Origin of the sequence: Psychrobacter sp. NPDC078631 (assembly GCF_050268165.1) — a bacterium.
In the GTDB taxonomy this organism is placed as follows: Bacteria; Pseudomonadota; Gammaproteobacteria; order Pseudomonadales; family Moraxellaceae; genus Psychrobacter.
The window spans coordinates 403,701-461,371 of record NZ_JBNNGG010000002.1 but is presented as its reverse complement, the minus strand read 5'-3'; the positions used below and the strand labels follow the sequence as shown (position 1 = coordinate 461,371).

At 41.5% G+C, this 57,671-nt stretch carries 45 protein-coding genes and 1 riboswitch (2 of these 46 cut by a window edge); of the genes, 38 read left to right on the top strand and 7 right to left on the bottom strand.

What is annotated here, in order from left to right:
- Nucleotides 1-582: the beginning of a phosphomethylpyrimidine synthase ThiC gene (thiC, locus tag ACQKCP_RS08010; protein WP_427611933.1), read on the bottom strand. 1,533 nt of this gene lie to the left of the window's left edge; only the first 582 of its 2,115 coding nucleotides appear in the window; it begins with the start codon at nucleotides 580-582; its stop codon lies off the left edge, out of view.
- Nucleotides 583-830: 248 nt separating this feature from the next.
- Nucleotides 831-975: riboswitch (TPP riboswitch) on the bottom strand.
- A gap of 293 nt (nucleotides 976-1,268) precedes the next feature.
- On the opposite strand from thiC, the gene pstS reads away from it, so the two are divergent.
- The 5 genes from pstS (at nucleotide 1,269) to phoU (ending at nucleotide 6,472) form a co-directional block, all read left to right on the top strand.
- On the top strand, nucleotides 1,269-2,435 hold the full coding sequence (gene pstS / locus ACQKCP_RS08005) for a phosphate ABC transporter substrate-binding protein PstS (protein WP_057757805.1): 1,167 nt from the start codon (nucleotides 1,269-1,271) through the stop codon (nucleotides 2,433-2,435).
- 209 nt (nucleotides 2,436-2,644) lie between these two features.
- Nucleotides 2,645-3,598, top strand: a complete 954-nt coding sequence (gene pstC / locus ACQKCP_RS08000; RefSeq protein WP_427611932.1) for a phosphate ABC transporter permease subunit PstC — start codon at nucleotides 2,645-2,647, stop codon at nucleotides 3,596-3,598.
- A 61-nt stretch (nucleotides 3,599-3,659) separates the two neighbouring features.
- Nucleotides 3,660-4,565 carry a phosphate ABC transporter permease PstA gene (gene pstA / locus ACQKCP_RS07995; protein WP_427611931.1) on the top strand — a complete coding sequence of 302 codons (906 nt, stop codon included), beginning with the start codon at nucleotides 3,660-3,662 and terminating at the stop codon, nucleotides 4,563-4,565.
- 172 nt (nucleotides 4,566-4,737) lie between these two features.
- Complete coding sequence (gene pstB, locus ACQKCP_RS07990; protein ID WP_101204716.1) at nucleotides 4,738-5,574, top strand: phosphate ABC transporter ATP-binding protein PstB; 837 nt, start codon at nucleotides 4,738-4,740, stop codon at nucleotides 5,572-5,574.
- 115 nt (nucleotides 5,575-5,689) lie between these two features.
- Entirely contained in the window at nucleotides 5,690-6,472 is a 783-nt protein-coding gene (gene phoU / locus ACQKCP_RS07985) for a phosphate signaling complex protein PhoU (RefSeq protein ID WP_427611930.1), read from the top strand.
- A gap of 99 nt (nucleotides 6,473-6,571) precedes the next feature.
- Here phoU and ACQKCP_RS07980 read toward each other — a convergent pair whose 3' ends face one another.
- Entirely contained in the window at nucleotides 6,572-6,862 is a 291-nt protein-coding gene (locus ACQKCP_RS07980) for an oxidative damage protection protein (protein WP_057757820.1), read from the bottom strand.
- Nucleotides 6,863-7,178: 316 nt separating this feature from the next.
- The gene (gene argH, locus ACQKCP_RS07975) at nucleotides 7,179-8,552 is read right to left on the bottom strand and encodes an argininosuccinate lyase (RefSeq protein ID WP_427612038.1); all 1,374 of its coding nucleotides are present in this window, start codon (nucleotides 8,550-8,552) and stop codon (nucleotides 7,179-7,181) included.
- Between the two features lie 332 nt (nucleotides 8,553-8,884).
- Between argH and ACQKCP_RS07970 the strand changes: the two genes are divergently transcribed.
- The 6 genes from ACQKCP_RS07970 to ACQKCP_RS07945 all read left to right on the top strand — a co-directional run bounded on the left by ACQKCP_RS07970 (nucleotide 8,885) and on the right by ACQKCP_RS07945 (nucleotide 14,898).
- Nucleotides 8,885-9,817: a histidine kinase gene (locus tag ACQKCP_RS07970; protein WP_397476674.1), complete on the top strand. Its 933-nt coding sequence runs from the start codon at nucleotides 8,885-8,887 to the stop codon at nucleotides 9,815-9,817.
- Nucleotides 9,818-10,146: 329 nt separating this feature from the next.
- On the top strand, nucleotides 10,147-10,884 hold the full coding sequence (locus ACQKCP_RS07965) for a LytR/AlgR family response regulator transcription factor (protein ID WP_102078269.1): 738 nt from the start codon (nucleotides 10,147-10,149) through the stop codon (nucleotides 10,882-10,884).
- A 228-nt stretch (nucleotides 10,885-11,112) separates the two neighbouring features.
- Nucleotides 11,113-12,147: a hydroxymethylbilane synthase gene (gene hemC / locus ACQKCP_RS07960; protein ID WP_427611929.1), complete on the top strand. Its 1,035-nt coding sequence runs from the start codon at nucleotides 11,113-11,115 to the stop codon at nucleotides 12,145-12,147.
- 182 nt (nucleotides 12,148-12,329) lie between these two features.
- On the top strand, nucleotides 12,330-13,259 hold the full coding sequence (locus tag ACQKCP_RS07955; protein WP_427611928.1) for a uroporphyrinogen-III synthase: 930 nt from the start codon (nucleotides 12,330-12,332) through the stop codon (nucleotides 13,257-13,259).
- A gap of 60 nt (nucleotides 13,260-13,319) precedes the next feature.
- Nucleotides 13,320-14,354, top strand: coding sequence for a hypothetical protein (locus ACQKCP_RS07950; protein ID WP_427611927.1), 1,035 nt, complete (start codon nucleotides 13,320-13,322; stop codon nucleotides 14,352-14,354).
- A gap of 52 nt (nucleotides 14,355-14,406) precedes the next feature.
- The gene (locus ACQKCP_RS07945) at nucleotides 14,407-14,898 is read left to right on the top strand and encodes an acyl-CoA thioesterase (RefSeq protein WP_427611926.1); all 492 of its coding nucleotides are present in this window, start codon (nucleotides 14,407-14,409) and stop codon (nucleotides 14,896-14,898) included.
- Nucleotides 14,899-15,040: 142 nt separating this feature from the next.
- Here ACQKCP_RS07945 and ribBA read toward each other — a convergent pair whose 3' ends face one another.
- Both ribBA and ACQKCP_RS07935 read right to left on the bottom strand, forming a co-directional pair.
- Entirely contained in the window at nucleotides 15,041-16,153 is a 1,113-nt protein-coding gene (gene ribBA, locus ACQKCP_RS07940) for a bifunctional 3,4-dihydroxy-2-butanone-4-phosphate synthase/GTP cyclohydrolase II (RefSeq protein WP_057757842.1), read from the bottom strand.
- A 345-nt stretch (nucleotides 16,154-16,498) separates the two neighbouring features.
- Nucleotides 16,499-17,788 carry a replication-associated recombination protein A gene (locus tag ACQKCP_RS07935; RefSeq protein ID WP_427611925.1) on the bottom strand — a complete coding sequence of 430 codons (1,290 nt, stop codon included), beginning with the start codon at nucleotides 17,786-17,788 and terminating at the stop codon, nucleotides 16,499-16,501.
- Between the two features lie 444 nt (nucleotides 17,789-18,232).
- On the opposite strand from ACQKCP_RS07935, the gene ACQKCP_RS07930 reads away from it, so the two are divergent.
- Together ACQKCP_RS07930 and ACQKCP_RS07925 are read left to right on the top strand one after the other, a co-directional pair.
- Nucleotides 18,233-18,766, top strand: a complete 534-nt coding sequence (locus tag ACQKCP_RS07930) for a type IV secretion protein Rhs (protein WP_427611924.1) — start codon at nucleotides 18,233-18,235, stop codon at nucleotides 18,764-18,766.
- Between the two features lie 219 nt (nucleotides 18,767-18,985).
- A complete protein-coding gene (locus tag ACQKCP_RS07925) occupies nucleotides 18,986-19,918 on the top strand; it encodes a hypothetical protein (protein WP_427611923.1) in 933 nt (310 codons plus the stop codon).
- A 128-nt stretch (nucleotides 19,919-20,046) separates the two neighbouring features.
- On the opposite strand, the gene gltA is transcribed toward ACQKCP_RS07925, so the two are convergent.
- A complete protein-coding gene (gltA, locus tag ACQKCP_RS07920; RefSeq protein WP_057757851.1) occupies nucleotides 20,047-21,327 on the bottom strand; it encodes a citrate synthase in 1,281 nt (426 codons plus the stop codon).
- A gap of 1,017 nt (nucleotides 21,328-22,344) precedes the next feature.
- Here gltA and sdhC point away from each other — a divergent pair.
- The 19 genes from sdhC to ACQKCP_RS07825 all read left to right on the top strand — a co-directional run bounded on the left by sdhC (nucleotide 22,345) and on the right by ACQKCP_RS07825 (nucleotide 50,691).
- Nucleotides 22,345-22,731 carry a succinate dehydrogenase, cytochrome b556 subunit gene (gene sdhC / locus ACQKCP_RS07915; RefSeq protein ID WP_082624524.1) on the top strand — a complete coding sequence of 129 codons (387 nt, stop codon included), beginning with the start codon at nucleotides 22,345-22,347 and terminating at the stop codon, nucleotides 22,729-22,731.
- Nucleotides 22,732-22,733: 2 nt separating this feature from the next.
- Nucleotides 22,734-23,138, top strand: coding sequence for a succinate dehydrogenase, hydrophobic membrane anchor protein (gene sdhD / locus ACQKCP_RS07910; protein WP_057762261.1), 405 nt, complete (start codon nucleotides 22,734-22,736; stop codon nucleotides 23,136-23,138).
- A 330-nt stretch (nucleotides 23,139-23,468) separates the two neighbouring features.
- Entirely contained in the window at nucleotides 23,469-25,319 is a 1,851-nt protein-coding gene (gene sdhA, locus ACQKCP_RS07905) for a succinate dehydrogenase flavoprotein subunit (RefSeq protein ID WP_201547479.1), read from the top strand.
- A gap of 223 nt (nucleotides 25,320-25,542) precedes the next feature.
- Nucleotides 25,543-26,253, top strand: coding sequence for a succinate dehydrogenase iron-sulfur subunit (locus ACQKCP_RS07900; protein WP_055123743.1), 711 nt, complete (start codon nucleotides 25,543-25,545; stop codon nucleotides 26,251-26,253).
- 915 nt (nucleotides 26,254-27,168) lie between these two features.
- On the top strand, nucleotides 27,169-30,045 hold the full coding sequence (locus tag ACQKCP_RS07895) for a 2-oxoglutarate dehydrogenase E1 component (protein WP_427611922.1): 2,877 nt from the start codon (nucleotides 27,169-27,171) through the stop codon (nucleotides 30,043-30,045).
- Between the two features lie 155 nt (nucleotides 30,046-30,200).
- The gene (gene odhB / locus ACQKCP_RS07890; protein WP_427611921.1) at nucleotides 30,201-31,448 is read left to right on the top strand and encodes a 2-oxoglutarate dehydrogenase complex dihydrolipoyllysine-residue succinyltransferase; all 1,248 of its coding nucleotides are present in this window, start codon (nucleotides 30,201-30,203) and stop codon (nucleotides 31,446-31,448) included.
- A gap of 261 nt (nucleotides 31,449-31,709) precedes the next feature.
- Nucleotides 31,710-33,164, top strand: coding sequence for a dihydrolipoyl dehydrogenase (lpdA, locus tag ACQKCP_RS07885; RefSeq protein WP_427611920.1), 1,455 nt, complete (start codon nucleotides 31,710-31,712; stop codon nucleotides 33,162-33,164).
- 158 nt (nucleotides 33,165-33,322) lie between these two features.
- Nucleotides 33,323-34,489, top strand: a complete 1,167-nt coding sequence (gene sucC, locus ACQKCP_RS07880) for an ADP-forming succinate--CoA ligase subunit beta (protein WP_057757869.1) — start codon at nucleotides 33,323-33,325, stop codon at nucleotides 34,487-34,489.
- Between the two features lie 150 nt (nucleotides 34,490-34,639).
- Nucleotides 34,640-35,515 carry a succinate--CoA ligase subunit alpha gene (sucD, locus tag ACQKCP_RS07875; protein ID WP_101204626.1) on the top strand — a complete coding sequence of 292 codons (876 nt, stop codon included), beginning with the start codon at nucleotides 34,640-34,642 and terminating at the stop codon, nucleotides 35,513-35,515.
- An 81-nt stretch (nucleotides 35,516-35,596) separates the two neighbouring features.
- Nucleotides 35,597-36,676, top strand: a complete 1,080-nt coding sequence (galE, locus tag ACQKCP_RS07870) for a UDP-glucose 4-epimerase GalE (RefSeq protein WP_427611919.1) — start codon at nucleotides 35,597-35,599, stop codon at nucleotides 36,674-36,676.
- Between the two features lie 40 nt (nucleotides 36,677-36,716).
- Nucleotides 36,717-37,850, top strand: a complete 1,134-nt coding sequence (wecB, locus tag ACQKCP_RS07865; protein WP_427611918.1) for a non-hydrolyzing UDP-N-acetylglucosamine 2-epimerase — start codon at nucleotides 36,717-36,719, stop codon at nucleotides 37,848-37,850.
- A 42-nt stretch (nucleotides 37,851-37,892) separates the two neighbouring features.
- The gene (wecC, locus tag ACQKCP_RS07860) at nucleotides 37,893-39,137 is read left to right on the top strand and encodes a UDP-N-acetyl-D-mannosamine dehydrogenase (protein WP_427611917.1); all 1,245 of its coding nucleotides are present in this window, start codon (nucleotides 37,893-37,895) and stop codon (nucleotides 39,135-39,137) included.
- 32 nt (nucleotides 39,138-39,169) lie between these two features.
- Complete coding sequence (locus ACQKCP_RS07855; RefSeq protein WP_427611916.1) at nucleotides 39,170-41,455, top strand: glycosyltransferase family 4 protein; 2,286 nt, start codon at nucleotides 39,170-39,172, stop codon at nucleotides 41,453-41,455.
- A gap of 115 nt (nucleotides 41,456-41,570) precedes the next feature.
- On the top strand, nucleotides 41,571-43,196 hold the full coding sequence (locus tag ACQKCP_RS07850) for a hypothetical protein (protein ID WP_427611915.1): 1,626 nt from the start codon (nucleotides 41,571-41,573) through the stop codon (nucleotides 43,194-43,196).
- Between the two features lie 202 nt (nucleotides 43,197-43,398).
- Nucleotides 43,399-45,480 (top strand): ATP-grasp fold amidoligase family protein, encoded by a 2,082-nt coding sequence (locus tag ACQKCP_RS07845; protein WP_427611914.1) that lies wholly within the window; start codon nucleotides 43,399-43,401, stop codon nucleotides 45,478-45,480.
- A 162-nt stretch (nucleotides 45,481-45,642) separates the two neighbouring features.
- Nucleotides 45,643-46,644, top strand: a complete 1,002-nt coding sequence (locus tag ACQKCP_RS07840; RefSeq protein ID WP_427611913.1) for a CgeB family protein — start codon at nucleotides 45,643-45,645, stop codon at nucleotides 46,642-46,644.
- A gap of 56 nt (nucleotides 46,645-46,700) precedes the next feature.
- Nucleotides 46,701-47,585 (top strand): UTP--glucose-1-phosphate uridylyltransferase, encoded by an 885-nt coding sequence (locus ACQKCP_RS07835; RefSeq protein WP_427611912.1) that lies wholly within the window; start codon nucleotides 46,701-46,703, stop codon nucleotides 47,583-47,585.
- Between the two features lie 3 nt (nucleotides 47,586-47,588).
- Nucleotides 47,589-49,268: a glucose-6-phosphate isomerase gene (gene pgi / locus ACQKCP_RS07830; RefSeq protein WP_427611911.1), complete on the top strand. Its 1,680-nt coding sequence runs from the start codon at nucleotides 47,589-47,591 to the stop codon at nucleotides 49,266-49,268.
- Between the two features lie 64 nt (nucleotides 49,269-49,332).
- Nucleotides 49,333-50,691, top strand: coding sequence for a UDP-glucose/GDP-mannose dehydrogenase family protein (locus ACQKCP_RS07825; protein ID WP_427612037.1), 1,359 nt, complete (start codon nucleotides 49,333-49,335; stop codon nucleotides 50,689-50,691).
- A 100-nt stretch (nucleotides 50,692-50,791) separates the two neighbouring features.
- Here the strand turns inward: ACQKCP_RS07825 and ACQKCP_RS07820 are convergent, their stop codons facing one another.
- Nucleotides 50,792-52,279 carry a phosphomannomutase CpsG gene (locus ACQKCP_RS07820; RefSeq protein ID WP_427611910.1) on the bottom strand — a complete coding sequence of 496 codons (1,488 nt, stop codon included), beginning with the start codon at nucleotides 52,277-52,279 and terminating at the stop codon, nucleotides 50,792-50,794.
- 138 nt (nucleotides 52,280-52,417) lie between these two features.
- Here ACQKCP_RS07820 and mazG point away from each other — a divergent pair, with 138 nt between their 5' ends.
- From mazG to panC, 6 genes are all read left to right on the top strand, one after another.
- On the top strand, nucleotides 52,418-53,284 hold the full coding sequence (gene mazG / locus ACQKCP_RS07815; protein ID WP_427611909.1) for a nucleoside triphosphate pyrophosphohydrolase: 867 nt from the start codon (nucleotides 52,418-52,420) through the stop codon (nucleotides 53,282-53,284).
- Nucleotides 53,268-53,642, top strand: a complete 375-nt coding sequence (locus ACQKCP_RS07810) for a ComEA family DNA-binding protein (RefSeq protein ID WP_427611908.1) — start codon at nucleotides 53,268-53,270, stop codon at nucleotides 53,640-53,642. The genes mazG and ACQKCP_RS07810 overlap by 17 nt, the downstream gene beginning before the upstream one ends.
- A gap of 166 nt (nucleotides 53,643-53,808) precedes the next feature.
- Entirely contained in the window at nucleotides 53,809-56,031 is a 2,223-nt protein-coding gene (gene pcnB, locus ACQKCP_RS07805) for a polynucleotide adenylyltransferase PcnB (RefSeq protein ID WP_427611907.1), read from the top strand.
- Between the two features lies 1 nt (nucleotide 56,032).
- Nucleotides 56,033-56,554, top strand: a complete 522-nt coding sequence (folK, locus tag ACQKCP_RS07800) for a 2-amino-4-hydroxy-6-hydroxymethyldihydropteridine diphosphokinase (RefSeq protein ID WP_427611906.1) — start codon at nucleotides 56,033-56,035, stop codon at nucleotides 56,552-56,554.
- 126 nt (nucleotides 56,555-56,680) lie between these two features.
- Nucleotides 56,681-57,481, top strand: a complete 801-nt coding sequence (panB, locus tag ACQKCP_RS07795) for a 3-methyl-2-oxobutanoate hydroxymethyltransferase (RefSeq protein WP_290178275.1) — start codon at nucleotides 56,681-56,683, stop codon at nucleotides 57,479-57,481.
- A 66-nt stretch (nucleotides 57,482-57,547) separates the two neighbouring features.
- Nucleotides 57,548-57,671, top strand: the start of a protein-coding gene (gene panC / locus ACQKCP_RS07790) for a pantoate--beta-alanine ligase (protein ID WP_427611905.1). 779 nt of this gene lie beyond the right edge of the window; only the first 124 of its 903 coding nucleotides appear in the window; its start codon is at nucleotides 57,548-57,550; its stop codon lies beyond the right edge, outside the window.

Below are 57,671 nucleotides of genomic sequence, written 5' to 3'. Positions count from 1 at the left end.
TTGGCGCGCGTAGTACATTTGCGTGACGTTCTGTCCTGCTTTGGCGCGACGCGGTTTATCGATATGAGCAAATCTGAGGTTAGCAGTGCTGATATCACGAGCACGTGCTTGTCCGTATGAGCTAGATAGGCCGCTTAATTGCTCGGTATCACCACGTTCAGCGATCCAGTTCTCACGCAGTTTTGGCAATCCACGTGTGAGGTCGATATCGACATTAGGGTCGGTATATACACCTGAAGTGTCATACACATAAAACGGTGGATTATGCTCACCGTCTTTATCTCCAGTGCCACCAACAGGCGTATCAGCCAAGCTGATTTCACGCATCGGTACTTGGATGTCAGGTCTTGAGCCTTCGATATAGACTTTTCTTGAGGCAGGTAAAATACGGTGTAGGTCGCGCGCATCTTCTTCGAAACGGGCATCACTTGCGGCACGGTGGGCAGGGGTTTTTAGCGCATCTGCTTTTTTATCTGCTTTGACGTTGGTCGTGTCAGCAGCATTTGAAGCAAGCGTTGAGTTGTCGGCTGGGTTATGCGTTTGGGCTTTCGGTGCAATTGAGGTAGTGTCTGCAGTAGTCATATGCTGTCCTAGCGTGTTGGTTTTTGAATAAAATCAACACCGCCAGTATCTGCGGGGGTAGGCATCCGTCATTTATACAAATTTATATCATGAACCCACAACTTCGACCAAAAAGTATTGTCGTGCATGGTGGTCATCAAATATTGGGCGCAGCTTTATATCCTCTCTTCTTATCTGGTTATGCATCACGCATATTAAGACAGTAGTGACGATAAAAATGTATTTCTACGCGCCCTTTGCCATAAATAACAAAGTGCTTAAGACTTCCCTGCGTCGGTACTAACCGCATCAGGTTCGGCGGGTGATCTCTCAGCGAATGTATTAAGGCGACTACTTTAATAAAGCAAGTTTAATAAAGTGAGCCAAAAATACACCGCACCCCGAGTCTGTCAGTGTTGTAAATCAGCCTTCATACTAACAAAATTCTGTACCAACGGCTAATGGTATTTGGATACAAATACTCTGTATCATACATACAGTTCCATATTTTCATGAATAATTTTTTTGAGTATTGATAGATGAGGATGCTTAGTATTATTAGGTTGTAGACAAATTATTCAAATATTATGTAAAGCGAATGAAGGATTCTAGAAGTTGTCATTAAACTGTCATAAAGATTTGGCAAGATAACACGCATATCACAAGCAATGCTTTTTTATACCGTTGTTAAACTTCAGGAGTCCTACATGCGTTATTCGTTATTAGCAGTGGCCGTCAGTTGTACATTAATGCTTACGGCGTGTAATAAGTCAACAGATACGGCGGAGCCAACTGCTGATACTAGCAGTAGCGCTGTGACAACAGCTGAAACAACCTCTCAGACAGCATCTTCTGCTACGTCAGATTTTAAATCTGCTGAAAATATCGCTATGAATATTACAGGTGCAGGTGCGTCGTTCCCGCAGCCTATCTATGCGAAATGGTCATATGACTATAATGCTGCGACCGGTGGCCAAGTCAACTATCAGTCGATTGGCTCATCTGGTGGTATCAAACAAATTCAGTCAAAAACAGTAGACTTTGGTGCTTCTGATGCACCGATGACGCCTGAAGAGTTAGACGAAGCAGGTTTGATTCAGTTCCCAACGGTCATCGGTGGTGTTGTACCAATCGTCAACATTGATGGCGTTGAGCCTGGTGCACTGAAGCTAGACGGCACAACGTTGGCTGATATCTATTTGGGTAAAATCAGTAACTGGAATGACCCTGCAATTAAGGCGATGAACCCAGATTTGACCTTGCCAGATGCCCCAATCACAACAGTATTCCGCTCAGATGGTTCAGGTACGACTTTCAACTTTACTGACTATCTTGCCAAGGTTTCACCAGACTGGAAAGACACCGTTGGTGTTGATAAAACCGTCAAATGGCCGACCTCTGCTACTGGTGCAGGCGGTAAAGGTAACGAAGGCGTATCAAGCTATGTAAACCGCATGAAAAACTCTATCGGCTATGTTGAGTATGCTTACGCTAAGCAAAATAAGATGTCACATACTGCACTGAAAAACGCAGCTGGTAACATCGTACAGCCATCTGCTGAGACGTTTGCTGCGGCAGGTGATATCGATTGGTCACAACAAGAAGGCTTTTATAAAGTCATCACTAACTCTGAAACCGACCAAGCATGGCCTATCGCTGCTGCGACCTTTATCTTGGTACATAAGCAACCAGAAAATCCTCAGCAAGTCGCTGGCGTGTTGAACTTCTTTGACTGGGCTTATACCCAAGGTGATGACAGCGCCATGGAACTAGACTACGTACCATTCTCTGACACGGCAGTGGCCTTGTTCAAAGAGAAGTGGAACGAAGTAAAAGGTAGCGATGGACAGCCTGTCTACAAGCCAGCTCAGTAATTTGTTTCTGCTAAATACTATTTAGCATCCTACAAGTTATCCTCTCGAATAACTATTCTCCGGTAGTTGTTTGAGAGGTTTTAACACAGCAAATTTGATGAATACATCTCGATAGATATGTTTACTCATCCCATTTAAGTTTGTTGTGTTAAAACCTAAGATACATCTTTTTAATATTTCGATTCATCCCATTCAATGCTGAGACACTTATGACAGACTTAAGGTCCCAACTGGCTAAACAAAAACGTTACGACGCTTTATTTGTGAACTCTACTAAAGCGTTTGCCATACTCGTCCTCCTATCTTTAGGGGGCATTTTGGTGTCTCTAATCGTTGGAGCGTGGCCGAGTATTCAAGAGTTTGGTTTGGGATTTTATACCAGCAATAACTGGGATACAGTCGCCAATGAATACGGGGCATTAGCGCCTATTTACGGTACCTTAGTCACCTCATTTATCGCTATTATTATCGCGGTTCCAGTCAGTTTCGGTATTGCGATATTTTTAACCGAGATGTGCCCTAAGTTCCTCAAAAAACCACTTGGTATCGCCATTGAGTTGTTGGCTGGTATCCCATCTATCATTTATGGTATGTGGGGATTGTTCGTATTTGCGCCATTTTTTGGTGATCACATTCAGCCATGGTTTATTGAGCACGTCGGCCCTTTGCCTATTGTCGGTAAACTGTTTGCAGGTGCGCCTATGGGACTGGGTATGTTTACCGCATCCCTAGTACTTGCCATTATGATCATACCGTTCATCGCTGCCACCATGCGTGATGTTTTCTCTGTCGTACCAGACTTACTGAAAGAGTCAGCATATGGCATGGGTGCGACGACTTGGGAAGTCATGTTCAAGATTATCTTGCCTTATACCAAAGCTGGTGTCGTTGGTGGTGTAATTTTGGGTCTTGGTCGAGCATTGGGTGAGACGATGGCAGTTACTTTCTTGATTGGTAATGCGTTTAATATCAGTCCAAGCCTATTCACGTCTGGTGTGACGATTACCTCGGCCTTGGCCAATGAGTTTGCTGAAGCGTCTAGTGAGCTACATCTTGCGTCTCTACTACATCTAGGCTTAATCTTATTTGTCATCACCTTCATTGTGCTGTCTTTAGCAAAACTGATGCTCATGCGCATGGATCACAAAGCAGGTAACCGATAAGTCTGTTACCGATTTATTGAACCTTGATAGATATTGATAAAAGATATGGGAAATAAATATTATGCCTGCTAACAATACGATCAATGCACCACTACCTACTAAGCCAAACGGCGCTACCCGTTACAATCAAAGCCTTTATAACAAGCGTCGTTTGACCAACAAGTTAGGTCTAGGCTTTGCCATGTCAGCGATGGTTTTTGGCCTGTTTTGGTTGTCATGGATTTTGGTGACTTTGTTTGTTGAAGGCTTCCAAGGCATGGTACAGCTGCCAATCTTTACCGCTGATACGCCGCCACCAATGAGTGCAGGCGGTTTGCGCAATGCTATTGTTGGTTCGGTCATGTTGGCGTTTTCAGGATTGTTCATTGGTGCACCTATTGGTCTTATGACAGGTATTTACTTATCGGAGTTTTCTAAAGGCAGTATGCTAGGCAAGATCACTCGCTTTTTAAATGATATTCTATTGTCAGCGCCATCGATTGTCATCGGTCTATTTATCTATGCACTGATGGTAAAAGGTCAAAGTTTCTCTGGTTGGGCAGGCGCGTTGGCATTGGCATTGATTGTCATTCCAGTGGTCGTACGTACGACAGAAAACATGCTGAACCTGGTACCGAATAGTCTACGCGAAGCAGCCTATGCGCTAGGGACTCCTAAATGGAAATTGGTCACTCAGGTCACGGTAAAAGCTGCGCGCGCGGGACTGACCACAGGTGTGCTATTGGCTTTTGCTCGAATCACTGGTGAGACAGCGCCATTACTATTTACTGCACTTAACAATCAATACTTCAGTACAGATATGGGTCAGCCTATTGCTAACTTACCCAATACCATTTACCAGTTTGCGATGAGTCCTTATGACAACTGGCATACGTTGGCTTGGGCGGCAGCACTACTTATCACCGCATCTGTTCTAGTGTTGAATATATTAGCAAGATTTATCGGTGGTAGAGGTCAGCCTAGATAAGGGCTGAGAGCAGACCAGACCGTAGTACGCTACACGCTAAGCATTTACTTAAACTTATATGAAATTAATTGAGCTAGGTTGAAATATTATGAATGATGTCCTAAGCAACGTCCGTACGAACACGACTGCTGACAACTTTAATACGGCAACAGGTAGCCTATTAAATAGACCCATGTCTACTAGCGCCCAAGCTCAGCAACCAAACACTGCTGATTTTAATAAGCAAACGATTCAAGATATTCCTAAGAACATGCCTGCTGCAAAAATGGAAGTTCGAGATCTAAACTTCTATTACGATGATTTTCAGGCATTAAAAAACATCAATATCGATATCGCGGATAAAAAAGTGACCGCTTTTATTGGTCCTTCAGGTTGTGGCAAATCTACGCTACTACGTACCTTTAACCGCATGTACGATCTATATCCAGGTATGCGCGCAGAGGGCAATATCAATCTAGATGGCAAAAACATCTTGGGTAAAGACATCGATGTGAACCTATTACGCGCACAAGTTGGTATGGTTTTTCAGAAGCCAACGCCGTTCCCGATGTCAATCTATGACAATGTCGCCTTTGGCGTACGACTATATGAAAAATTAAGCAAAGACGAGCTAGATCATCGCGTCGAGTGGGCACTGAAAAAATCAGCGCTGTGGCCAGAAGTGAAAGACAAGCTAAAAGCATCAGGATTGTCGTTATCAGGTGGTCAGCAGCAGCGTCTGTGTATCGCACGTAGTGTCGCGACCAAACCTGAAGTGCTGTTGCTTGATGAACCGACATCAGCGTTGGATCCTATTTCGACGGGTGCTATCGAAGATTTGATTGAAGATCTGAAAAACGACTATACCATCGCTATCGTCACTCATAATATGCAGCAGGCGGCACGCGTATCTGACTATACGGTCTATATGTATTTGGGCGATATGATTGAGATGGGTGAGACCGATCAGATATTCACCAAACCTACCCAAACCGCGACAGAAGACTATATTACAGGTCGTTATGGCTAACATTGATTGAGATTGAAATCGGTACAAGCAGACAAAGCTGATTAGCCATAAGCCGACTTTCTAACTTTACAAGCACACTGCGCTATTAAAATATAGATTCTAGGGAATACCTCTCATGCAAAGTGATAAGCATATCTCCAAAAGTTTTGACCAAGATCTTGATGAAGCCATCCGCTTGTTTTTATATATGGGTGACAGTGCTGCGAACCAAGTAGCAAAAGCCATTCACGCGCTCATCGATAAAGATGAGTCACTGGCGCAAGAAGTCATCGATATGGACTTCGACATCAATCGAATGGAAGTAGAGCTTGATGAGCATATCTTGTTGTTAGTGGCAAAACGCCAGCCTGCAGCCGGAGATTTACGTTTGGTCATGTCAATCAGTAAAGGTGTGGTTGATTTGGAACGTATCGGCGATGAAGCGGTAAAAATTGCGCGAATGGCCAGTAAAATTGCGGCAGAAGGCAAATCAGCATACGGCTATGCTGAAGTTCAGCATCTGAGCAATCAAGTTCGTCTGATGCTAAACAACTCGCTAGAAGCTTTTAGTCAATCAAATGCGGAGCAAGCGTTTGAAGTGATGCGTAATGATAGTGTGGTCAATACCGAATATCAGTCAGCCATACGTGCTTTGATGACCTATATTATGGAAGACTCACGCCATGTATCAAAAGTCATTAATATTATGTGGATATTACGATCGCTTGAGCGTATCGGTGACCATGCACAAAATGTCGCAGAACTAGTCATTAACTATATCAGTGGGCAAGACGTGCGTCATTCAGACTATGCCATGGTCGAAAAAGCGGTGCAAGAAGCCAATGATCGCTTAGCTGCTCGTCAAGTCAGTACATTGTCAGCCAATGAGCTTGAAACGTCAGATAGTGATGAAGGCTGATAAGAAAGACTGTGATTTTCACCTTACAATAAAAAACGCGCTATAGTAAGCGCGTTTTTTTATAACTACTAAATGTAGCTAGTAGAAGGTAGTTAAATTCTAGCTTTCTGGTGTCCAGCCTTGTGCGCGCTCATAGTCTTCATTGTCTAAGAACTTATCACGTTGCTCTGTTAAAAACTTTTTAGCAGCAGGATCCATCATACTTAGATGGTTTTCATTAATGAGCATAGTTTGATGCTCAAGCCATTCTTTCCACGCCTTTTCAGATACGGTCTCTTGCAGCTCTTGACCTTTTTTATTAGGGAAGGGTGGATGCGGCATCTTCGGTAAATCTTGCTTATATTTACGGCAAAAAACAGTATTTGCTTGAGGGTTAAAAGTCTCAGTCATAAGGCATTCCTTATTTATTATATTAAGTGATTAAATCAAATATCATATGAGTCTATGATAACGGTCTTGGGAGATTTAGCAAAGGGTACTAATGTATATCGTCAAGCCTCTATCCATTTGTTATAAAGTCTCTGGTAGTTGATGTATAACAAATATTGTCTACGTTTAATTTTTTTATTTAAGTTCTTAAAACTAGCGATATTTTGAAAATGACATTGGCTAAACCGGTAAAGGTCATAGGACAAATAAAAACACCCGCGTAGATAGCGGGTGTTAAATTTATATTAGCAGGTTAGCTTTTATTCAAAAGTACTGATTAGGCAAAGGCTTTTAAGCGAGCACGGCCATTGACCACTGCTTGCTTGACTTGGTTTGGCGCAGTGCCACCCAAATGGTCACGAGCTGCTAATGAGCCTTCTAGCGTTAGATAATCGAAGACATCCTCACCGATAGCATCGCTAAATTGCTGTAGCTGTGCTAATGACAAGTCACTTAGATCAACTCCCTCTTTGATGCCTAAAGCAACAGCGTTACCAACCACTTCATGCGCGTCACGGAATGCCACGCCTTGACGTACTAAGTAATCTGCCAAGTCAGTGGCAGTTGCATAACCTTTCATCGTAGCAGCACGCATGGCATCGACGTTTGGCGTAATGTTGGGTAGCATATCAGCAAATGCTAATAGCGAACCTGTCAACGTATCAACGCAATCAAACAAAGGCTCTTTGTCTTCTTGGTTGTCTTTGTTGTAGGCGAGTGGCTGGCTTTTCATTAGGCTCAGCAAAGTCATCAACTGACCAAAGACACGCGCCGCTTTACCGCGTACCAACTCAGGTACGTCAGGGTTCTTCTTTTGCGGCATGATCGATGAGCCAGTACAGAAGCGATCTGGTATTTGCACAAAATTAAACTGCGCTGACATCCAAAGAATAATCTCTTCACTCATACGCGACATATGCATCATCAGGATAGATGCTGCTGAAGTAAACTCAATCGCAAAGTCACGGTCTGAAACGGCATCGAGTGAGTTTTGGCAAATACCTTCAAAACCTAGCAATTCAGCAGTGATGGTACGATCGATTGGGAAAGTCGTACCAGCAAGCGCTGCGCTACCAAGTGGCATCTGATTGATACGGCGACGTGCATCGACAAGACGCTCAGTATCGCGATATAACATCTCAAACCATGCCATCACGTGATGCCCAAAGCTAACAGGCTGTGCCGTTTGCAAATGAGTAAAGCCTGGCATGATAGTATCAGTATGTTGCTCAGCCAAATCAAGCAAGCCGCTTTGCAAGCGTACTAATAACTCAATAATATTATCAGTCTCTTCGCGCAACCATAGGCGAATGTCTGTGGCTACCTGATCGTTACGACTACGTCCAGTATGTAGCTTTTTACCAACGGCACCTATGATGTCAGTCAAACGTGACTCGACATTCATGTGCACGTCTTCCAGAGCGATCGACCAGTTAAACTCTCCCGCTTCAATCTCACGCAATACTTGCTGCAGGCCATCGATAATGGTGGCAACTTCATCAGCAGTTAAAATATTACATTCTTTTAGCATCGTTGCATGAGCAATCGAGCCTTGAATATCGTGACGAGCAAAGCGCTGGTCGAAGCCAACAGAGGCAGTAAAGGCGGCAACGAAGCTATCTGTCGCTTCACTAAATCGTCCGCCCCACATTTGTTGGCCTTGACTACTAGTAGGCGCAGTCTGCGTTGTGGTACTTGTTGTAGGAGCATCTGTGCTAAAATCAGAGTCAGATGAACTTTTACTTGATTCAGGATTACTAGGTTTTGAAGAATTGGCGTTCATATCGGTACAAGACAAGTCAAGAGAATAAGAACTCGAGTATAGCAAATGATGAGGTTGCCTTACTAGCTACACGCTTAGAGTTTTTTATTCCTAAACTCATGGAAATCATGAGGCCTTGGCAGTGGCTGACATATATCTTTTTTTGGTCCTTGTTCCTAACGGTAATGGAGCGCCATAGCTTAGCCACTTGGTCAGATTTCATGATTCAGTTTCTACGTAGTTTCATTCAAAACGCTCTAACAGTTATTCCCTCACTGTATTTAGTTGACTACCTACGCCCTGCATTTAAAAATGCCAGTATTCTTAGCGTAAGTATGCGGATTGTACTGTTACTGATGTTTGCTGCTGCAGTTTCGATGGCGTTAGTAACGTTGTCTATGATTAATTTCGGTTGGCTAGCATATGATAGTCGCACGTTTGTAGTAAATATCGTGCTTAATACAGTGTTGTCTGGCGGTTTTACGACTGTATTTTTATTATATTTTTTGCGCAGCTACCGTGAGCTTAATGCACTTAAGCTATCCTTTGAATATAAATTGACTGCGCAAAATGATCTAATAAAAGCCCGTACGGCCCCGCACTTTTTCTTTAATACTATCAATACACTTGTATCTCTGATTGAATCGAACCCGCCTAAAGCCGCTGACTTATTACAGCATGTCTCTGCACTATTCCGTGCTAGTTTTAGTGGTACACGTGAGATTAGCTTTGAAGAAGAGGTTGATCTTTGTGAGCATTATTTGGCAATCGAATCTAGTCGTTTAGCAGACAAGCTCGAAGTCAATTGGAAGTTACCTGAAGAAGATATCATGTATGACATGGTTATCACTGCGCTGACGCTACAGAGCGTGCTAGAGAAAATACTCCTCAATGTGGTAGAGATGACCACAGAAACTATCTGCATTAATATCGAAGTCACGTGGGAACAACACCAAGTCAAAATCATGATTGATGTTGCGCTTCCCAAAAAGACACTAATTATCAACCATGACTTGCGCCAACATATGAATTTCTATATTCAAGCTGATCGTTTGCGCGCCCATTTTGGACAAAGTGCTGATATCCAGAGCTCAGTAGCCAGTACGCAGATTATCACCATCATCGACTATCCTCTACAAGACGTCGGTTTATAACCTACTGTTCTTTATTAGCTTTCTTCATTTTTTCAACTCTTAAAAGCATATGTGGCATACTTATTGCAGCACCATGTATAGACGTCATGATTTATGTTTGATAAATAATGATTACGAATGAGTAATATCATAACTACCGTGAAACACAATTACACCATATAAAATCTACCTATAGCAGGAGTATATTGTCCGTTATAAAAACTGGTAGTTTTCGTCAGAATTTTATTAAATAATTTAGATTATATATTCTAAGTGATTGATAATGAGTGCTAATATAGCCGTAATACTATTGAAAAAAATATTAAGTATGTCCTTGGATGGGAGTTTGCATGCGTATCGTAGTTTGTGATGATGAGCCCCTAGCGCGTGAGCGCTTGGTGAGAATTGTACAGGAGTCAGGCCATGAGGTAGTTGCTCAGGCCACAACAGGTGCAGAAGCCATCGTCGCTGTAAAAACCCAGCAGCCAGATATTATATTATTAGATATTCGAATGCCTGAAATGGATGGAGTGCGCTGCGCTCAAGAACTTGCCAAACTTGAGCATCCACCAGCGATTATATTTGTGACGGCATACGACCATTATGCAATCGCAGCGTTAAAAGCCAATGCAATTGGCTATTTGTTGAAACCTGCGAACAAAGATGAGCTACTAGAGGCATTAAACAAAGCAAAGAACCTAAATGCCGCTCAACTAAACGAAATTCGCAAGCTTGAAGATCCGACAGCACGTCCAATACGTGAACATATCGCTGCTCGTACACATCGCGGTGTTGAACTGATTAAGCTAAAAGATATCTACTATTTTGCAGCAGATCAAAAATACGTCAAAGTACGTCACAAAGATGGCATGGTATTGATTGATGAAACGCTAAAAGAGTTAGAGCAAGAGTTTGATGATCGTCTGTTCCGAGTACATCGCAATGCCATCATCAACCTTAGTTATTTGGACTTTTTAGAAACTTTGGATGCAGGCCAGTATCAGATACGATTTAAAGGTATTGATGAGACGCTAGCGGTCAGTCGTCGTCACTTACCTGCCTTACGTGATAAAATCCAAAGCATGTAATAGGCTGTCCTGATAGCGACCAATCATTCCATATCATCAAACCCTTATTTATGCTTAAATAGGGGTATTTTTTTGCGTCAGCATCTACTATTAATCATTTGAGTCGCCTATGCTTTGGCAAACTTGCCCTATCGAGTAATATCGATATTACTCAGTATAAATATGAACAGTACTGACATTGGGACTATAGCCACTATAGTATTAGTATCGAACTTATTGAGGCCCTTTATGAGCAATCCGCAGCAACCTGTTTTGACTACTCTAAATATCGCTACACGTCAAAGTCCGCTAGCCTTATGGCAGGCTGAGCATATTCGTGATCGTTTATTAGCGCTGTATCCTAATCTGACGATTAATTTACTAAAAATTGTCACTAAGGGTGACAAGATTTTGGACACACCTTTGGCCAAAATCGGTGGTAAAGGGTTGTTTGTAAAAGAGCTTGAGCAAGCGCTGTATGAAAAGCAAGCCGATATTGCAGTGCACTCGCTAAAAGATGTACCCATGCAGCTTCCTGAAGGCCTCACATTAGGTGTCTATTGCAAACGTGCTTCACCAACGGATGCTTTTGTCTCAAACACTTATAATAGTATTGATGAGCTACCGCAAGGTGCAGTCGTTGGAACATCAAGTTTACGTCGTCAATGCCAGATCAAAGCCTATCGTCCTGACCTGCAAATCAAAACCTTGCGCGGCAATGTTGGCACTCGTTTGGGCAAGCTAGATGCTGGTGAATACGATGCCATTATTCTGGCAACGAGCGGCTTGCAACGTATTGAGCTGGACGAGAGAATACGCGGTGAGCTTGACATTGCAGCTTGCTTGCCTGCAGTTGGGCAAGGTGCTTTAGCGATAGAATGCCGTGAAGGCGATGAAGAAGTCCTCAAATTACTTGCACCACTCAATGATAATAAAGCCCGTATTCGACTTATCGCTGAGCGTGCTCTGAACCGTCATCTAGAGGGCGGTTGCCAAGTACCGATTGCCGCTTATGCAGTTTTGCAGACAGCTGAAGAAACCAGTGTTAATAATGATAACAATGGTGATAATGGTAATAACGATAGCGGTAATGTATTGTGGTTACGCGGTCGAGTGGGTCAGGCTGATGGTAGCGAATTGTTGAAGGCGGACAAACGAGCTACGTTGGTTGGGACACAAGCTGAGCAAGAAGCCCAAGCCAACCAATTGGGCATCGATGTCGCAGAAATGCTACTTGCCGATGGTGCAGGCGCTATTTTGTCAGCGATCTATCAGCCTGAGTAGGACAAGTACAGTCGCTATAGGTTTGATTAACCGTAAGATAGGCTGATCTAAGCATCAGCCATTTTTGTAGGCTTGCACTTTTTTCATTCTTCTTTTGTCATGGTATATCGATGTCATCAATGCCAACTCAATCTACATACACAGCTTCTCATAGGAATTGTTCTAATGAGAAGTCAAAAGTAATGCCGCAAGTTGTCATCAATACTCGCCCAGTAGAGCGAGCAGCACCGTTGACGCAGCATTTGCAAGCGGCAGGATTGGTAGTGGTTGAAATGCCAATGTTGACGCTACGACCACGTCCAACAACTGATCTAGATATTGCATTAATGCATCAGTGGTTGGCGGGGGAATACAAAGCGCTTGTTATCGTTAGCCCAACTGCTGCCGCTTCAGGGCTAGCAGTTTGGCAGTCACTTGAACATGAAAAGCGTAAATACAAAACGAAAGATAGTAATGGCAAGTATGTGCAGAGATTACCAGAAGGTTTGTCACTACCTAGTCCTCTAATTGCGGTTGGTAAAGCAACGGCGGCAGAGTTCAGTCAGGTGCGTATAGACACAACAGACTATCAAATACTTCAGCCTGAGACTGCCAATAACGAAGGCATGCTAGCAATGCCTGAAATCGATAGCTTACAAGCAGGCGATAAATTGCTGATATGGCGCGGACTTGGTGGACGACGATTATTGGTTGATACATTGCAGGCGCGCGGTATACATATTGATAGTATTGCTTGGTACGAGCGTACAATGCCTATCGATGCAATGGCTGAGTACCAGCAGTGGCAACAAGCATTTCTTACTCATAGTACTGCATCAGATATTGCCCTACCAAAGCAGCCAAAGCCAATTGTCGTCATCAGCAGTGCGGCAGCTTTTGAGCATTGGTCAAATATCGTCAATGACGACCAATCAAAGACGTTAGACAAAAAGCAAAATACGGATGCAGTGGCTGATATAGCACAGCGACTTTCGCTTACGCTAAAAGACTTTTCTTACGTTGTATTGGGTGATCGTCTTGCCAATATGGTTGCAGCACAGCAGTTGAGCTACTGGCGAGTAGAGGATTTGTCGCCAGATACGATTTTCTCAGCCATTCATTCTAAAATATAATACCTAAAACTTCTTATTTGCTTTAAACATGTTTATCTATACCAATAACGGTACTGCCTTATGTCAATGAATTCTGAGTCCTTATCTAAGGATCCTTCTACTGTTCAGCAGCGCCGGCAAGCAAATATTTTGCTGCTACGGATGCAATGGCTGGTTATCTTATTACTGATCGCTGCATTATTGTGGTTATATATTAGTCAGCAGCGCTTTCAGCATAGTGTCAACGATCGTTTGCAGAGCAATGAGCAAGTAATCAGTCGACTAAACGAAATGGACGATCGTCTATTTGCTATGAGTCAGCAGACGCTGCCAGAACCTAGAGTTAAGGCCAGTAGCCAAGCGCAGAATCAGTTGGACCTGTTGCGTATCCAAATCAAAGCTGCTGATAGACTGTTGGCGGATAGTAATGACAGTGCCGCGATTGAGTTATTGCGAGGTCTACATTGGCAGTTGTCGCAAAGCAGTAATGAGATTGCGCCTGCGTTAACCATCGTTATTAAGCAAAGTTTGCTCAAAGATATTGAGCGTCTGCAGGCACAAAGCTCGCAGCCAAGCCCGTGGCAAATACAAAATCTTGCGATTCAAAATATTCAGGAATTTTTGCACAGTCATGAGCGTCTTGGCAGCTATGAAGGTACGGATTTACAGCGTCGAGAGCTGGTAGATGCAGCTATTGAAAATAAACAGCAGCCTAAAGCAACCAATGCTACTGATACCTCAGCGACTAGTGGTACAAACTTAACGCGTCGTCAGCTCACTATCCATGAAGTCATCATGACGTTGAATTTAGCAAGCCAAGCCAGCAATATGCGTAAGCAAGATCAACTTGTCAGCTATTTGGCGCAAGCACGCAAACAGTTAAAAACGTTGGTGCCTAAAGCTTCAACTAGCGACAATAAAAAGTCAGCACAAGCTGGTGCGATTGGCATTGTACAAGCCGATAAAAAACCAATCGATGGTCAAAGTAATCTTGAGACAATGAAAGCGCCGAGTGACATACCAGAAGTAATTGTATGGCTAAATCAATTGATTGCTCATGCACCAAAACCAACGCCATTATTGACGACAGAAATTTTAGACAAGCCGCAACGCTAACGAAAGCTAGTCACAATAGTCAATACAGAAAATATAAAACGTAAGGTAAGCAATGACCCATTCTAATGAAAGCTCAACATCTATATCTGATACAGCAAACGAACACCGCCCGGAATTATTAGCTCATTATCCTGTTATTCATCATCAGCCGATACAGTGGGGTGAGATGGATGCCTTCAATCATCTGAACAATGTGGTTTACTATCGTTATGCTGAGTCAGCACGCATTAGTTATTTGCATGCGCTAGGTATGTTTGATGGCAGTATGGTCACTGTTTTAGCCCAGTCTAGCTGCCAGTATTTACGCCCGGTTACCTATCCTGATACGTTATTATTAGGAGTTCGTTGTAAGCGTTTGGGCAATACAAGTATGGCGATGGAATATAGTTACTATAGTATCGCACAAGAGATTATAGTTGCTACAGCAGAGGCTGTGGTAGTGCGTCTGGATAGTGATGGAAAAAGTAAATTGCCATGGACAGCAGCAGAGCGTCAACAGCTGCTAATACTGGAAGCCAAGTTTGGTCATACGCCTGAGCTTTAGGTTGGTTTCTATGTGAGTCGATTGTTCATTTTTTCAAAAAAATTATCATAAATTAAAAGCTAAAAACAAAAAAAGGCACGCTAACAGGATGTTAGCGTGCCTTTTTTATCACTCATTCTGCAACTATTTTCTTAAACAGTCGTTAGTCTTGCTGCGGTGCATGAACAAAATCAACCACGTTTAGATCAAAACCTGACAATGCAAAAAACTTCATTGGTGATGATAATAAGCGCATATCACGGACACCTAAATGACGTAATATCTGTGCACCAACACCGATGCTACGATATGGCTGTTGCGTGATGGTTGATTGCGACTCGTTGTCCGCGGCTTTATCCAACGCATCTCCCAAATCAACTGGCTGATTGCTACCAATCCATACCAGCACACCACGATCTGAAGCACTGATTTCTTCTAGTGCTGACTGTACGCTCCAGCCACTACGGCCAGTCATATCGTTTTTAGCTGCAAACAAATCGCGTAATGGGTGAAAACCGTGTACACGTACAGTGCTGACACCTTCGCTGACATCACCTTTTACCAAGGCTAAATGTGTTTCTTCAGCCCCAAACTCACGGAAGCGATGTAGCGTAAAAGTACCATGTTCAGTTTCAAACGGATGTGACTCAATTTCCTCTACCGTCTGCTCATTAGCGATACGGTAGTTGATAAGGTCAGCAATCGTGCCTATCTTGATGTCATGCTCTTTTGCAAATATTTCAAGGTCGTCACGGCGCGCCATCGTACCATCTGCATTGATAATCTCTACAATCACCGCTGCAGGCTCTAGACCCGCTAAACGCGCTAAATCACAACCTGCTTCTGTATGGCCTGCACGGTGAAGAACACCGCCGTTTTGTGCCATAATTGGAAAAATATGTCCAGGCTGAACGATGTCTTCAGGCTTTGCTGATGAAGATACCGCTGCCTGGATAGTACGTGCACGATCACCAGCAGAAATACCCGTGGTGACGCCTTCAGCAGCTTCAATCGAGACAGTAAAATTGGTGCTAAACTTCGCCTCGTTACGATCTGACATCAGTGGCAGTGCCAATTGCTGGCAACGCGCTTGTGATAAGGTCAAACAAACTAGACCACGCGCGTGAGTAATCATAAAGTTAATATCTTCAGGGCGGACATGCGTCGCTGCCATGATGATATCACCTTCGTTTTCGCGGTCTTCATCATCCATCAAGATGACCATTTTTCCAGCACGAATGTCTTCGATAATCTCAGGGATTGCATTTAAACTCATAGTAAATCTCAATATTTTATTATTTATAAATAGGTGTCATTTAGAATATAAGGCTCTATCTGCTTATTGTAGCAGTAGATAATACAAAGCGCTGTTACGGTCAAGCAAAGCGCTACTACGGTCAAGTAAATCGCGCTATAAGCAATATCATTTGATATAAAAGTGACTCGTTTAATTGCTTGTATATATCATTATGAGGTTATTTTAACGCTTTTCAGCGTCACGTGCTGCGCCATCTTCCCACTATATCGTTCAGTATGTCAAAAATAGTCATAAATATTATCAATGAACATTAAAACTGACCCATAAATCTGTACGTTATATTTTTATTAATCTATATCGTAGTTAGTCATTACTCGCTGCTTGGCTTTTTAGCCAGTCCATAAACTGCTTACTGTGCTGCTCACGCTGATTATCTGCAAACTCGTAAAAACTGGTACCAACCAAATTATCTGGTAAGTAGCTTTGTGGATAGTAATGGTTAGGATAATCATGCGGATAAGCATAACCTTGACCGTAGCCTTGACTACGCATCAATTTGGTCACGCCATTGCGCAAGTGTAGCGGTACAGGGGAGGCATCTTTTTCAGCCAACGCCATCGCAGCATTGATCGCTTTATAAGTGCTATTGCTTTTGGCACTGGTCGCTAGATACACCACAACTTGACCTAAAATAATACGCGCTTCTGGCATACCAATAGATTGCACACTACGCAATGCTGCATCAGCTAGGAGTAAGGCATTAGGATTGGCATTACCGATATCTTCACTGGCCAAAATCACCAAGCGCCGCGCAATAAAATCAGCAGGTTCGCCGCCTACGAGCATACGTGCCATCCAATATAATGCCGCATCTGGATCTGAGCCACGAACTGACTTTATCATTGCTGAGATAATATCGTAATGCTGCTCACCATCTTTGTCATATCTTACCAAAGCAGTCTGTGCCACTCGGCTGACCAATTCATCATCGATAATCACTGGCGACTGCTTGGCATCAGCAGTCTGAATGGCTAACTCTAATAAATTTAGCGCCTTTCGAGCATCACCATGGGCCAGCTGGCTAATGGTATCTTTTGCTTGTAAATCGACGGTCAACCTTTTGAGTATATTGTCTTCTGAGAGGGCTCGTTGCAGCACGGTACTTATCTGCTCAGGCGTTAACGGCTCTAAACGATATACTTGGCAACGTGATAGTAGAGCGTTGTTGACACTAAATGATGGGTTTTCAGTGGTAGCACCAATCAAAGTAATGTCACCAGACTCTACCGCACCCAATAGAGCATCTTGCTGTGCTTTATTAAAGCGATGAATCTCATCAATGAAGACCACAGGTGACTCAAATGCCAATGAATCTTTATTATCTAAGACTTCACGTAACTGTTTGACTCCAGTATTTAACGCGGAGAGCGCATGAAAAGGTCGATTAACGGCATCAGCTAACAACATCGCAATGGTCGTTTTGCCAATACCTGCTTCACCGTGCAGAATAATAGATGGCAGATGCCCTTGCTCTACTAAACGTCGTAACGGTGCACCAGCTGCCAGCAAATGCTCTTGACCAATAATATCAGTAAGAGAAGTAGGGCGCATACGCTGAGCAAGTGGGGTATCGGCATGGAAGTTAGGTGGCATAAGACTCTCCATCGAAAAATGAAAAAACTATTTACTAGCTGCAAAAGTAGTAACAGCAAGGCATCTATAGCTAAACCCAAATAACAGCATACTAGGCTACCTTTATTATTCTTATTGGGTTTTGGCACTCATATACGTTTGGCATGATTTTCGCAGCAATTTTATAATAGTAATGAGTATTAGACATCAGCAGTAGAAGTAGGCTAGTTTATAAGGATAGTACTTGTTACAAGTCATACGCGCTAGGTTAACGCAAAAATATGTTAATGAAAGCTAACTAAGCGTATAGCTTGTGTCCTGAGCACTTTAGTTTTCATCATTAACCTATATTAATGGCTCTACTATTAACAGTTCTACCGTATTGATGGGAAAAGTTAGCTAATTGTGACTGTTAACTATTAAACACTAAAAATGGCTTATCAAATATAAGGTATTGCATTAACGATGTCTGAACCGACTCTCAAACGCTTATTCAATCGCTACTTGCGTAGTGATACAGGCAAGCAGCAGTCACGTTATCTGACAGCTGGCGAGATAACGTTGGCGTATTCAGTATTTGGTGACAGCATCAAACTTGATGAAGTGCAGTTAAAGACAGCGTGGTGGGTACTAAAACATTATGCCGTTAGCCCCAATGGCAATATTTACTTTAATTCAGTCGATTGGATTACGGATTTTAGTAAAGCTCCATTGAACAAACAAAGCTGGCTCATACACGAGCTAACGCACGTATGGCAGTTACAGCAAGGCTTAAAAGTGGTACGCGGAGCGATTATCAACCGAAAATACGACTACGTGTTAGAAACAGGTAAATCATTTTTTAAGTATGGTATTGAGCAGCAGGCACGCATGGTTCAAGACTATTTTGTACGTCGTCAGCGTGGTCAGAACTGCCAAGAGTGGGAAGCTTGTATTCCATTTTTGACGGTGCAGCCTATTGTTAAGGCAGAAAATACCGATGATCCATCAGCCATATAATTTTTAAAAGTAACAGTAAGCTTGGTTATGATAAGTCATAACCGAACTATAGAACGATTGAGCTATACATTAACTGAAACACAGGTCAGTTGGATAAATACTGGATAACTATATTGGACGATTTAACAGTCAGTTGTGTCGCTAAAAATCAAAGAATAATGAACCGCAGTTGTAATTTACCCTTTAATAATTTTGCTTTACCAAAGGATATGCACTCTCATGTTTAAATTTTTGTCAGTAAAGCCTAATGTTGATACCCGCTACCAACCGACTTTGCTTGTAGCCGCACTGTCAGGAGTATTGTTTTTGACAGGCTGTCAGCAGTCTGACACATCACCTGTAGCTGATGACAGTCAAACCAGTGAAAAAACAAGCGTAGAAGACAGTCAGCCTATGCCAAAAAGTGACTCAGCTGCTGCGCGCATAAAACAATTTCAGCCGATATATGTCGCACAGGCGCAGAGTTTACAGAGACGATTGCAAGCAGAATATGAGTCATTGCAAGCGGCAGATGCGTCAGACAGTGAGGAGCTTTTATTACTGAATACTAGTAATAGTGAAAATACAGATAGTAATAACGAAATAGCGACCGATAATACCGCTCCTAACGCAAATACTACCGCTACCAGTCCTGAAGAAGTGGTGTCATCGCATAACGATATCGCCCCGATAGACAGCAATCCAAATGTAGATGCAGAGGTTGACGTCAATACTAGCACTGAAGTTGGTGAGCGCGATTTAACGGTTTTAAAACGTATCAGTCTTGAGCCGCGTAAACCTGTTATGTTGACTGAGGACCAAATTATAGAACGCTATCAGCAAACCATGGATGCCTTATATCAACCGGTGACAACACCGCTGAGCGCAGAGGATTCTGATACATTAATCAATGTGGCGACGTTGGTTCCGCAGTTATTTGAGCATGCAGAGATTGCTGGTAGAGTAAGTGCAAAAAGTCCGGCACTTGCCCGTTTAATTATTCAGCATCAGGTATGGGAACAAATAGAAGCTCAACAAGTGGTTGATATGCAGCAAATGAAGCAGAAGCAACAACAAGAGTTTGAAGCTTTGATGGCTAAGTTTAATGAAACCATCGAAGGATACGATGAGCAGATTGCCAAATATGAGCAAACGTTAAAAGAGTTTCAGTAACTGACTATACTTTTATCAACTTGGTTAGTCATTTCTCATAAAACAATCAATATCAAATAACGAGAATTAAGATAATAAAAAATCCCGCACGATGGCGGGATTTTTTATTGGATAAATATTATTTTTGCTTACTTGCGATCTTCAACTTTTACAAAATCACGGCGCGTTTCACCAGTGTATAACTGACGTGGACGACCGATTTTGAACGGTGCACTGTGCATTTCTAACCAATGGCTGATCCAACCTGAAGTACGAGCCAATGCAAAGATTACGGTAAACATTGACGTTGGGATACCGATAGCTTTCAAGATGATACCAGAGTAGAAATCAACGTTTGGATATAAGTTACGCTCGATGAAGAACGGATCTTCTAACGCAATTTTCTCTAGTGCCATCGCCAATTCAAGCTTAGGATCGTTGATACCTAGTGCTTCTAGTACTTCATCACAAGTCTCTTTCATTACTTGAGCGCGTGGATCGAAGTTTTTGTAAACACGGTGACCAAAGCCCATTAGCTTCACTTCACGGCTCTTCACTTTTTCCATGAACTCAGGCACGTTCTCAACAGTACCGATTTCGTCTAACATCTCAAGAACAGCTTCGTTCGCGCCGCCATGTGATGGTCCCCATAGGGCTGCGATACCAGCAGCGATACACGCATAAGGGTTTGCGCCAGTAGAACCAGCTAAACGTACTGTTGACGTAGAAGCGTTTTGCTCATGGTCAGCGTGCAAGGTAAAGATTTTGTCCATTGCGCGAGTGATAACGTCGTTTTTCTCATAGTCTACATCAGCAGGTGTTGCAAACATCATGTATAAGAAGTTTTCTGCGTAGTTAAAGTCGTTACGCGGATACATGAACGGTTCGCCTTGTGAGTATTTATAACTCATCGCAGCAAGCGTAGGCATCTTAGCAATCAAACGAATAGCTGTGATTTCGCGATGTTCCTCATTGCTTACGTCTAGGTCTTCATGATAGAACGCTGATAAGGCACCAACGACACCAACCATGATAGCCATTGGATGCGCGTCACGGCGAAAGCCTTCAAAGAACTTACGCAATTGATCGTGAACAGGAGTATGCTCGCGGATTTTTTCAAAAAATTCTGCTTTTTGCTCAGCAGTAGGTAGATCACCATGTAAAAGTGCATAAGCAACTTCTAGGTACTCAGCATTGTTCGCTAGCTCGTCGATAGGGTAGCCGCGGTGTAATAACTCGCCTTTGCCACCATCAATATAAGTAATCTTTGATTCAACAGGAGCAGTTACTTTAAAACCAGGGTCATAAGACCAAAATCCTGATTCTTGTAAAGCAGCAATATCGATAACTGGGCGCCCTAAAGTACCTTTAATAATAGGAAGTTCGTATTCTTCACCATTCACGGTTAGTTTGGCATTAGTATCAGCCATAAATTGCTCTCCATTGGTTTGACTTGTTAGAATAAATTACTACAGACGCATACCCTCGCGTCATTGTCGGTTGAACGGTAAAAGTGCATTCAACTCATTTAGTACGCAGGGTATATTAGCAGCAATTCTTGATGATTTGAAAAAACTTTTATGGACCATGTGTCCAATTGGCGCGGTGTGGCGGTGGTTATTCGCTGTAATTTTTGTATCAAAATATGTCTGTCAGGTTATTTTGCTTAAGATTCCTCTATTTTTGAGCAAGTTTATAGCAGCATTATCGAGCCAATATTTTGGGTTTTCAAATATATTTTAGAGACAAAACTCATAAATAATGACACCAAAAACTGGCAGACTATGCCTAGTAAGCGGATTAAAGTTTGTCATAATAATCACTGTTAAAACTAGCATTATCCTTATGCATTCATTTATTGATTGAATATGTATATATTCTTACTGAATGGATAAATTTGTAATTATTGCTCAGGCATTTTATAATTGTAGGAATTAACTGGCACTAGCTTTGCGCGAATTAATAAATGACCATGTTATAGTGTCGTTCAGAGCGTCTTCTATTCATGCTTATTTACGATTGTCTGGTGTTACGATAGACCAAACCGCATTCTATGGTTTGAATTTTCTTCTTAACCAATCTTTTTTATTTGTTTGGCACAAAATTTCAAGTGCCTAATATAAGGTCTGCTCTGATATAGAAGACATAGTAACGTTGTCTTACTATTGATACGACCTCTAAAATAGACTGGTTAGTCGATGTTACTCATGTTTATTTTCTTTGTTGTATAATAGATAGGTTGTTTGATAGGCCTGTCGATTCGACAAGCGACATTGAACAGTCTATCGATACCTTTATATACAGGATCCTTTCTTCATATTTAGCGCAAACTAAACGAAGTCAGCTAGCTCTTCCTTACTTTATTCGTCTCGTGTGTTGCTCAATGCTCAATTGGCACTATTTATGTCAGGCGTTGATAGCAGATACAGGAGTATAACCGCAAAAGGATGCCCGCTGTGAAAAGCAACCGACCTATTGATCTGCCTTTAAGCCAAGTGATTAGCGTTAATCGCTCACCGATCGCGATCGCCTCTATCTTGCATCGTATCTCTGGCATTATTTTATTTTTATTGATTCCTGTCATGTTATGGATACTACAGAACTCATTGGCATCGCCTGAGAGTTTTGCGACCGTATTTGACAATGTACTTGTGCGCTTTTTGGCATGGATATTTGTTGCCGCCATTGCATATCATTTTGTAATGGGTATCAAACATTTATTTGCTGATATGGGCATGAACGAAGAGCTAAAATCTGGCCGCACTGCCTCTATGGTCAGTTTTGTGATTGCAGCGATTTTAGTTGTCGCGTCATTTGTATGGGTGATGTTCTAATGATAAAAAATGATTCAGGAATCAAAAGTGCTACTGGTCTGACAGGTTCAGGCTCACGTGATTGGATTATTCAGCGTATTAGTGCTGTTGTTTTAGCCGTTTATAGTGTGGTATTGCTGGGCTTCTTTTTGACCCATGGCGATGTCACTTTCGTTGAATGGTCATCATTTATGACCAGCCTACCGATGCGTCTATTCAGCTTGGTTGCAGTACTTGCACTAGCTGGTCATGCTTGGGTTGGGATGTGGACAGTATTTACTGACTATATTACAACAGGCAAACTGGGCTCAAGCGCAGCAGGTTTACGTTTAGTACTACAGTCATTGATGATTATCGCTATTTTAGTATTTCTATTTTGGGGCATCATGATTTTTTGGGGTAACGGTTTCGGTATCGCTGCCGTTTAACCATCTCATAAAAAGCTCTGATATCTATATATAACGACGGATGCATTCAACTGCTACATTAGTTGGCAAAGTATTTTAGAGTCATCCGTTGATAGCCAAGAATAGTCATAGCATTGGACTGGCATTACTGATCAGCTAATCTGATTATAGTTGAGTAGGCTTAGTTCAGTATAACGATAGATATGCAAATTAAGTGGTTAACGACTATTAAGACTCTTTATTTTATAAGCGTAGAGATGGCCAAATAGTAAGCCTTTATAGCTGTAATAGAGATGTCTCAAAAAGTCTTTGATTTACTTTTACGCATTAACAGGCATTAGGAAAACCGTAATGGCAACTAGACAAGACAATACCATTAGTAATATCAAGACCCTAAACTACGATGCAGTTATCGTCGGTGGCGGCGGCTCAGGTATGCGTGCTTCATTGCATTTAGCGGAAGCGGGCATGAAGGTTGCAGTTCTTACCAAAGTATTCCCAACGCGTTCGCACACGGTTGCCGCTCAGGGTGGTATCGGTGCAAGTTTGGGTAACATGAGCAATGACAACTGGCACTTTCACTTTTATGATACCGTTAAAGGATCAGATTGGTTAGGTGACCAAGACGCTATCGAATATATGTGCCGTGAAGCGCCAAAAGTAGTCTATGAGCTTGAGCACATGGGCATGCCGTTTGACCGTAATGAAGACGGTACGATTTATCAGCGTCCGTTCGGTGGTCACACTTCTAACTATGGCGAAAAAGCGGTACAACGTGCTTGTGCCGCTGCTGACCGTACAGGTCATGCACTACTACATACGCTATATCAGAAAAACCTAGAGCAAGGTACTGAGTTCTTTATCGAGTGGATCGCGCTTGATTTGATCAAAGACGAAGCTGGTAACATCAACGGTGTCGTCGCGCTTGAGCAAGAGACGGGTACGATTGCAGTATTCCAATCACCAATTACTGTCCTAGCGACAGGTGGTGCTGGTCGTATCTTCGCAGCTTCTACCAATGCTTATATCAATACTGGTGACGGTATTGGCATGGCAGTACGTGCTGGTATTCCATTACAAGACATGGAGTTCTGGCAGTTCCACCCAACTGGTGTTCATGGTGCAGGTGTACTATTGACTGAAGGTTGCCGTGGTGAAGGTGCTATCTTGCGTAACAAGGATGGCGAAGCGTTCATGGAGCGTTATGCACCAACCGTGAAAGACTTGGCACCACGTGATCTCGTATCGCGTTCAATGGACCAAGAAATCAAAGAAGGCCGTGGTTGTGGTCCTAATGCTGATCATATCGTAATGGATATGACGCATCTAGGTGTTGAAACCATCATGAAGCGTCTACCATCAGTATTTGAGATTGGTAAAAACTTCGCTAACGTTGACATCACTAAAGAGCCAATTCCAGTAATCCCAACCATTCACTACATGATGGGCGGTATTCCAACCACTATTCATGGTCAAGTGATTGTACCGGATCTAGATGCAGGTACTGATGAAGACGGCTTATATGCTAAAGGCAACGTCGTTAAAGGTCTTTATGCAATCGGTGAGTGTGCTTGTGTAAGTGTACATGGTGCTAACCGTCTAGGTACGAACTCTCTACTAGATCTATTGGTATTTGGCCGTGCAGCTGGTAAGCATATCGTTGATGAGTTCCATCATGCAGACCATAACTATAAGCCACTTGATCCACGTGTACTTGACTTTACAGTGAAGCGTTTAGACAAATTGCAACAGTCTACTGAAGGCTACAACGCGCAAGACGTGGCTGATGAGATTCGTGCTACGATGCAAAAACACGCTAGTGTATTCCGTACGCAAGCGATGATGGACGAAGGCGTTGAGAAGATTTTAGCGCTAGGTGAAAAAATCGACAAGATTCATCTTGGCGATAAATCACAAGTGTTCAACACAGCACGTATTGAAGCATTCGAAGTTGCTAACTTGTATGAAGTAGCAAAAGCGACAATGATATCTGCAGCGAAGCGCCATGAAAGCCGCGGCGCACACAGTGTATCTGACTATGATCGTCCAGAAGATGATGATTACGCACCTAACGGCCGTAATGACCACGATTGGATGAAGCATACTTTATGGTACTCTGAAGGCAATCGCATCATTTATAAGCCAGTACGTAAAGTGCCATTAACCGTTGATTATATCGAACCAAAAGTCCGCGTCTACTAATTCTAGACTGCATACTTTATATATAGTTGATAGATAACAGCAGTGTTAACGTTTTATCCCTTATTAATTTATTAAAAAGGTGACCGCCAGCTACATGCTCATGCCAGCGCTACTACGCTATTAATTAGTATCCGATATTGGTTATCAGTACTGATTAATAGCTAGCGCAAATATGTTGCAATCTTTGTATGCCCGCCATCACCTACGTGTGGAGTTTAGCATTATGAGCCGAGGTACTCGCACCATCGAAATCTATCGCTACGATCCTGATCTGGACGCAGCGCCACGCATGCAAACTTATACGATTGAGCTACTTGATTCAGATCGTATGTTGCTTGACGTACTATTACGCCTAAAGAAAGAAGATGAAACACTTACTTTCCGTCGCTCTTGCCGTGAAGGTATTTGTGGCTCTGACGGCATGAACATTAATGGTAAGAACGGTTTGGCATGTCTAATCAACATGAACACGCTACCAGAAAAAGTAACGGTTCGTCCGCTACCTGGTTTGCCAGTGGTTCGTGATTTGGTTGTCGATATGAACCAGTTCTATGAGCAGTATGAAAAAGTACATCCGTACTTAATCAACGATCAGCCAGCACCGCCAACTGAGCGTTTACAGTCACCTGAACAGCGTGAGAAACTGAACGGTCTATACGAATGTATTCTATGTGCTTGTTGTTCAACCAGCTGTCCATCTTTCTGGTGGAACCCTGATAAGTTTTTAGGTCCATCAGCATTACTGCATGCTTATCGCTTCGTTGCTGATAGCCGTGACGGTGATACTCAAGCACGTTTAGCTCGCTTAGACGATCCGTTTAGCTTGTTCCGTTGCCGCGGTATCATGAACTGTGTATCAGTTTGTCCAAAAGGATTGAATCCAACCAAAGCGATCGGTCATCTACGTAATATGTTGATTGACCAAGCTGGTTAATCATAAATAATTGATATTTATAGTTACTATACGAAAAACACCACCTATTCATTAGGTGGTGTTTTTGTTAGTTAAAAAGCTGATATATAGATTTACTACTGTTTATAGTTGGCTTGTTATTTAAAGAATAGGACAAATTTAGCCTATTGAAAAATAGGTATTAAATGATTTATGAGTAAAACTGTATGGTCAATACGTTGGTCGTATGTAAGAAGAAATAATATATAGACAATCACCCTATATAATCGAATATAGACATAGTTGAATTTTGTTATAATTGTATTTGGTATTTAATGAGGTGATTAAAGCGTTTTTTTTAGCGCTTAATATGTGCCATTTGAGCACATTATGACATTATCAGGCTAAAATACTATGCGCACAATGATTATGCGTTTATAATTGATGTTAGATATTCATTACATAAATACCTAGTATTGAACAAACAAACTATGTCGCAAAAAATGGGCATGATAATCTATACAGCAATGTATGTCTGTCTGAAAAGGCAGGGTTTATCAGCAAATTTAGGGTAGTTCAGCATCAATAATCAGTTTATAGGTTAGCTGAAAATATAATCACCTATTAATAGCTTATCATTAATGGATTGGTTATGACTCAAAGAAGTATATATAAATTAATGTTGTGAAACGAGCTAGATAAGAAAACTGAGCGTTCACAAATAGTTTTATTTTTAGACGGGTATTGCAATAAGACTTGTTACCACTATTTAGCATCACTTGCTCTTGTAGACAATGACAGCAATATTCTATGGTAATGGCAATACTTAGGGATAAAAGTGTTTTATCGAATAGTATTTAACAGGATATGACACATTGTCTAACTACCTGAGCATACAACGACTGACACAATAATAAGCACGATTCCATTCATTTATCTATCAAATAGACGATTATTATGAATAGTATAACCAAAGAAAAATCTGGCCGAGTACATACCGAACTGGCTGCCGATAACGCCAACTATATAGAAGCTCTCTACGAGCAATACCTAACAGACCCTGATAGTGTTGATACTGACTGGCAAACGTACTTTGAACAGTATAAGTCGCAGAATGATGCTCAGCACAACGCTATCAAAGATCAGTTCTTACTACTTGCTCGTAATCAAACGGCAAATAAGAGTAGCAGTACTGATACCGACTCTAGCAGCTCTGCCAACTGTGACCCTAAGCAGATGGGCGTACAGCAACTAATCTCAGCATACCGTCGTCGCGGTCATCGCCGTGCCAAGCTTGATCCTTTAGATTTGCATCCACGTGCAGAAGTAGAAGATTTGACGCTTGCTTATCATAATTTGTCAGAAGCTGATCTTGATACCGTATTCCCGACCAATGATTTAGTCATCGGTAAAGATGAAGCGACATTGCGCGAAATCATCGAAATCATGGAACGTGTTTACTGTGGCCATATCGGTGTCGAGTATATGCATGTTACCACCAGTACCGAAAAACGCTGGATGGAAGAATACCTAGAGACCAATCTAGGCTATATCAAATTCGACAAAGAAAAACGTTTATCTATCCTTGAGCGCTTGACGGCTGCCGAAGGTCTAGAAAAATATCTTGCTCGTAAATATACGGGTGTTAAGCGTTTTGGTTTGGAAGGGGGCGAGAGCTTCATTCCTGCGATCAATGAAATCATTCAACGTGCTGGCGGATATGGCACAAAAGAAATGGTTATTGGTATGGCTCACCGTGGCCGCCTAAACCTACTAGTTAACATCTTAGGTAAAAACCCTGCAGACTTGTTTGATGAGTTTGATGGTAAAGTACAGCCAGAAAAAGGCTCAGGTGATGTTAAATACCACAATGGTTTCTCATCTAATGTGATGACACCAGGTGGCGAAGCGCATTTGGCTTTAGCATTTAACCCATCGCATCTTGAAATTGTCGCGCCAGTACTACAAGGTTCAGTACGTGCCCGTCAAGTACGTCGTAACGATCAGCCATTACTAGACAATACTGGTGGTAATTCAGTATTACCTATCGTGATTCATGGTGATGCTGCTTTTGCTGGTCAAGGTGTGGTTCAAGAAACCTTCCAGATGTCACAGACCCGTGCTTATACCACTGGCGGTACTGTGCATATCGTAATCAATAACCAAGTTGGCTTTACTACTAGCCGTCAAGAAGATGTTCGTTCAACTGAATATTGTACTGACGTTGCCAAGATGGTTCATGCTCCTATCCTACATGTAAACGGTGATGATCCTGAAGCAGTCGTATTTGCCGCTCAGTTAGCATTAGATTATCGTCATAAGTTTGACAAAGATATCATCATTGATTTGTTCTGCTATCGTCGTAATGGCCACAACGAAGCAGATGAGCCATCTGCAACTCAGCCATTGATGTACGCTGTTATTAAGAAGCTTCCGACTACTCGTACTCTTTATGCGCAAAAACTTATCGCAGAAGGTATCTTAAATGCCGAAGAAGAGAAACAGTACGAAGATGATTATCGTGAGTCGTTAGACCGTGGTGATTATGTTGTTAGCTCACTGGTTCAAGAGCCTAACGAACAGTTATTTGTAGATTGGAAACCTTATCTAGGTCATGACTTGGTTGATGACTGGGATACCAGTGTTGATATCGAAAAGCTGAAAGGTTATGGACGCCGTATGGCCGAAATGCCAGAAGGTTACAAGTTACAACGTCAGGTTCAAAAAGTCGTTGAGCAGCGTTTAGCGATGCAAACGGGCGAAGAGCCTCTTAACTGGGGTGCAGCTGAGACATTGGCTTATGCATCATTGGTCGATAACGACGGCGTATTAGTACGTATTACTGGTGAAGATGTTGGCCGTGGTACTTTCTCACATCGTCACAGCGAAATATATAATGTCAATGATGGCAGCATGTATGTGCCGTTGTCTCATTTGAGCGAAAATCAAGCGCGCTTTGCTACTTACAATTCATTGTTGTCAGAAGAAGCGGTACTAGCCTTTGAATATGGTTATGCGACTACTGTACCGAACGCATTGATCGTTTGGGAAGCACAGTTTGGTGATTTCGTTAACGGTGCTCAGGTTGTGATTGACCAGTTCATCTCAAGCGGCGAGACCAAATGGCAGCGTGTTTGTGGTTTGACGATGTTGTTACCACATGGCTTTGAAGGTCAAGGCCCTGAGCATTCATCCGCACGTTTAGAGCGTTTCTTACAGCTATGTGCTGAAGACAATATGCAGGTCATTACGCCAACGACTCCTGCGCAAATTTATCATGCTTTACGTCGTCAGGCAGTACGTCCTATTCGTAAGCCACTGATCGTTATGTCACCGAAAAGCTTATTACGTCATAAGCTAGCGACTTCTAATCTAGAAGAGCTTGCTAACGGTAAGTTTGAGACGGTATTGCCAGAGATGGACGATCACAACGCAGATAAAGTGACTCGTATGGTTCTGTGTGGTGGTAAGGTTTATTATGACTTATTAGAGCAGCGCCGTGCATTAGGTCTTGATCATGTGGCTATCGTTCGTATTGAACAATTGTACCCATTGCCAGAGACTCGCTTAATCGCTGAAATCGAAAAGTACAGTAACCTAACTGAAATAGTATGGACGCAAGAAGAGCCATTGAACCAAGGCGCTTGGTACTACTTAGCACCGCATATGTTCCGTATTGTCGTACCTCATCCAACCAAAGCAAAAGTCATGGAGCCAGTAGCGCGTCCTCCTAGTGCAGCCCCTGCAACAGGATCACCGAAACTGCACGCTCAACAACAGCAAGCACTCATTGCTGGTGGCCTTGGTATAAGTGTTGATGAATTAGCTCAGTAACACCTTGTCTAATCAAAAGATTATAGAAGATAAATGAATCAGGCGATGACAGTCAGTGTTTTTTAATAAATTATAAGCAAGGTTATTAGAAGATTACTGACTGCCTATCACGACTTAATAATAAGTATGAATATCCAAATCTAAGGAGTATATCGATGGCTGACATCAAAGCCCCCGTTTTTCCAGAATCGGTTGCCGATGGCACAATCGTTGAGTGGCATGTCACTGAAGGTCAACAAGTTAATCGTGATGACCTATTGGCTGAAATTGAAACTGATAAAGTTGTTTTAGAAGTTGTGGCACCTGATGATGGTGTATTGACCAAAATCGTAAAGCAAGTTGACGATACTGTATTGTCTGATGAGCTTATTGCTCAGTTTGAAGCCGGTGCAAGTGCTAGTGCTAGCGCAGAAGAAGCGCCAGCAGTAGATCCAGATCAACCAGCTGCGCCAGTTCAAGCAAAACAAGCTGCCGATGGTGGTGAGCCTGTTCAAGCAACAGATAAGAAAGGCGAAGCTGATCATAAAGATCAAAGCCCAGCAGTTCGTAAAGCAGCAAAAGAGTCAGGCGTAGATCCTAAAGAAGTTGAAGGTAGTGGCCGCGGTGGTCGTGTAACCAAAACTGATATGGCTAACCCAACATTGAAATCAGACAGCAGCATCAAGTCTGATAGCGGCCGTCCTGTTGCTGAATCAATGGGTGAGCGTACTGAAAAACGTGTTCCAATGACTCGTCTTCGTAAGCGTGTTGCTGAGCGTCTATTATCAGCATCACAAGATACAGCGATGTTGACGACGTTTAACGAAGTGAACATGAAACCATTGATGGACATGCGCACTAAGTACAAAGAGAAGTTTGAAAAGCGTCATGGCGTACGTTTAGGCTTTATGTCGTTATTCGTAAAAGCAGCGACCGAAGCGCTAAAACGCTTCCCAGCAGTAAATGCTTCACTAGATGGTGATGACATTGTTTATCATGGTTTTTATGATATCGGTGTAGCAGTATCTTCAGATCGTGGCTTGGTTGTTCCAGTACTACGTGATACTGATCGCATGAGTATGGCTGACGTTGAAAGCACAATCCGTGAGTTTGGCGGTAAAGCACAGCAAGGTAAGCTTGGTCTAGAAGACATGACTGGCGGTACGTTCACTATCTCTAACGGTGGTGTATTTGGTTCATTGATGTCAACACCTATTCTGAACCCACCACAAACTGCTATCCTAGGTATGCACGCTATCAATGACCGCCCAATGGCAGTCGATGGCAAAGTTGAAATCTTACCAATGATGTACCTAGCGCTATCTTATGACCATCGTATGATCGATGGTAAAGAAGCAGTACAGTTCTTGGTAACTATCAAAGAGTTGGTCGAAGACCCTGCAATGCTACTACTAGACCTGTAAGCTTTTAAGCTTGTATTGGCAACCGCTGATACAAGCTTTTTAACTTTGGTATAGATAATGATTTTTATTACTCAGCGATCTCTTCATGCGCTGATAACTGTATTTAAATGAATTTAATAATGGTGACTTGCTATCGATTATCGATGAGTGAGCCTATCTCACTGACATAGTGTATTAACTATTCAGTGTAGATAACGCTGATCTATCAGCAAGATAACAACCAGTTTAAATGACACATTCAATTAAAAATAGGAACGTACTATGAAAGACAATTATGATTTAGTCGTCATCGGCGGCGGTCCTGGTGGTTACGAAGCAGCTATTCGTGCAGGCCAGCTCGGTATGAGTGTTGCTTGTATCGAAAAGCGCGTTTATAAAGGCGAGCCAGCACTTGGCGGTACTTGCTTAAACGTTGGTTGTATCCCATCAAAAGCCCTACTTGATAGCTCACATCGTTACGAAGCTACTAAGCATGACCTTGACGAGCACGGTATCAGTACTGGTGACGTTGCTATCAATATCGAAAAAATGATAGAGCGTAAAGAAGGTATCGTTAAGCAGTTGACTGGCGGTGTTGCTGCGTTGCTAAAAGGCAATGGTGTTGATTGGCTACAAGGCTGGGGTACTTTAGTTGATGGTAAAGGCGCTGACAAAAAAGTCAAATTTACTGCTCTAGAAGACGAAAGCGAAACGACGATCACTGCTAAGAATGTTATTCTTGCGGCCGGTTCTGTGCCTATCGAAATTCCTGTTGCCAAAACTGACGGTGACCGCATTGTTGATTCAACTGGCGCACTTGATTTCACCTCAGTCCCTAAGCGTCTAGGCGTTATCGGTGCTGGTGTTATCGGTCTTGAGCTTGGTTCAGTATGGCGTCGTCTAGGTAGCGAGGTCGTCGTATATGAAGCACTTCCTAGTTTCTTAGCTGCTGCTGACAAAGACATCTCAAAAGAAGCTGGCAAAATGCTGAAGAAGCAAGGTCTTGATATCCGTGTCGATACCAAAGTAACCAATGCTGAAGTTCAAGGTGACCAAGTTGTCGTCACTAGCGAAAGCAACGGCGAATCGAGCGAGGAGAGCTTTGACAAACTAATCGTTTGTGTTGGTCGTCGCGCTTATTCTGAAAAGCTACTTGGCGATGATAGTGGCATCACGTTGACTGAACGTGGCCTTATCGATGTCAATGACCAGTGCAAAACCAATCTTGATGGCGTTTATGCTATCGGTGATTTGGTCCGTGGTCCTATGCTTGCGCACAAAGCAATGGAAGAGGGCATGATGGCTGTTGAGCGTATTCATGGCGAAAAACCTCAAGTTAACTATGACACTATCATCAATGTCATTTATACTCACCCAGAAATCGCCTGGGTAGGTTTGACTGAGCAAGAAGCTGAAGAAGCTGGCTATGAAGTTAAAACAGGTTCTTTCAACTTGGCTGCTAACGGTCGTGCATTAGCGCAAAGCGAAGCGCAAGGTTCTGTGAAAGTAGTTGCTGATGCGAAAACAGATCGTCTATTAGGTATGCATGCTATCGCTGCTGGTGCTGGTGATATCGTCCATCAAGGTATGATCGCGATGGAATTTGTTTCTAGCATTGAAGACTTGCAGTTGATGACGTTTGCTCATCCAACTATTTCAGAAGCAGTACATGAAGCTGCTCTATCTGCAGATGGTCGTGCTATCCACGCTATCCAACGCAAAAAACGTAAGAAATAAGTAGTTGCTCGTTTAGTTATTATCGATTTACAACCTGATTGGGGTATCGCTATTTCGGTGATGCCACAATCATGAGTGCGTCAGACGTATGATTAATATGTATATGTGCGCACTTGATTTCACTTTTTATTAATTGTAAAAAATAAAGGATACAATCAATGAATTTACATGAGTATCAAGCAAAAGAGCTATTAAAAAGCTACGGTTTGCCAATTCAAGAAGGCATCATCGCTCACAACGGCGAAGAAGCTGCAGCAGCTTTTGATAAAACCCCAACTGACATTGCGGTAATTAAAGCGCAAGTACATGCTGGTGGTCGCGGTAAAGCTGGTGGTGTAAAGCTAGTTAAAACTCGTGAAGAAGCTAAGCAAGTTGCTGAAGAGCTGATCGGTACTAACCTAGTAACGTTCCAAACTGATGCTGATGGTCAGCCAGTAAACTTTGTATTGGTTGCAGAAGATATGTATCCAGTACAAACTGAGCTATATCTTGGCGCAGTCGTTGATCGTGCAACTCGCCGTGTAACCTTCATGGCATCTACCGAAGGTGGTGTGGATATCGAAGAAGTAGCACACAGCACTCCAGAAAAAATCTTCAAAGTGAATGTTGATCCTTTAGTTGGTTTAATGCCTTTCCAAGCGCGCGACGTTGCGTTCAAACTTGGTCTAGAAGGTAAGCAAATTAACCAGTTCGTTAAATTGATGACTGGCGCTTATAAAGCATTTGTTGAAAACGACTTTGCTCTAATGGAAATCAACCCATTAGCTGTTCGTGAAAATGGCGAAATCGTTTGTGTTGATGGCAAAATCGGTATCGATTCAAACGCACTATATCGTCTGCCAAAAATCGCAGCACTACAAGACAAGACTCAAGAAAATGAGCGTGAGCTTAAAGCTGCTGAATTTGACCTAAACTATGTTGCTCTAGAAGGCAACATCGGTTGTATGGTTAACGGTGCTGGTCTTGCAATGGCGACCATGGACATCATCAAATTGTATGGCGGCAAGCCTGCTAACTTCTTGGATGTTGGCGGCGGCGCAACTAAAGATCGCGTTGTTGAAGCGTTCAAAATCATCCTAGAAGACAGCAGTGTTGAAGGCGTTCTAATCAACATCTTCGGCGGTATCGTACGTTGTGACATGATTGCAGAAGCTATTATCGCTGCTATCAAAGAAGTTGACGTACAAGTACCAGTTGTTGTTCGTTTAGAAGGTAACAACGCTGAGCTAGGCGCACAAATTCTAGAAGAGTCTGGTCTGAAATTGATTTCAGCTCAAGGTTTATCTGACGCGGCTCAAAAAATTGTCGATGCTGTTAAAGCGTAAGTCTTTAAACATAAGTGTTTAGAGATAAACGCTTAAGCATAGTAGTCAAATCGTAATAGTGGTTTTTATAATAAAGATTGGTTATCAAAATTTGATAATGATAGTTGTAAAGACTGCTGTTACAAGACAACCGAATACAAGGAAAATATAATGAGTGTATTAATCGATAAAGATACCAAAGTATTGGTACAAGGTTTTACTGGTAAAAATGGTACGTTCCATTCTGAACAAGCCATCGAATATGGTACAAAAGTAGTTGGTGGTGTGACTCCAGGTAAAGGCGGTCAAACGCACCTAGGCCTACCAGTATTCAACACCATGGCGGAAGCCATGGAAGCGACTCAAGCTGACGCTTCTGTTATCTACGTACCAGCACCATTTGTATTAGACTCTATCGTTGAAGCAATCGATGCTGGCGTTAAGTTGATCGTTGTGATCACTGAAGGCGTACCGACTATCGATATGCTAAAAGCAAAACGCTATCTTGAAGAAGCTGGCGATGTACGTTTGGTTGGTCCTAACTGCCCAGGCGTTATCACTCCAGGTCAATGCAAAATCGGCATCATGCCGGGCCATATCCATCAGCCAGGTAAAGTAGGTATCATCTCACGCTCTGGTACGTTGACTTACGAAGCTGTAGCTCAAACTACTAAGCTTGGTTTTGGTCAGTCAACTTGTATCGGTATCGGTGGTGATCCTATCCCTGGTATGAACCAGATTGATGCATTGAAGCTATTTGAAGCTGATCCACAAACTGAAGCTATCATCCTAATCGGTGAGATCGGTGGTACTGCTGAAGAAGAAGCTGCTGCTTATATCAAAGACCACGTAACTAAGCCAGTTGTTGGCTATATCGCTGGTGTTACTGCTCCAGAAGGTAAGCGTATGGGCCATGCTGGCGCTATCATCTCTGGTGGTCAAGGTACTGCTGAAGAGAAGTTCAAAGCGTTTGAAGATGCTGGTATCGCGTATACACGTGACCCATCTAAACTTGGCGACAAGTTAAAAGAAGTTACTGGCTGGTAAGATAGGCATTAGTCTACAGTTAAACTACTAAATCTGCATTGAAATATGATAAAGACACCCCTACAATGGGGTGTCTTTTTTATGCTTGAAAATTTTATGAAAAATAAGATACTAGTTACGGGAGGAGCAGGCTATATTGGTACGCATACCTGTATAGCATTGCATGAAGCAGGCTATGATTTTGTTGTGTACGATAACTTATTCAATAGTAGCCGTGAGGCGATTAACCGTGTCTCTACGCTTATTGGACAGACAATTGAGTTTATCGAAGGTGATATACGAGATGCTGAATCACTCAAACAAGTATTTGCCGCGCATCATTTTTTTGGCGTAATTCATTTCGCTGGTTTAAAAGCCGTTGGTGAGTCTGTTGCCAAACCACTCATGTATTATAATAATAATGTCAGTGGAACCATCACTTTATTAGAAATAATGTCAGAGTATGATGTCAAAAATTTCGTTTTCTCATCCTCTGCTACTGTTTATGGTGATCCTGAAAGCCTACCTATCAATGAAGAATCACCACGCTCCTGCACCAATCCTTATGGACAAAGTAAGCTAACAGTTGAACATATCTTGGAAGACCTAGCTGTGTCTGATGACAGTTGGAACCTGATTGCTCTTAGATACTTTAATCCAGTAGGGGCACATCCATCAGGACAGATTGGCGAAGACCCAAATGATATTCCTAATAACTTGATGCCTTATATTTCCCAAGTGGCCGTCGACAAACTTGAAAAGCTTAGCATCTTTGGTAATGACTATTCTACTGTCGATGGAACAGGTGTCCGTGACTTTATTCATGTCACTGACTTAGCTCAAGGTCATGTGGCTGCCTTCGATTATTTAGAGAAACAAACCAGACTAAACGAAAGTGGTACGACACAACAATATTCAGTAGGCTTTTTACCTATTAACTTAGGTACTGGCAAAGGTACGTCTGTATTAGAGTTGGTATCTGTATTTTCTGATGTATCTGGACAAGCTATTCCTTATCAGTTTACAGATCGTCGAGCAGGTGATATTGCGAGTTGTTATGCCAGTGTCGATAAAGCGAAAACGTTGTTAGGGTGGCAAGCTGAATTATCGATTACTGATATGTGTCAAGATACATGGCGCTGGCAGAGCATGTACCCGAATGGTTATACCAAATTGGTGTAATTCATTATTAAAAGTAGATAAAAATAAATAAGAGAAGTTTATGATAAAAGTACTAAGTATATTTGGAACACGTCCTGAAGCAATTAAAATGGCCCCTGTTGTCAAAGCACTAGCTAACAATCCGAATATCAAATCCTTAGTTTGTGTTACGGCTCAGCACCGTGAAATGCTTGATCAAGTATTATCTTTATTTGAAATCACTCCAGACTATGATTTGGATATCATGAAGTCAGGACAAAGCTTAACTCAAGCTAGTTCTAGAATGTTGCTTGCCCTCGAACCAGTACTAAAAGAATGTCAACCTGATTTAGTACTGGTTCATGGTGATACTTCAACGACATTATGCGGAGCACAGGCCGCTTTCTATCAGCAAATTCCTATAGGACATGTTGAGTCAGGTTTGCGTACTTATAATATTTACTCCCCTTGGCCGGAAGAAGCCAATAGACAGCTTACAAGTATAATCACTAAGTTACATTTTGCGCCAACTAAAGCTGCTGCTCAGCATTTATATGATGAACATAACAATCCTGACTATATCTATACTACCGGTAATACAGTCGTAGATGCTTTATTAGAGGTTAAAAACAAGCTTGAAACTAACGTAAAGCTACAAACTGAATTGAAACTTAAGTTTACTGAATTGGACTTTACAAAGCGTCGCGTTCTAATTACTGGCCATCGTCGTGAGAATTTCGGTGATGGGTTTGAATCAATTTGCCAAGCGATACAAGAGTTAGCAAAAAAGTACCCAGATTATGAATTTGTTTATCCCGTGCATTTAAATCCTAACGTTAAAGAGCCTGTAAATAGGTTATTAAAAAATCTTAGCAACGTCAAACTGATCGAACCTCAAGACTATCTACCTTTTGTATATTTGATGAGTACTAGTCATATAATTTTAACCGACTCAGGTGGCATCCAAGAAGAAGCTCCTTCTCTTGGTATTCCAGTATTAGTAATGCGTTCGACTACTGAAAGACAAGAAGCTGTAGAGGCAGGAACTGTAAAATTAGTAGGTACGCATGCACCTACGATTGTAGCTGAAGTAAGCAATTTGATTGAAAATGAGGCTATTTATCTTAAGATGAGTCACGCTCACAACCCTTACGGTGATGGCCAAGCATCACGGCGCATTACAGAAATTATTATCAAATTTTTCGATAAAGCATAACGTTCAAACTGAATAATTAAATATGAGTTAAGTGAGTCAATAATGAAAAATATTTGTGTTTTCGGTCTAGGCTACATTGGTTTACCAACAGCGGCAATGTTTGCACATCATGGAGCAAACGTAATAGGGGTTGATGTTAACCAGCATGCAGTTGATACAATCAACCAAGGCAAAATCCATATTGTGGAGCCAGGTTTAGAAACTATCGTCAAACAAGCAGTGGTTAACGGAAAGCTTAAAGCTAGTTTTATCCCTGTACATTCAGATGCTTATCTTATTGCGGTTCCTACACCTTTTAAGGGGGATAATCATGAACCTGATCTCTCTTATATCAAGGCTGTTAGTAAAGTACTAGCTCCGCTATTAGAAAAAGGAGATATAGTAATATTAGAGTCAACATCACCAGTAGGTGCTACTGAAAAAATGGTTGAGTGGCTCGCTGAAGAGCGCTCTGATCTAACTTTTCCCAAATATCATGAGCCTGATAACGAAGCTGATATCTTTGTTGCCTATTGTCCCGAGCGTGTATTACCAGGTAAGGTCGTAGAAGAGCTAATCTCAAATGATCGTATCATTGGCGGAATGACCAAAGAGTCGACTAAAAAAGCGCAAGAAGTTTACCGTATCTTTGTAGAAGGTGATTTGCTAGCGACCAACTCACGTACGGCCGAGATGGCAAAGCTTACCGAGAATGCCTCTCGGGATGTAAGCATTGCCTTTGCTAATGAGCTATCTATTATTTCAGACAAATTGGATATCAATGTTTGGGAATTGATTGAGCTTGCCAATCATCACCCACGTGTCAATATTCTACAACCTGGTGCTGGAGTAGGTGGTCACTGTATCGCTGTGGATCCATGGTTCATCGTTAACCAAAATCCAGACGAAGCGAAGATCATTCGTGCAGCTCGTGAAATCAATGATAGCAAACCGAATTGGGTTATTGAGAAAATCATGGCCGAAGTAAATAAGCTAAAAAAACAAGGTGTTGAGAAGCCGATAGTAGCGTTACTAGGTTTGGCCTTTAAACCTAATATTGATGATTTACGAGAGAGCCCTGCAGTTCATATTGCTAGAGAAATGTTAGATGTAGACTCAGCAGAAGTTCTACTGGTAGAGCCGAATATTGATAAACTGCCTAAAACACTAGAGTTTGGGACGTTGGTAAGCTTATCTGAATCGATAGACAAAGCTGATATCGTTGCTATTTTAGTGGCTCATAATGAGTTTAAAAAAGAAGATTTAAAAAGTAACGTATCAGTGATAGACGCTGTAGGTATCATGTAAAAAAATCAATACTAGACTTAAGAGTAATATAAATGAAAAATAAAGAGACGACTAAAAGTGAGTATCAAACTATTTCCTATCGTTTAGGTAAGGCTTTAATTGATGCTAAAACTGTTAAAGGTGCATTAACCTTGCCTTGGAAGCTATACCTTCTAAGAGAAGATGCTAAGAGCCGTCGCTCTCATAAAAAACCAAAGATAAACTATGAACAGCTTCTTAGGTCTAGTTCACTTGATAAATTACTGATCAAGATTCATAAAAAGCATGGGTTATTAGGTGTTACAGAGTTTTTGGAATGGTATGATATTTCAGCACAAGAAAAATCTAATATAGTTTATGACAATGCGCTTACAGTGAAGGATCAGAATCCTAAATTGTATAAAACGTTAATGGGCTTGTCTATTGAATTAAACAGTAATAAGAAAAACCTAAAAGCTTACGCATGGACTAACTATTACTTAAGAGATTTAAATCAATTAGAAATGGTGATCAACAAGCTTTTTCAGGAAGGAGAAAAAACGAATGACCAAGAATATTTTGCATTAGTAGATTTATTCAGTCATAAGTTAACCTCTTTGTTGTCTGATAAAAGTATGAACACCTTAGAAGAGTATGATGTTGTCTATGAAAACAACTTATTGAACTATAAGTCTTCTAAGTTTCCCGATTTAGTTCTAGAATTTTATTTCAAATATGGTAAGGAAAAGCTCTTATATTTTGTAGAAGAAAAATCGTATCATATGGGAACAGCAGATAAGGCATTTTTATTACTTAAGGTTTCAAAAGCATTATCAGCCCATGATAAAAAACTAGAAATATATTTCTGTGAAGAAGCTTTAAAGATAGATCAAAGTGAAAAAATATTGAGAGCTAGTTTATGGGTATATCAAAGAAACCAAGACTTTGCTAATACGTCTGTAGTTTTAAGAAAACTTGTACCTATTTTAGAAAAATCATCAGACTCCAAACAGAAGCTATTATTAGAAAAAATATATAAATCTCCTGCCTATAGCCTACTTGTTGAAAACCATATTCCTAGTGAGCCTAGAGATATGATAGATAGTATCCCTAATAGAATTGCTTATGTCTTACATAATAGCTTTCCTTATTCTTCTGGTGGCTATGCAACCAGAGCTTTTGGGGTATGTGAAGGTCTAAAAAGTCATGGTTTCGAAGTGGTTATTATCAATCGACCAGGGTTTCCAATAGATATCAAAGATGATCTAGACGCTGAAGACGTACCGGAAACTGAAATTATAGACGGTTACAGATATGTGCGTTCTTTATCAACATCACGTAGAGGGATGACTCCTTATGATTACATGCTTGAGGCAGCAAATGTAATTGAGACAAGGTTTAGAGAATATCGCCCTCAGTATGTTATAGCAGCCTCCAATCATATTACAGCCATTCCTAGTCTTATAGCTGCTAAAAGATTAGGGATTCCCTTCTATTATGAAGTGCGTGGTCTTTGGGAAATCACGCGCGTTTCGCGTGAGCCAGAGTTCGAAAAAAAGCCCGCTTATACTGTGCAAGTGTTACTTGAGACCTTAGCCGCAAAACATGCTACTCATGTCTTCACATTAACGAATCCCATGATAAATGAATTGGTAAGAAGAGGGGTTGAAAAAGAAGCCATATCGTTGGTTCCTAATTCGTGTTCGCCAGATAACTTTATCCCAAAAGAGCGCGACATGGAACTAGTAAAAAAACTCAATATTCCGGATGACGTTCCAGTTATTGGTTATATTGGTACTTTTGTACAATATGAAGGTCTCGATGATCTAGCAGAGGCTTGTGCTATTCTGAAATTCAAAGGTGTACCATTTAGGTTGTTACTTGTAGGTAATGAAAATGCTTCTGGTCAAGATGTTGGTCCTATTACAGCCAAGATTAGCGAAATTGCGACAACTTATGGGTTTAATGATTGGTTAATTATGCCTGGGCGTATACCTTTTGAGGAAGTTGAGAGTTATTACTCCCTTATAGATATTGCTCCCTTCCCACGCAAGTCCCAGCCAGTATGCGAGCTAGTTTCTCCAATGAAGCCATTAGAAGCATTAGCTATGAAAAAGGCTGTTTTAGTCTCTAGTGTACAAGCATTAAAAGAAATGGTCATTGAAAATAAGACCGGATTAGTGTTTGAAAAAGGTAATGTCAGTGATCTAGCCGATAAGTTGCAGTTGTTAATGAATGACAAAAGTCTAAGAAAGACTCTAGGTGAGAACGGAAGAGCTTGGGTTGAAGTTGAAAGAAATTGGGTGAAAACTACTACCGTGATTAAGAATGAGTTGTATTTGCAGAACAATACTTACTGAAAACTCTAATAGTTGAGATAGTGTTGAGTGCGACCATATTCCTAATATAATGTTTACAATAAAAATCATCCTAAAATATTTTATTACAATATAAATTAGCTAGGAAATATATATTATGCAAAATGAACTTACATATCTATTATCTAGTTTCAAGGATAATCCAGAAAGACTGTTTCAAGGCTATTGTTTCGATAAAGAAAATTTTGTTTTTGGTCAGGAAGGTGCAGATAAGTATTTTGAAGAAACAGGTAGAGAGATTGCACTAGGTGAAGACGGTTGTTACGTAACAGCAAAAAGAGTTGATAACGGATATGAAATAGGTAGCGATTATTCCGGATATAAAAAAATATTATATTTTAGTGATGAAAAAACAGGGAGTTGGGCAGTTTCAAATTCTTTAACGAAGATAGTTGAACATTTAGCCGAGAACTCAATTAGGGTCACACCAAGAATTCAATCGATCATGGCAATGCATATTGGCATATCTGTTTTTCAGCAGCCTGTGACATTTGATACAATAGCAAATGAAATAAAAATATTACCTTTAAATTCGATTTTAAAAATTGGGGCTAAGAAGCTAGAAATTAGAAAAATACATAATTTAGATTTTTTAGAGACTGATTACGATAATGTACTAAGAAATTTTGTCGCGATGTGGTCATCGAGAATAGCAACTCTACTTTCATGCAAAGACTTTTTTATTCAGCAAGGTCTAACAGGGGGCCTAGACTCACGGTCGGTGTTTTCACTATCAAACATTGCTAATAAAACTCAGAAGGTAAATGCTGATTATAGGTTGATTAGTAGTTTGACAAGAGGAGATGATATCGATATCAAGATTGCTGGGAAAATTACAAACCATTATGGATATGAGCTAAACGATAAAAGCCCTCCTACTATCTACAATCCAAAAAAACTAAATGCGCAAGAAAAATACTTGATTTGGAAGGACACAAGCTTGGGGTTATATCACCCAATCTATTTTCCTATCTTTGAAAGTGACTATAGAAAGGTATCAATAGGTGGACATGGTGGTGAAAACCATCGAATATTTTATGCAAAAAATCCAAAAATATATGATTATGATAGTTTTATAGCGTCTCTATCAAAAAGCTTCAAAGACACTCAGTTGAAGAACAAATTCGCTAGTGATTTAAATAATACCCTATCGACAATGCAAGAAATGGATATGCATGGTAGCGCTATAGATCCTTTAATACTTCATTATAAGCACTTTAGGAATAGGTTCCATTCGGGTCTGTTCCCACAGTATCGAGTCGTTTTTAGTCCTTTAAGCTCAAGATATCTAACCAATATATCAACAGGAGAAAATTCTAAAAAACTGGAAAACTCACAAGTTCTTTACGATCTTATTAACCTTACTGACGGTTTATTGGAAATTCCATTCGATAACTTGAAAAAGTTTCCTACACAAAAAAACCTAGAACAACTAACTAAGATAACAGGTAATGTACCAATTAAAGTAGGGAGGGTTTTCTCGAGCAATAATCTTTTCAAAGAGAGTGTATCACTTCACACTAAAAAATCACCGTTTATATATTTGAAAGAAGATTTTGATAAAGCATGTGACACTGAGTTAGTAAAAAAATTATGGGGTAAGGATTTTATCAATAAGGCTTCTAATAGTTTAGATAAGGCTGTAAAAGAAGGTAAGTTTGGCCACGCCACTGATGGAATTAATGTGTCTACAATTATTGCTACTGGATTATTTGAGCTATAGAATAGTCACTTTTATAGGTTTTTAGTAGTACTAAGTTAGCCAATATGCTTTTCAGAATAAATCTCCCCTCTTATATAAAACAATAGAACATACTTATAATATATAAATCACTATGAGATTCATAGTTATATTTAATGTTATAGATATAAGATTTGTTATCTAAAAGCATAAGTACTCTGAAAATATAGAATAGGAAGAAGAAATGTTTCTAAAAAATGGTGAAAAAGTTTTTGATTTTGATGAATATGAATATGATGGAGTCAGATTCATTATAAAAAAGGGTAAGTCTCATAGATTGTTTATATTTTTTAGTGCTTTTACCAAGAAAGGTTTTCCTCAAAAATATAATTATATAAAAAAAATTGTAGAGAATGATGAAGATAGTTTTATCTATTTTTTAGATTCTAATACTCCGAGAAAAGATCCTCGCGGAACATATTTTCTAGGGGATAGTGAAGATAGTTATTTGAAATCAATAATATATATCTTACGGACTGAGTTCCATAACCTTTCAAGTCTAGATATCTGGTTTTTAGGTTCTTCCAAAGGTGGTAGTGGGGCACTACTAGCCTGCTTAGAGTTAGGCATTGGATCTTTATTGATAAATGCACCTCAGATAAAAATTGGTGATTATTTATTTGATAAAAATCCAGAAGCAATAGTTGAAACAGGTAGAAATAGAAATGAGTTGAATGATATTATATTAAATAGAATTAAGTATTCAAGTCAGCCTATAGATATTTATGTTTGTTGTGGGATAGAGGATAGTTCACATTGGTTTTCACATTTGAAATATCTTATTAATCAGAGTAATGTTAACGCTAATACTAATATTAAAGTTATACCAACGAGAGGTGGGCATGACGATATATCAATAAATGATTATAGTATTATTGTAGATGCATTAATCAATAAAGATAAAATTTTAAATGATGGAGATAGTTTAAAGCGTACAATAGAGTCTTTTGAAAATAGAACTAGCTTCTTTTTCGAGAAGTTTATAATACCTGAATTAGAAAGTGTTAATGGAATAAAAACTAGTATTAGTGTCTTTAGAGAAAGTATATATAAAGTTGTAGCAGATAGTACTACTATAACTATTCTTGATTACCAATCAGCAGTTGTTCATATTAGTGGTTTTGAAGGTATCGAAATAACTGTGTACGCAAAAGACAATAAAGGTAGGATTATATCAAAAGGCGGTAAGTATATTAACTATGAACATAACTTCACACTACAGAATATGGACGCTAGGAATATTCATATATTAACTGTATTTATGAAGATTTATGGGGAAAAGATGAGTTTTAATTTACTTACAAGCCTCCTTAGAAAAGTAAGTAACATAGAGTATTATGAAAATGATATTGAGCATCTAGAACAGTTATCTTTAGAGTATTCTGACGTTGCTCAGAGAGTGATTAGAAGTAAAGATTCTAGAATGCTTAAAAGCGCCTATGTAGCCCCTTCGTTCATTGATAGTAGTGATGCTACATTGATTGCTCGAAATGGTATTGGATATTCATTTAAAACATGTATTACAAATGCTCTTCTCAGAAATAATTTACCAGAAAGAAACAGTATTTTAAATTCATTTTCTAAGAAAGATACAGCAGATTTTTTAAGTAGTAAAGGTTATAAGGTTCCAATAGTATATGAATATAATGCAGATATTAAAGAAGTTTTGAAATATAGTAAATGTATTGTAAAGCCTGTAAGAGGTGCTGGTAGTAAAGGAGTTTTTGTTAAAAGTCCAGATGGATACCTTGACCTTAGAGATAAAGAGTTAATTTCTGATTATGAAAGTTTTGAGGAGAAATATAAATCTTACTCAGATTTGGACGTAATTATAGAAGAGTTAATTTCAGATGATGATGAAATAGCTAGAGATATTAAAATTTACTCTTTTTATGGAGCATCCCCTATAGCCCTTGAGATAATTCGAAGCAATGATAAGAACTATTATTGCTATTATGACGAAGATTTTAATATTATAAATGACTGTCAAGATAGAGAAAGAGATTTTTTTGATGGAAAGGGGTTTAATAAAGAAATTTTTGCTATAGCTAAAGAAGTTAGCTGTCTAATACCCTTACCATTTATAAGAGTGGATTTCTTAGTTGCGAATGAAGATTATAGGTTAGGAGAGCTTACACCTATACCTGGTTTTTACTCACGATTCAATAATAGTTATGATAAGAAACTCGGAAAGGAATATTTGCTAGCAGAGAATAGGTTACAAAAAGATTTGTTACAAGGAAAGTTTTCTAACGTAAATAAATAATAGTTCTCTAATTAAATAATGTGAATTATGACTTAAGTTGGATATTAAATCATAATATATTTAAAGAGCCAAACTATATGTTTGCTCATAAACGCTAAACATTTAAGAATGAAAAGGTGTTATTTCCTAATAAGAGTCTTATATAGGACACGGTCCACTAGAGTGAGTATATTGAAAAATATTAGTATTAGTTTAATTAGTGATGAGTTAACGGTTTATGCTCTTGCATCATCAAATATAGCAAATATAAAAACTTTTAAGGGAGCTAGCTGGTTATGGAAAAAACAAAAGTATAGACCTGACTTCATCCTAGTCGAATCAGCATGGCGTGGTCACAAAGACAAATGGCGCTATAAGATTGCCAATTATCCTGACTATCCTGAACGTAACAATGTCGAGCTACGTAGACTTTTAGAACTGGCGGACAAGTATAATATTCCCGCTGTATTTTGGAATAAAGAAGATGGTGCTCACTTTAACCGTTTCATTGATTCTGCCAGCTTATTCAAATATGTACTAACCGTTGATGAAAACTGCGTTGAGCGCTACCAGTCAATCTTAGGCAGTAGCGTAAAAGTAGGGGTGCTACCCTTTGCTGTGCAGCCTAAGTTTCACTATCCTACCTCCTTACCGCCTCAATATAATGAGAGCCTATTTGTCGGTAGTTATAGCCATCATATTCATAATGCGCGCCAGCAATGGCAGGATATGGCGTTCACTGCAGCCTCTCCTTATGGGCTGACCATCGTAGACCGTAACTCTGATCGTAAGTCAGATGTCTATCGTTATCCAGAGCTACCGAGTATGACTATTAAGCCTGCGGTTCCTTACGATCAGACAGGTGAGCTATTCAGACAGTATTCACACTGTCTCAACGTCAACACCGTGACCGATTCCCCAAGTATGTTTTCTCGCCGTCTGATTGAAATCATGGCTTGTGGTAGGTTGGCAGTGACCAATCCTAGCTTGTCAGTCAGTACCCGCTTTGAAGGTATGTGTGAAGTTGTAGATAATAAAGAGCAGGCAGACGAATTGTTTGCCCAACTTTCCAAAGGCTATACTAAACAGCAGACAGAGATAATGCGCTACGCCAGTGACCATGTATTACAAAATTATAATTATGATCAATGGATTAAACGAATTGTAGAGTTTATTGATTTATAGCTCCTTATCAGCATATATTGTATTTCCTTATATCTTCTTAATATAGCTAACATACTATGAAAAAAATCACTCACGCTGTTATCCCTGTCGCAGGCTTTGGTACACGTATGCTGCCATTGTCGAAATCTGTGCCAAAAGAATTGTTACCGCTTGGCAATCGCCCTGCTATTCATTACGTGGTCGAAGAGGCTATCGCTGCGGGTATTAAGCATATTGTCTTGGTCGGTCATACGCAAAAGAGCGCGATTGAAAACTACTTTGATATCAATGCTGAATTGGACAATCAATTACGTTACAAAGGCAAAGATGAGTTGGCTAATAGCTTAAATTGGTTGCCAGAAGATGTGACGGTGTCGATGATACGTCAAGGTAAGGCGTTAGGTTTGGGACATGCAGTACTGGCAGCGCGACCAATTATCGGCGAGCATGACTTTGCCGTATTGTTACCTGATGTCGTGCTTGATCCATTTACCACTGATATGTCTGCTGATAATTTGGCCTTTATGTTAGACGCCTTTGCTACAGATGGTCACTCACAGATATTGGTTGATCAAATAGCGGATAAAGACGTACATAAATACGGTATTGCTCAACTAGATGAAAAGCTAAGTGACACTAATGATATTAACGAAGAAGTAAATACTAATGCTAGCTTTAAAGTGGCTGGTTTTGTCGAAAAGCCCAATCTAGCTGATGCCCCCTCCAATCTGGCTGTGGTAGGACGCTATGTATTCAGCAACCATATCTTTGATTACTTAGCCAATACTAAAGCATCTGTCGGTGGTGAGATTCAGCTGACAGATGCGATTGACGCGCTTATTAGTGAATACGGTGTCCATGTCACAACTATGCGCGGCAATAGCTACGATGCAGGCGATATGCGTTCGTATATGCAGGCATTCATCTACTTTGCCAAGCATCAATTAGCAGATGATGAATAGCTGATGGAAGAGATAAAGGGCGATAAGGCATATAGCAGTGCTCGACATTCTAAATACTGGCAGCAACTACAGACGCTTGCAAAACATCCGTGGGCGCTTGCACAGTTATTTGCGCAAGATGATAAGCGTGCCAAGCATTTTAGCGTGCAGACTGGTGCGCTGTATATGGATTTTAGTAAGCAGCGTATTGATCAGACAGTATTGTCTAACTTACTGAGTTTGGCTGACAGTTGTGAGCTAGATGCTCGTATTGATTCATTACTGCAAGGGGCTATGGTAAATACCAGCGAGCAGCGTGCTGCGTTGCATACGGCGCTACGTTTGCCAGCGACAGCGACATTACAAGTCGATGGACAAAATATCGTCACTGATGTACATCATAGTTTGTCACAAGTGGCACGCTTATCAGAGCGCGTGCGCAATGGCACATGGCGCGGGTTTTCGGGCAAGGCAATTACAGATGTTGTCAATATTGGGGTTGGTGGCTCTGATCTTGGCCCACTCATGGCGACTACAGCGCTCGACGAATGGGCAGATACCAGTATTGAGGTGCATTTTGTCTCCAATATGGACGGTACGCAGCTTGACAATCTACTCAAGCATTTAAACCCTGAGACCACACTATTTATTATTTCTTCCAAATCCTTTGGTACGGTTGACACCTTATCAAATGCTAAGACAGCATTATCTTGGCTACTTGCGACGGCAAAACTCCGTGCAGGCACAGAAGATAGTGTATTGCGTCGACACTTTATCGGCATCTCAGCCAATAGTGAAAAAATGAGTGCTTGGGGAATTCATCCTGAGCATCAGTTGCAGCTTTGGGAGTGGGTCGGCGGTCGCTTTTCTTTATGGTCGGCGATTGGCCTTGCCATTGCTATTCGTATCGGTATGAATGGCTTTAAGGCATTATTAAGTGGCGCTCATAGTATGGATGAGCATTTTGCACAAGCTGACTTTGCCGACAATTTACCCGTACTGTTAGGCTTGCTAGCTGTTTGGAACAGTACTTTTTTACAAGTAAACGCGCACACTGTATTGCCTTATGATGGCCGATTGGGCTATCTACCTAGCTATCTTACCCAGCTAGAGATGGAGAGTAATGGCAAGTCTGTTACTCGGAATGGGGATCATATTGACTATGATACGTGTCCAATTCTATGGGGTGAAATTGGCTCAAATGCACAACATGCATTCTATCAGCTGCTACACCAAGGTACGCAGCAAGTCTCCTGTGATTTTATCGCTTGCGTGCGACGCTACGGTGATGAGGCGCAGAACTCATCATTGCAGCAACAGCACGAATTGTCTTTAGCCAACTGTCTTGCGCAAAGTCGAGTATTGGCATTTGGTAATGCTGCTGTGACAGATCTGGTGGATCCACAGACAGTTTCCGAAGCAGACAAATATAAGTACTACCGTGGGAATCAACCGTCAACCACATTACTGATTGATGAGCTGACGCCGCATAGCTTAGGAGCATTGATAGCGCTCTACGAGCATAAGGTTTATGTCATGGCCAGTATCTGGGATATCAATCCGTTTGATCAATGGGGCGTCGAGATGGGCAAGCAAATGGCAGACTCCGTACACCATGCTATGCAGCATGTGCAGAAAGATGCTCAAGGCCTATTCGATACGTCTACTGACCAATTACTACAGCGTATTAAACAGCTGCCTTAGTAGTATTGATACGTCAATAATATAGGAAAGCACGCTCATGGAGACGGCTTTAGATGGTAGCCATATGAATAAATATAACAATAAATCTGAACCAAACCAATTAACTGATTCCACAGTTTGTGTGCTTATTGGTCACAGTATAGAGGCAATTACCAGCGCAGTAGTGCTGGCAAGTCTCGGTCAGTGTGTGCATCTTTACGCAGACAAGGCGCTACTAACGCAGCAGATACAGCAATATGGTTTTGAGCATCACCTGCAAGCTCTATGGCAAATGTATGAGCAGCAGCAGGTTATTACTAGTAAGGAATTACCAGCTAGTGCCGATATGCTAATAAAAGGCTATGAAGCAGTAGGCCATGACAAAACTGATGTTCAAAGTACAGTGACGCTTTATTGGTTGTTTTTAGACAGTGTCAAGCTAGCATGGACAGAAGACAGTTGGATTATCGCGTTTAATCAAAGCCATCAGCAGGCGCTACCTGTGATTATGAGCGGCATTGAGCAATTAGGCCATGTAGCAGAATTGGCTCAACGTTTGCAACGTGCTTGGGTCTATTATGTGCCATTTGTATTCTTACAAGATGGCGATGCTTATAGCTCGATGTTGAACCCTTCGTTATGGCTACTGGGTGAAAAGACAGTGAGTAGCAGTCAGCACTTGAATGTGTTGAAACCTTTAATGCAGCATGCACGCGCTACTCATCATGCTGATATCGCAACGATAGAGTTTGCTCGCAGTAGTATCATGGCAATGCTAGCGACTAGAGTGAGCTTTATGAATGAGATGTCACGTTTGGCTGATAGTCAAAATGTTGATATCAGTCAAGTCAGTCGTATTATGGGATTGGATGAGCGGGTAGGCAGCAGTTATCTAAAAGCAGGATGGGGCTTCGGTGGTAATACTTTGCCCACAGAGCTGGCTAAATTGCAACAATCAAGCCGTACCCACAGTTTGGATATGCCTTTATTGCAATCTATCGTGCATATCAATGAAGACCAAAAAGAGCTTATATTCCGTAAATTTTGGCAGTATTTTGATGGGTTTATTGATAATAAAACAGTCATGATTTGGGGCGGTAGTTATAAATCAGGCTCAGGACGTACCGCTGGTTCAGCTATCCATCCGTTGTTAGCATTACTGTGGTCTTATAATATTCGTACGCTGGTTTATAGTGATAAGGCACAGCACGAGCTTGCCGAGCTTTATCAGCAACAGCCATTGCTTGAGCTGATTACTAGTCCCTATCAACAGCTTTGCGATACCCATGCTATTTTCATCGTTAGTTGGTCACCGCGAGATCAATTAGATATCGCCCAAATCAATCAACAAGCCATGCCAGTATTTGATGCGCAAAATGCCCTGACACGCTCACAAATTAATAGCTTAGTAGGTGACTATATGGGTATTGGTCGAACTAAATAGTTTGATTTAAGGTTTTCTGTGTATAGAAAAAGGCTCGCGAATACTCATTAGCGAGCCTTTTTCGACTTATAATCAGAACTGTTTTACTGGGTCAATCACTTTATGCTGGTACGGCACCTTGCGTTGCTAGCCATTGCTGAATTTCTTGAGTTTTAGCAGCCAGTAACGGTTGATCACCGCGACTTTCAATATTCAATCTGATAAGCGGCTCGGTATTCGATGTTCGCAAATTAAAGCGCCACTCTCCAAAATTCAGACTTAAACCATCGAGTGTCGATTTAACTGGGCTTTGCGTACTAAACTTCTCTTCAATAGCGCTGATGATAGCTGGTGCGTCATAGGTTGTGAGACGAAAGTTTAGCTCGCCTGAGCTAGGATAGGCAGCAATATAGCCTGTGACCAATTCGGATAGTGTTTTGCCGGTGATAGACAACAGCTCAATGGTCAATAACCATGGAATCATGCCACTATCGCAATAGAAGAAGTCTCGGAAATAGTGATGGGCAGACATTTCACCACCGTACACAGCACCTGAGTCCCGCATGACTTGCTTGATAAATGAGTGTCCAGATTTACTGATGACAGCCTTACCATTATGTTCATATATCACTGCTTCGGTGTTATAAATCACTCGTGGATCATAGACGATTGATTCACTCGGGTATTTGTTTAAAAAAGCTTGAGCGAGCATACCGACGATGTAGCTACCATCGATAAACTCACCTCGTTCATCGAATAGGAAGCAGCGATCAAAGTCACCATCAAAAGCAATACCAAGATCCGCGTTGTTTTCCAAGACGGCTTGCTGGGTAGCTACTCTATTGGCTTCAATCATTGGATTGGGAATGCCATTGGGGAAGCTACCATCCGGTGTATGATGCAATTTAATCACTTCAATCGGTGCATCTGCTTGTGCTAATTTATCGATTAATAAATTGACCACAGGACCTGCACTACCATTACCTGAATTAACGACCAGTTTGAGTGGTTTTAGTTTCTCAGTATCGATAAAAGTCATGACATGATCGATGTACGCGCTTCTATCCGTCAATAACTGCAATTTGCCCGTTTGGTTGTCCGTAGTGAATTGCCCAGATTCTGCCAGTGCTTGAATCTCTGCCAAACCATCATCAGCGCTGATTGGTTTTGAATGTTCTTTAACCAGTTTTAGGCCATTATAATTGATAGGGTTATGACTGGCAGTCACTTCAATACCACCTAACGCCTGATAGTGACTGGTAGCAAAATATACTTCTTCAGTACCACTCATGCCCAAATCAATCACATCAACGCCTGCATCAGCGATGCCTTTGATAGCGGCTTGTTTTAATTGCTCACTAGAGTGGCGAATATCACTACCGATAACGATAGCTGGTTTTAGAGTTGCTACATCATCGGCTTGGGTTTGAGCTGCTGCCTGATAACGCTGATATAAAATCTGTGCGAACGCGCGCCCGATACGGTAGGAAATCTCTTCATCGAGATTGACCCCAAGCTCACCCCGAATGTCATAGGCTTTGAATGAGCTGATAGTAACAGGGTCGAATGTCGCGGCTGGTTGATAGCTGGTGGTCGCAGAAGTGGACATAATGATAAAGTTCCTCGCGCATGAGCAGTGGTAAAATGAAGTCGTCAGTAGCACAATTATAAGCCAAGCTGTGTTCAATGATACACTAACTATTAGACGAATCAGCAAACAACACATAAAACGATAAGAGCCGCCCTTATGAGTATTTTAGACAATAAAGTTACCGTGCCTGTACCAGTACAAGGAACACCAGAAGCCACTGGCCAGCTTGATGATTTGTTAGCGTTGATGGCACGACTAAGGGCAGACTGTCCGTGGGACAAAAAGCAAACCAATCATAGTCTTATTCCTTATGCCATCGAAGAGGCTTACGAGCTAGGCGAAGCGGTACAAGGTGACGATGATGAAGACATCAAAGGTGAGCTTGGCGATGTGCTGCTGCAAGTGGTGTTTCATTGTCAGATGTATGCGGAGCAAGGGCGCTTTGATATGAGTGATGTCATTACGACCTTACAAGAAAAACTGGTTCGCCGTCATCCACATGTATTTGAAGCCGAAACGCTCAAAGACGATGCGGCAGTAAAAGTACGCTGGGACGAAATCAAGCTTGAGGAGCAGCAGGCACGCGAAGCACGTGGTAAATCCAAGCGTCGCTTAGATCAAGTCAAAGCGGGTAGCGCATTGATGCAGGCGCAAGATGTACAAAAGCAAGCGTCAAAGTTGGGTTTTGATTGGGAAGGTGTTGCAGGTGCCGTAGATAAACTAGATGAAGAGATTACTGAGCTAAAGCATGAGCTAACAGATAAGTCTACAATCGAGGTCAAAGCAAATATCAGAGAAGTCGAAAAAGAATTAGGCGACTGTATGTTTGCACTGGTCAATGTCGCACGCAAATTAAATTTGGATGCAGAGACAGCAACCTTAACTTGCGTGCACAAGTTTAAATCTCGCTTTGGCTACATTGAAACGCAATTGGCTGCTGCTGGCAAGCGGTTAGAGGACAGCGATATAATAGAAATGGATGCACTGTGGGAAGCGGCGAAACAACATGAACGCTCATCGTAAATTCTCATTTGCCAGCTTACTGACGACCACCGCTTTTAGTCTCCTATTGTCTGTGGTCGCAATCAGTAATGCGAATGCAGATCCTTGTTTTGACGACCCTAAACGTGCCTATAAATATTTAATCGCGAAAGAAAAAGCTGTTATACAAGCGCGTGAGCAGAAAGTTATCAATATCAATCGAGCTAATGAAGGTGAGCTAGTGTCGTTAGATGGTATCGGCAGTAGTAAAGCGCAGGCGATAATTTTATATCGTGATATGTTTGGTGATTTTAAGACAGTGGATGAGTTAGCAAAAGTGAAAGGTATCGGTGCAAAAACAGTCGAGAAAAACCAAAGACGTTTAAGTGTGCGTGATTAATGGCGGTGTTTTGCATTAATTAACCCCAATATTGACAAAATAGCATGTAAGTAAATGTCATAACACCCCCAGTAGGTCCAAAATTTGTTAAACTAGCGGGTACATCCGCCTGATAAACGCTGTGTTATTCAGGGGTAGTTAAAGAATACCGGCGAGGAGTAGATGCATGGCCGAGCGTGCCGCCAAGCAGTTAGAACTGAACAAATCTGAATTACCCAATTCCATTACTGAAGTGATTGCCACATTGACCCGTGCTGGGTTTGATGCGTATATCGTCGGTGGTGGTGTGCGCGATACTTTATTAGGTCTGCGCCCGAAAGACTTTGATGCCGTCACTGATGCCAAGCCGCATGAGATTAAAGATGTCTTTGGTAAGCGCTGCCGCATTATCGGTCGCCGCTTCCAGTTAGCGCATGTATATTCAGGTCGCGAGTTGATTGAAGTTGCTACTTTCCGTGGTCCACCAACCAGTGATGCCAATACCAATCAAGATGGTATGATTCTGCGCGACAATGTTTGGGGCGATATCCAACAAGATTTCTCCCGTCGCGACTTCTCTATCAATGCGCTTTATTATCAACCGCTCAAAGGTATCGTTCATGACTTTTGCGGTGCGCTTGATGATATTGATAACAGAATTATTCGTCTATTGGGCAATGCGCCAGTACGTATCGAAGAAGATCCTGTGCGCTTGCTCCGTGCCTTACGTTTCAAGGCCAAGCTAGGTTTTGAGTTTGATGAAGCGTTGTCCGAGCAATTCAATGACGGGAACTGGGCGCTGCTTGAGCAAATATCACCGCATCGTCTCTATGATGAAACGCAAAAGATGTTTACCGGTGGCTATTTAGTACCCCTATTGCCACTATTGTTTGAATCAGGTGCGATTGATAGCCTCATTATTTATCCACCGTCTGAGCCAAGTGCTTTAGTCAATCAGGTAGCTATCAATACTGATAAGCGTATTGCAGCGGGCAAGAGTATCAACCCTGCGTTCTTCTATGCTGCCTTACTATGGGAAAACTATCTGCATCAATTGGCAAAAGCTAAGAAGCGCAATATGCCGTTTGCCGAAGCGCAAATGCATGCTGCTGGTAAAGTCATCGACCGTCAACGTATCAAAACCGCTATCCCTAAATTTGCTGAGCAATTCATTCGAGATATCTGGATATTGCAGCCAAAACTTGCAGCCCCGCGTAGCAAACAAATCGTTCAGCTATCTGAGCATCCACGTTTCCGTGCGGGCTTTGACTTTTTGTTATTGCGTGAGCAATGTGGCGATGCTGAGCATCCGCTATCAGAGTCAACCAACGATATGGGTGACTGGTGGCAGACGTATCAAACCTTGTCTGAACAAGAGCAGCAGCAAGCGATTGATGAGTTTGACGAAAACATTCGCCGAGGTGCTTATAAAAAAGGGCAACGTGGGCGCGGACGTAATCGTCAAGAATCAAAAACACAAACTACTGATAACGCAACACCTAATCAGAACAGTACAAAGCAAAACAAAGCCGATGACCGTCCTGAAAAAGGTAGAAATGAGCAATCAATGGTAAATGATTCGTCAAATATTCCAGCCCGTCGTCGCCGTGCTGCCAGCCAATCTAAAGCTAGTCGCAATGACAGCGGAAGACACGGCGTGCAGCAAATAGAGCAAGACAATAACGAGCTTGCTCAGCTACAGCAGTTGTCTCTTGCTAGTAACAAGCAATCGGCTAGCCAACACGTAAAGCCTAAGCCATTATTTGTTATAGAGCACGAGAACGTTGTGCCGCCATTGCAGAAGCAACTGTCAGCTGATGATACGTCAAAGCGCAGCAAAGCACCTGTGCGAAAGCCAGTATCAACCAATCAAGATGCATTAAAGCAAGTAGCTAAAGCCGAGCGCGTAAATAGTAGCACTCAGCCGTCTAATACTAACCAGCCAGAAACTCAGGCATCAGCTAGACCAGCTCGCTCGATCGCAAGATCACCTGCGTTAGTCAGTATGAATAACGAGCCGATCCCGCATAAGCGTCGCCGTCGTCAACCTACTGTAGATAGTGCGAGCAATATCGAAGTACAAGGCAGTAATAATTCGAAGGGCAGTAATGGCAAAGCACAGCCAGCAGCGAAGTATGCGAAAAAAGCGCCTAAGCCTGCAGTTGAATCGTCTGATAGAAGTGATACGAAAAGTGTAAAGGAAGTAGGTAGCAAGGTATTAGATAGCAAAGACTCGGCAAAAACCGCTGCACCTACGAGAGCCAAGAAATCGGTGAAAGCAACTACTGCAAAGGCTGCTAAAGCGACGCAAGATACGAATGATCAGATGCCTGCTGTGAAAGTAACTGATAACAAAGGCCCTGTACCATCGAAGCGCCGCCGCCGTCAGCCTGGTACTGAAAGCGTATAATATGGATAACAGTACAGATAATAGTAACTGGGTTACCTGTTATGTAGGCTTGGGTAGCAACCTCGCTAATGAGCTGGGTTCGCCTACCGATCATTTGCAGCAGGCGCTTGCAATGATGCGAGCACATGAGCAAGTACGCGAAGTAAGTGTCTCTTCTTTTTACGCTTCAGCACCGATGGGGCCACAAGACCAGCCGGATTTTGTTAATGCAGTGGCTGGTTTTGAGACAACGTTTGCCCCTTACGAGCTGCTTGCTTTTTGTCAGCAGTTAGAGAGTATGGCTAAGCGAGCACGTTTGCGCCGTTGGGGTGAACGTAGTCTAGATGTTGATATTTTGCTATACGGTGAGATACAGATTACTGATCCAACACTGACAATACCGCACGCTGGTTTAAGTGAGCGTAATTTTGTCTTAATACCACTGCGAGAGTTGGCACCAAACTTAACCATTGCAGGTAAGTCGATAAGTGACTATTCCCAAAGTCGCGATTGGACAGGTTTAACATTACTATCAAGCGATTGATTATAAGTAATTGATACTAAGTGATAGACGTTAAATGTTTGAAAGATTCGTCTAACGTATTTCAAGCATAGCTCTGATAGTAGCAATATTGATAATCAAAGGCATTGCAGATTAATTGAGGGTCATATGACGACATTATCTACTCTAAATAAATTTAAAAAAGACGGTACCAAGTTCACGTGCTTGACCTGTTATGACTCGATGTTTGCACGAATGATGGAAAAAGCTGAAATTGATACGATTTTAATTGGCGATAGCTTGGGCATGGTTGTACAAGGTCATGACTCGACACTACCTGTGACAGTTAATGATATGGCTTATCACACTGCCAATATTGCCCGTAGCAACAAACACGCGTTGATATTGGCTGACCTGCCGTTTATGAGTTATGTGACACTACCAGAAGCCGTTGCTAATAGCCGCACATTGATGCAAGCAGGGGCGCATGTCATAAAAATCGAAGGTGGTAGCGAGCTGTGTGAATTGGTAACGACCTTGGCGCAAGCAGGTACACCAACTTGTGTACATCTTGGTTTGACTCCGCAATCAGTCAACGTGTTTGGTGGTTATAAAATTCAAGGTCGCGGTGATGAGGCGGCTGATAAACTGCTTGCTGATGCCAAGGCAGTCGTCGATGCAGGTGCTGCACTGCTAGTGTTAGAATGTGTTCCAGCCGCGCTTGCAAAAGCCGTTACTGAAGCTGTTGCTGTGCCAGTTATTGGTATTGGTGCTGGAGCTGATACTGATGGTCAGGTATTGGTTATGCATGACATGCTAGGTATGGCACATGGCCGAGTGCCACGTTTTATTCATGATTTTTTAACCGATGAGCGTAATAGCGCTCACAGTATCGAAGGTGCTTTTGCACTTTATCAGCAGTCAGTACGCGAAGGTAGCTTCCCGACTGAGCAGCACCAATTTAGCTGATTTTGAAGTTATTAAAGTTATTTTAGCTATTGAACAACAGAACGTTTGAATAGAAGAAAAGTAATCATGTCTCCAATTATTTATCATGATATTTCGTCACTACGTGAAGCGCTGCAGTCTTATCGTGGTCAGCAACGTGACAAACAAGGCCGTCAGCAGCGCATTGCGCTAGTACCCACGATGGGTAATC

What these genes read in the sequence shown, in the direction of transcription:
- panB (WP_290178275.1), top strand. Translation starts at nt 56,681, where the DNA reads ATGACGACATTATCTACTCTAAATAAATTTAAAAAAGACGGTACCAAG.
- hemC (WP_427611929.1), top strand. Translation starts at nt 11,113, where the DNA reads ATGAGCAATCCGCAGCAACCTGTTTTGACTACTCTAAATATCGCTACA.
- ACQKCP_RS07820 (WP_427611910.1), bottom strand. Translation starts at nt 52,279, where the DNA reads ATGTCCACTTCTGCGACCACCAGCTATCAACCAGCCGCGACATTCGAC.
- folK (WP_427611906.1), top strand. Translation starts at nt 56,033, where the DNA reads ATGGATAACAGTACAGATAATAGTAACTGGGTTACCTGTTATGTAGGC.
- ACQKCP_RS07970 (WP_397476674.1), top strand. Translation starts at nt 8,885, where the DNA reads ATGATTCAGTTTCTACGTAGTTTCATTCAAAACGCTCTAACAGTTATT.
- lpdA (WP_427611920.1), top strand. Translation starts at nt 31,710, where the DNA reads ATGAAAGACAATTATGATTTAGTCGTCATCGGCGGCGGTCCTGGTGGT.
- ACQKCP_RS07945 (WP_427611926.1), top strand. Translation starts at nt 14,407, where the DNA reads ATGACCCATTCTAATGAAAGCTCAACATCTATATCTGATACAGCAAAC.
- ACQKCP_RS07895 (WP_427611922.1), top strand. Translation starts at nt 27,169, where the DNA reads ATGAATAGTATAACCAAAGAAAAATCTGGCCGAGTACATACCGAACTG.
- ACQKCP_RS07835 (WP_427611912.1), top strand. Translation starts at nt 46,701, where the DNA reads ATGAAAAAAATCACTCACGCTGTTATCCCTGTCGCAGGCTTTGGTACA.
- ACQKCP_RS07950 (WP_427611927.1), top strand. Translation starts at nt 13,320, where the DNA reads ATGTCAATGAATTCTGAGTCCTTATCTAAGGATCCTTCTACTGTTCAG.
- pcnB (WP_427611907.1), top strand. Translation starts at nt 53,809, where the DNA reads ATGGCCGAGCGTGCCGCCAAGCAGTTAGAACTGAACAAATCTGAATTA.
- phoU (WP_427611930.1), top strand. Translation starts at nt 5,690, where the DNA reads ATGCAAAGTGATAAGCATATCTCCAAAAGTTTTGACCAAGATCTTGAT.
- pstS (WP_057757805.1), top strand. Translation starts at nt 1,269, where the DNA reads ATGCGTTATTCGTTATTAGCAGTGGCCGTCAGTTGTACATTAATGCTT.
- pstB (WP_101204716.1), top strand. Translation starts at nt 4,738, where the DNA reads ATGTCTACTAGCGCCCAAGCTCAGCAACCAAACACTGCTGATTTTAAT.
- sucD (WP_101204626.1), top strand. Translation starts at nt 34,640, where the DNA reads ATGAGTGTATTAATCGATAAAGATACCAAAGTATTGGTACAAGGTTTT.
- ACQKCP_RS07855 (WP_427611916.1), top strand. Translation starts at nt 39,170, where the DNA reads ATGAAAAATAAAGAGACGACTAAAAGTGAGTATCAAACTATTTCCTAT.
- mazG (WP_427611909.1), top strand. Translation starts at nt 52,418, where the DNA reads ATGAGTATTTTAGACAATAAAGTTACCGTGCCTGTACCAGTACAAGGA.
- ACQKCP_RS07810 (WP_427611908.1), top strand. Translation starts at nt 53,268, where the DNA reads ATGAACGCTCATCGTAAATTCTCATTTGCCAGCTTACTGACGACCACC.
- ACQKCP_RS07850 (WP_427611915.1), top strand. Translation starts at nt 41,571, where the DNA reads ATGCAAAATGAACTTACATATCTATTATCTAGTTTCAAGGATAATCCA.
- sucC (WP_057757869.1), top strand. Translation starts at nt 33,323, where the DNA reads ATGAATTTACATGAGTATCAAGCAAAAGAGCTATTAAAAAGCTACGGT.
- ACQKCP_RS07965 (WP_102078269.1), top strand. Translation starts at nt 10,147, where the DNA reads ATGCGTATCGTAGTTTGTGATGATGAGCCCCTAGCGCGTGAGCGCTTG.
- galE (WP_427611919.1), top strand. Translation starts at nt 35,597, where the DNA reads ATGCTTGAAAATTTTATGAAAAATAAGATACTAGTTACGGGAGGAGCA.
- ribBA (WP_057757842.1), bottom strand. Translation starts at nt 16,153, where the DNA reads ATGAGTTTAAATGCAATCCCTGAGATTATCGAAGACATTCGTGCTGGA.
- pgi (WP_427611911.1), top strand. Translation starts at nt 47,589, where the DNA reads ATGGAAGAGATAAAGGGCGATAAGGCATATAGCAGTGCTCGACATTCT.
- wecB (WP_427611918.1), top strand. Translation starts at nt 36,717, where the DNA reads ATGATAAAAGTACTAAGTATATTTGGAACACGTCCTGAAGCAATTAAA.
- pstA (WP_427611931.1), top strand. Translation starts at nt 3,660, where the DNA reads ATGCCTGCTAACAATACGATCAATGCACCACTACCTACTAAGCCAAAC.
- ACQKCP_RS07825 (WP_427612037.1), top strand. Translation starts at nt 49,333, where the DNA reads ATGAATAAATATAACAATAAATCTGAACCAAACCAATTAACTGATTCC.
- wecC (WP_427611917.1), top strand. Translation starts at nt 37,893, where the DNA reads ATGAAAAATATTTGTGTTTTCGGTCTAGGCTACATTGGTTTACCAACA.
- sdhA (WP_201547479.1), top strand. Translation starts at nt 23,469, where the DNA reads ATGGCAACTAGACAAGACAATACCATTAGTAATATCAAGACCCTAAAC.
- ACQKCP_RS07930 (WP_427611924.1), top strand. Translation starts at nt 18,233, where the DNA reads ATGTCTGAACCGACTCTCAAACGCTTATTCAATCGCTACTTGCGTAGT.
- odhB (WP_427611921.1), top strand. Translation starts at nt 30,201, where the DNA reads ATGGCTGACATCAAAGCCCCCGTTTTTCCAGAATCGGTTGCCGATGGC.
- ACQKCP_RS07935 (WP_427611925.1), bottom strand. Translation starts at nt 17,788, where the DNA reads ATGCCACCTAACTTCCATGCCGATACCCCACTTGCTCAGCGTATGCGC.
- sdhC (WP_082624524.1), top strand. Translation starts at nt 22,345, where the DNA reads ATGCCCGCTGTGAAAAGCAACCGACCTATTGATCTGCCTTTAAGCCAA.
- gltA (WP_057757851.1), bottom strand. Translation starts at nt 21,327, where the DNA reads ATGGCTGATACTAATGCCAAACTAACCGTGAATGGTGAAGAATACGAA.
- ACQKCP_RS07900 (WP_055123743.1), top strand. Translation starts at nt 25,543, where the DNA reads ATGAGCCGAGGTACTCGCACCATCGAAATCTATCGCTACGATCCTGAT.
- ACQKCP_RS07925 (WP_427611923.1), top strand. Translation starts at nt 18,986, where the DNA reads ATGTTTAAATTTTTGTCAGTAAAGCCTAATGTTGATACCCGCTACCAA.
- ACQKCP_RS07845 (WP_427611914.1), top strand. Translation starts at nt 43,399, where the DNA reads ATGTTTCTAAAAAATGGTGAAAAAGTTTTTGATTTTGATGAATATGAA.
- ACQKCP_RS07955 (WP_427611928.1), top strand. Translation starts at nt 12,330, where the DNA reads ATGCCGCAAGTTGTCATCAATACTCGCCCAGTAGAGCGAGCAGCACCG.
- argH (WP_427612038.1), bottom strand. Translation starts at nt 8,552, where the DNA reads ATGTGGGGCGGACGATTTAGTGAAGCGACAGATAGCTTCGTTGCCGCC.
- ACQKCP_RS07980 (WP_057757820.1), bottom strand. Translation starts at nt 6,862, where the DNA reads ATGACTGAGACTTTTAACCCTCAAGCAAATACTGTTTTTTGCCGTAAA.
- pstC (WP_427611932.1), top strand. Translation starts at nt 2,645, where the DNA reads ATGACAGACTTAAGGTCCCAACTGGCTAAACAAAAACGTTACGACGCT.